Source organism: Flavobacterium urocaniciphilum (genome assembly GCF_900110615.1).
Lineage (GTDB): Bacteria > Bacteroidota > Bacteroidia > Flavobacteriales > Flavobacteriaceae > Flavobacterium > Flavobacterium urocaniciphilum.
Map to the genome: position 1 here is coordinate 57,672 of NZ_FOEI01000006.1, position 57,671 is coordinate 115,342.

The 57,671-nt window shown below is 31.5% G+C and carries 54 protein-coding genes and 2 tRNA genes (2 of these 56 cut by a window edge); 36 read left to right on the forward strand and 20 right to left on the reverse strand.

Annotated features, from left to right (window positions below; genetic code table 11):
* Together purL and BMY86_RS10605 are read right to left on the reverse strand one after the other, a co-directional pair.
* Positions 1–3,268 carry the 5' portion of a phosphoribosylformylglycinamidine synthase gene (gene purL, locus BMY86_RS10600; RefSeq protein WP_091468913.1) on the reverse strand. Its footprint begins 413 nt before the window's first position, so 3,268 of the gene's 3,681 nt are visible here — the first part of the coding sequence; its start codon is at positions 3,266–3,268; its stop codon lies off the left edge, out of view.
* 139 nt (positions 3,269–3,407) lie between these two features.
* A complete protein-coding gene (locus tag BMY86_RS10605) occupies positions 3,408–4,967 on the reverse strand; it encodes a hypothetical protein (RefSeq protein ID WP_091468916.1) in 1,560 nt (519 codons plus the stop codon).
* 248 nt (positions 4,968–5,215) lie between these two features.
* Here BMY86_RS10605 and BMY86_RS10610 point away from each other — a divergent pair, with 248 nt between their 5' ends.
* The 5 genes from BMY86_RS10610 (at position 5,216) to xerD (ending at position 8,776) form a co-directional block, all read left to right on the forward strand.
* The gene (locus BMY86_RS10610; RefSeq protein ID WP_091468918.1) at positions 5,216–5,641 is read left to right on the forward strand and encodes a PaaI family thioesterase; all 426 of its coding nucleotides are present in this window, start codon (positions 5,216–5,218) and stop codon (positions 5,639–5,641) included.
* A complete protein-coding gene (locus tag BMY86_RS10615) occupies positions 5,641–6,693 on the forward strand; it encodes a chorismate-binding protein (RefSeq protein ID WP_091468921.1) in 1,053 nt (350 codons plus the stop codon). Before BMY86_RS10610 ends, BMY86_RS10615 begins: the two co-directional genes overlap by 1 nt.
* A gap of 232 nt (positions 6,694–6,925) precedes the next feature.
* Positions 6,926–7,642, forward strand: coding sequence for a bacillithiol biosynthesis deacetylase BshB1 (gene bshB1, locus BMY86_RS10620; protein ID WP_091468925.1), 717 nt, complete (start codon positions 6,926–6,928; stop codon positions 7,640–7,642).
* A 64-nt stretch (positions 7,643–7,706) separates the two neighbouring features.
* A tRNA-His gene (locus tag BMY86_RS10625) sits at positions 7,707–7,782 on the forward strand.
* Between the two features lie 91 nt (positions 7,783–7,873).
* Positions 7,874–8,776, forward strand: a complete 903-nt coding sequence (xerD, locus tag BMY86_RS10630; protein ID WP_091469176.1) for a site-specific tyrosine recombinase XerD — start codon at positions 7,874–7,876, stop codon at positions 8,774–8,776.
* A 303-nt stretch (positions 8,777–9,079) separates the two neighbouring features.
* Here xerD and BMY86_RS10635 read toward each other — a convergent pair whose 3' ends face one another.
* A complete protein-coding gene (locus BMY86_RS10635) occupies positions 9,080–10,207 on the reverse strand; it encodes a methionine aminotransferase (protein WP_091468926.1) in 1,128 nt (375 codons plus the stop codon).
* Between the two features lie 371 nt (positions 10,208–10,578).
* On the opposite strand from BMY86_RS10635, the gene BMY86_RS10640 reads away from it, so the two are divergent.
* The 4 genes from BMY86_RS10640 to BMY86_RS10655 all read left to right on the forward strand — a co-directional run bounded on the left by BMY86_RS10640 (position 10,579) and on the right by BMY86_RS10655 (position 13,995).
* Positions 10,579–11,970, forward strand: a complete 1,392-nt coding sequence (locus BMY86_RS10640) for an RtcB family protein (protein WP_091468929.1) — start codon at positions 10,579–10,581, stop codon at positions 11,968–11,970.
* A 1-nt stretch (position 11,971) separates the two neighbouring features.
* Entirely contained in the window at positions 11,972–12,664 is a 693-nt protein-coding gene (gene prfH / locus BMY86_RS10645) for a peptide chain release factor H (RefSeq protein ID WP_091468932.1), read from the forward strand.
* A 198-nt stretch (positions 12,665–12,862) separates the two neighbouring features.
* A complete protein-coding gene (locus tag BMY86_RS10650) occupies positions 12,863–13,411 on the forward strand; it encodes a tetratricopeptide repeat protein (RefSeq protein WP_091468936.1) in 549 nt (182 codons plus the stop codon).
* A gap of 38 nt (positions 13,412–13,449) precedes the next feature.
* Positions 13,450–13,995: a 3'-5' exonuclease gene (locus tag BMY86_RS10655; RefSeq protein ID WP_091468939.1), complete on the forward strand. Its 546-nt coding sequence runs from the start codon at positions 13,450–13,452 to the stop codon at positions 13,993–13,995.
* A 44-nt stretch (positions 13,996–14,039) separates the two neighbouring features.
* Here the strand turns inward: BMY86_RS10655 and scpA are convergent, their stop codons facing one another.
* From scpA to udk, 4 genes are all read right to left on the reverse strand, one after another.
* Positions 14,040–16,163 carry a methylmalonyl-CoA mutase gene (scpA, locus tag BMY86_RS10660; RefSeq protein WP_091468942.1) on the reverse strand — a complete coding sequence of 708 codons (2,124 nt, stop codon included), beginning with the start codon at positions 16,161–16,163 and terminating at the stop codon, positions 14,040–14,042.
* Positions 16,164–16,165: 2 nt separating this feature from the next.
* Positions 16,166–17,527 carry a methylmalonyl-CoA mutase subunit beta gene (locus BMY86_RS10665; protein ID WP_091468944.1) on the reverse strand — a complete coding sequence of 454 codons (1,362 nt, stop codon included), beginning with the start codon at positions 17,525–17,527 and terminating at the stop codon, positions 16,166–16,168.
* A 157-nt stretch (positions 17,528–17,684) separates the two neighbouring features.
* Positions 17,685–18,038 carry an FtsB family cell division protein gene (locus BMY86_RS10670; RefSeq protein WP_091468948.1) on the reverse strand — a complete coding sequence of 118 codons (354 nt, stop codon included), beginning with the start codon at positions 18,036–18,038 and terminating at the stop codon, positions 17,685–17,687.
* Complete coding sequence (gene udk, locus BMY86_RS10675) at positions 18,038–18,649, reverse strand: uridine kinase (protein WP_091468952.1); 612 nt, start codon at positions 18,647–18,649, stop codon at positions 18,038–18,040. The genes BMY86_RS10670 and udk overlap by 1 nt, the downstream gene beginning before the upstream one ends.
* Positions 18,650–18,805: 156 nt before the next feature.
* Between udk and BMY86_RS10680 the strand changes: the two genes are divergently transcribed.
* The 3 genes from BMY86_RS10680 to BMY86_RS10690 all read left to right on the forward strand — a co-directional run bounded on the left by BMY86_RS10680 (position 18,806) and on the right by BMY86_RS10690 (position 19,686).
* Positions 18,806–18,880, forward strand: a tRNA-Pro gene (locus BMY86_RS10680).
* A gap of 88 nt (positions 18,881–18,968) precedes the next feature.
* Positions 18,969–19,391 carry a hypothetical protein gene (locus BMY86_RS10685; protein ID WP_245745654.1) on the forward strand — a complete coding sequence of 141 codons (423 nt, stop codon included), beginning with the start codon at positions 18,969–18,971 and terminating at the stop codon, positions 19,389–19,391.
* A gap of 1 nt (position 19,392) precedes the next feature.
* Positions 19,393–19,686, forward strand: a complete 294-nt coding sequence (locus BMY86_RS10690; protein ID WP_091469185.1) for a DciA family protein — start codon at positions 19,393–19,395, stop codon at positions 19,684–19,686.
* A gap of 131 nt (positions 19,687–19,817) precedes the next feature.
* On the opposite strand, the gene BMY86_RS10695 is transcribed toward BMY86_RS10690, so the two are convergent.
* The 4 genes from BMY86_RS10695 to BMY86_RS10710 all read right to left on the reverse strand — a co-directional run bounded on the left by BMY86_RS10695 (position 19,818) and on the right by BMY86_RS10710 (position 26,239).
* A complete protein-coding gene (locus tag BMY86_RS10695) occupies positions 19,818–20,237 on the reverse strand; it encodes a nucleoside-diphosphate kinase (protein WP_091468956.1) in 420 nt (139 codons plus the stop codon).
* 61 nt (positions 20,238–20,298) lie between these two features.
* Positions 20,299–21,123 carry a formylglycine-generating enzyme family protein gene (locus tag BMY86_RS10700; protein ID WP_091468959.1) on the reverse strand — a complete coding sequence of 275 codons (825 nt, stop codon included), beginning with the start codon at positions 21,121–21,123 and terminating at the stop codon, positions 20,299–20,301.
* A gap of 164 nt (positions 21,124–21,287) precedes the next feature.
* Entirely contained in the window at positions 21,288–22,868 is a 1,581-nt protein-coding gene (gene bshC, locus BMY86_RS10705; RefSeq protein WP_091468962.1) for a bacillithiol biosynthesis cysteine-adding enzyme BshC, read from the reverse strand.
* A gap of 50 nt (positions 22,869–22,918) precedes the next feature.
* Positions 22,919–26,239: a T9SS type B sorting domain-containing protein gene (locus BMY86_RS10710; RefSeq protein ID WP_177177168.1), complete on the reverse strand. Its 3,321-nt coding sequence runs from the start codon at positions 26,237–26,239 to the stop codon at positions 22,919–22,921.
* A gap of 76 nt (positions 26,240–26,315) precedes the next feature.
* Here BMY86_RS10710 and BMY86_RS10715 point away from each other — a divergent pair, with 76 nt between their 5' ends.
* The 5 genes from BMY86_RS10715 (at position 26,316) to BMY86_RS10735 (ending at position 34,477) form a co-directional block, all read left to right on the forward strand.
* Positions 26,316–28,493 (forward strand): B12-binding domain-containing radical SAM protein, encoded by a 2,178-nt coding sequence (locus BMY86_RS10715; protein WP_091469189.1) that lies wholly within the window; start codon positions 26,316–26,318, stop codon positions 28,491–28,493.
* 118 nt (positions 28,494–28,611) lie between these two features.
* Positions 28,612–30,714, forward strand: a complete 2,103-nt coding sequence (locus tag BMY86_RS10720; protein ID WP_177177169.1) for a response regulator — start codon at positions 28,612–28,614, stop codon at positions 30,712–30,714.
* A 68-nt stretch (positions 30,715–30,782) separates the two neighbouring features.
* Positions 30,783–31,268 carry a biotin/lipoyl-containing protein gene (locus BMY86_RS10725; RefSeq protein WP_091468974.1) on the forward strand — a complete coding sequence of 162 codons (486 nt, stop codon included), beginning with the start codon at positions 30,783–30,785 and terminating at the stop codon, positions 31,266–31,268.
* Positions 31,269–31,397: 129 nt separating this feature from the next.
* Positions 31,398–32,837 carry an acetyl-CoA carboxylase biotin carboxylase subunit gene (gene accC, locus BMY86_RS10730; protein WP_091468977.1) on the forward strand — a complete coding sequence of 480 codons (1,440 nt, stop codon included), beginning with the start codon at positions 31,398–31,400 and terminating at the stop codon, positions 32,835–32,837.
* 98 nt (positions 32,838–32,935) lie between these two features.
* Positions 32,936–34,477 carry an acyl-CoA carboxylase subunit beta gene (locus tag BMY86_RS10735; RefSeq protein WP_091468981.1) on the forward strand — a complete coding sequence of 514 codons (1,542 nt, stop codon included), beginning with the start codon at positions 32,936–32,938 and terminating at the stop codon, positions 34,475–34,477.
* A 55-nt stretch (positions 34,478–34,532) separates the two neighbouring features.
* On the opposite strand, the gene BMY86_RS10740 is transcribed toward BMY86_RS10735, so the two are convergent.
* The 6 genes from BMY86_RS10740 to BMY86_RS10765 form a co-directional block, all read right to left on the reverse strand.
* Complete coding sequence (locus tag BMY86_RS10740; protein WP_091468984.1) at positions 34,533–34,883, reverse strand: MmcQ/YjbR family DNA-binding protein; 351 nt, start codon at positions 34,881–34,883, stop codon at positions 34,533–34,535.
* Between the two features lie 11 nt (positions 34,884–34,894).
* Positions 34,895–35,392, reverse strand: coding sequence for a hypothetical protein (locus BMY86_RS10745; RefSeq protein ID WP_091468987.1), 498 nt, complete (start codon positions 35,390–35,392; stop codon positions 34,895–34,897).
* Positions 35,392–35,952: a YdeI/OmpD-associated family protein gene (locus BMY86_RS10750; protein WP_091468991.1), complete on the reverse strand. Its 561-nt coding sequence runs from the start codon at positions 35,950–35,952 to the stop codon at positions 35,392–35,394. Before BMY86_RS10750 ends, BMY86_RS10745 begins: the two co-directional genes overlap by 1 nt.
* Positions 35,953–36,082: 130 nt before the next feature.
* On the reverse strand, positions 36,083–37,141 hold the full coding sequence (locus BMY86_RS10755) for a nucleoid-associated protein (RefSeq protein ID WP_091468995.1): 1,059 nt from the start codon (positions 37,139–37,141) through the stop codon (positions 36,083–36,085).
* Between the two features lie 111 nt (positions 37,142–37,252).
* Entirely contained in the window at positions 37,253–37,804 is a 552-nt protein-coding gene (locus BMY86_RS10760; RefSeq protein WP_091468998.1) for an IS1096 element passenger TnpR family protein, read from the reverse strand.
* 101 nt (positions 37,805–37,905) lie between these two features.
* Positions 37,906–38,361 carry a YciI family protein gene (locus BMY86_RS10765; protein ID WP_091469001.1) on the reverse strand — a complete coding sequence of 152 codons (456 nt, stop codon included), beginning with the start codon at positions 38,359–38,361 and terminating at the stop codon, positions 37,906–37,908.
* A gap of 127 nt (positions 38,362–38,488) precedes the next feature.
* Here BMY86_RS10765 and BMY86_RS10770 point away from each other — a divergent pair, with 127 nt between their 5' ends.
* The 3 genes from BMY86_RS10770 to BMY86_RS10780 all read left to right on the forward strand — a co-directional run bounded on the left by BMY86_RS10770 (position 38,489) and on the right by BMY86_RS10780 (position 42,652).
* Positions 38,489–40,636: a TonB-dependent receptor gene (locus tag BMY86_RS10770; RefSeq protein ID WP_091469004.1), complete on the forward strand. Its 2,148-nt coding sequence runs from the start codon at positions 38,489–38,491 to the stop codon at positions 40,634–40,636.
* Positions 40,637–40,841: 205 nt separating this feature from the next.
* Entirely contained in the window at positions 40,842–41,789 is a 948-nt protein-coding gene (gene trxB / locus BMY86_RS10775) for a thioredoxin-disulfide reductase (RefSeq protein ID WP_091469007.1), read from the forward strand.
* A gap of 122 nt (positions 41,790–41,911) precedes the next feature.
* Complete coding sequence (locus BMY86_RS10780) at positions 41,912–42,652, forward strand: RsiV family protein (RefSeq protein ID WP_143065649.1); 741 nt, start codon at positions 41,912–41,914, stop codon at positions 42,650–42,652.
* Here BMY86_RS10780 and BMY86_RS10785 read toward each other — a convergent pair.
* A complete protein-coding gene (locus tag BMY86_RS10785; protein ID WP_091469013.1) occupies positions 42,645–43,100 on the reverse strand; it encodes a DinB family protein in 456 nt (151 codons plus the stop codon). The two genes, BMY86_RS10780 and BMY86_RS10785, sit on opposite strands and share 8 nt — an antisense overlap.
* 71 nt (positions 43,101–43,171) lie before the next feature.
* Between BMY86_RS10785 and BMY86_RS10790 the strand changes: the two genes are divergently transcribed.
* The 8 genes from BMY86_RS10790 (at position 43,172) to BMY86_RS10825 (ending at position 49,126) form a co-directional block, all read left to right on the forward strand.
* Positions 43,172–43,528, forward strand: coding sequence for an arsenate reductase family protein (locus tag BMY86_RS10790; RefSeq protein WP_091469016.1), 357 nt, complete (start codon positions 43,172–43,174; stop codon positions 43,526–43,528).
* The gene (locus BMY86_RS10795) at positions 43,521–44,444 is read left to right on the forward strand and encodes a DMT family transporter (protein WP_091469020.1); all 924 of its coding nucleotides are present in this window, start codon (positions 43,521–43,523) and stop codon (positions 44,442–44,444) included. The genes BMY86_RS10790 and BMY86_RS10795 overlap by 8 nt, the downstream gene beginning before the upstream one ends.
* Positions 44,445–44,496: 52 nt before the next feature.
* Positions 44,497–45,357: a YicC/YloC family endoribonuclease gene (locus BMY86_RS10800; protein ID WP_091469023.1), complete on the forward strand. Its 861-nt coding sequence runs from the start codon at positions 44,497–44,499 to the stop codon at positions 45,355–45,357.
* Between the two features lie 87 nt (positions 45,358–45,444).
* Entirely contained in the window at positions 45,445–46,017 is a 573-nt protein-coding gene (gmk, locus tag BMY86_RS10805; protein WP_091469026.1) for a guanylate kinase, read from the forward strand.
* Between the two features lie 105 nt (positions 46,018–46,122).
* Positions 46,123–46,704 carry a nicotinate (nicotinamide) nucleotide adenylyltransferase gene (gene nadD / locus BMY86_RS10810; protein WP_091469193.1) on the forward strand — a complete coding sequence of 194 codons (582 nt, stop codon included), beginning with the start codon at positions 46,123–46,125 and terminating at the stop codon, positions 46,702–46,704.
* 3 nt (positions 46,705–46,707) lie between these two features.
* A complete protein-coding gene (locus BMY86_RS10815; RefSeq protein WP_091469030.1) occupies positions 46,708–47,256 on the forward strand; it encodes a hypothetical protein in 549 nt (182 codons plus the stop codon).
* A gap of 1 nt (position 47,257) precedes the next feature.
* Positions 47,258–47,896, forward strand: coding sequence for a hypothetical protein (locus tag BMY86_RS10820; protein ID WP_091469034.1), 639 nt, complete (start codon positions 47,258–47,260; stop codon positions 47,894–47,896).
* 63 nt (positions 47,897–47,959) lie between these two features.
* The gene (locus tag BMY86_RS10825; protein ID WP_091469037.1) at positions 47,960–49,126 is read left to right on the forward strand and encodes an iron-containing alcohol dehydrogenase; all 1,167 of its coding nucleotides are present in this window, start codon (positions 47,960–47,962) and stop codon (positions 49,124–49,126) included.
* Positions 49,127–49,363: 237 nt separating this feature from the next.
* Here the strand turns inward: BMY86_RS10825 and BMY86_RS10830 are convergent, their stop codons facing one another.
* Positions 49,364–50,242, reverse strand: a complete 879-nt coding sequence (locus BMY86_RS10830) for a nicotinic acid mononucleotide adenyltransferase (protein WP_091469040.1) — start codon at positions 50,240–50,242, stop codon at positions 49,364–49,366.
* Between the two features lie 200 nt (positions 50,243–50,442).
* On the opposite strand from BMY86_RS10830, the gene BMY86_RS10835 reads away from it, so the two are divergent.
* The 3 genes from BMY86_RS10835 to priA all read left to right on the forward strand — a co-directional run bounded on the left by BMY86_RS10835 (position 50,443) and on the right by priA (position 54,329).
* Positions 50,443–51,438, forward strand: coding sequence for an NAD(P)H-dependent glycerol-3-phosphate dehydrogenase (locus tag BMY86_RS10835; RefSeq protein ID WP_091469044.1), 996 nt, complete (start codon positions 50,443–50,445; stop codon positions 51,436–51,438).
* Between the two features lie 104 nt (positions 51,439–51,542).
* Entirely contained in the window at positions 51,543–51,800 is a 258-nt protein-coding gene (locus BMY86_RS10840; RefSeq protein ID WP_091469046.1) for a hypothetical protein, read from the forward strand.
* A gap of 87 nt (positions 51,801–51,887) precedes the next feature.
* On the forward strand, positions 51,888–54,329 hold the full coding sequence (gene priA / locus BMY86_RS10845) for a replication restart helicase PriA (protein ID WP_091469051.1): 2,442 nt from the start codon (positions 51,888–51,890) through the stop codon (positions 54,327–54,329).
* Here the strand turns inward: priA and BMY86_RS10850 are convergent.
* Positions 54,326–55,024 (reverse strand): LytR/AlgR family response regulator transcription factor, encoded by a 699-nt coding sequence (locus tag BMY86_RS10850; protein ID WP_091469054.1) that lies wholly within the window; start codon positions 55,022–55,024, stop codon positions 54,326–54,328. The genes priA and BMY86_RS10850 overlap by 4 nt on opposite strands.
* A 144-nt stretch (positions 55,025–55,168) precedes the next feature.
* Between BMY86_RS10850 and rpsF the strand changes: the two genes are divergently transcribed.
* The 5 genes from rpsF to ligA form a co-directional block, all read left to right on the forward strand.
* A complete protein-coding gene (gene rpsF, locus BMY86_RS10855) occupies positions 55,169–55,507 on the forward strand; it encodes a 30S ribosomal protein S6 (protein ID WP_091469058.1) in 339 nt (112 codons plus the stop codon).
* 5 nt (positions 55,508–55,512) lie between these two features.
* Positions 55,513–55,797 carry a 30S ribosomal protein S18 gene (rpsR, locus tag BMY86_RS10860; protein ID WP_091469061.1) on the forward strand — a complete coding sequence of 95 codons (285 nt, stop codon included), beginning with the start codon at positions 55,513–55,515 and terminating at the stop codon, positions 55,795–55,797.
* A gap of 66 nt (positions 55,798–55,863) precedes the next feature.
* Positions 55,864–56,307 carry a 50S ribosomal protein L9 gene (gene rplI / locus BMY86_RS10865; RefSeq protein ID WP_091469065.1) on the forward strand — a complete coding sequence of 148 codons (444 nt, stop codon included), beginning with the start codon at positions 55,864–55,866 and terminating at the stop codon, positions 56,305–56,307.
* Between the two features lie 102 nt (positions 56,308–56,409).
* Positions 56,410–56,886 carry a DUF6495 family protein gene (locus BMY86_RS10870; RefSeq protein ID WP_091469069.1) on the forward strand — a complete coding sequence of 159 codons (477 nt, stop codon included), beginning with the start codon at positions 56,410–56,412 and terminating at the stop codon, positions 56,884–56,886.
* A gap of 1 nt (position 56,887) precedes the next feature.
* Positions 56,888–57,671, forward strand: the beginning of a protein-coding gene (gene ligA, locus BMY86_RS10875; RefSeq protein ID WP_091469073.1) for an NAD-dependent DNA ligase LigA. 1,208 nt of this gene lie beyond the right edge of the window; the window shows 784 of its 1,992 coding nt (coding positions 1–784); it begins with the start codon at positions 56,888–56,890; its stop codon lies off the right edge, out of view.

Sequence of the window (57,671 nt, forward strand, 5' to 3'; positions counted from 1 at the left end):
CTTCATGTTCCGGATTAATTAACTCTAATTCCATCATTAACTGACAACCATTACAAATTCCTACCGAAAGGGTATCTTCTCTTTTAAAGAAGTTTTTCAAGGCTGTATTGGCTTTTTCGTTGTATAAGAAAGCACCTGCCCAACCTTTAGCCGAACCTAATACATCCGAGTTAGAGAATCCACCAACAGCTCCAATAAACTGAATGTCTTCTAATGTTTCACGACCAGAAATTAAATCGGTCATGTGAACGTCTTTTACATCAAAACCAGCTAAATACATAGCGTTTGCCATTTCTCTTTCAGAATTACTTCCTTTTTCACGAATTATCGCTGCTTTTGGTCGGTCATTGCGAGAAGCTGGCGACGAAGCAATCTGTTCTAAATTGCCACTAAAGTTTTCTGGGAACTTAAACTGTAACGGTTGATTTGCAAAGTTTTCAAAACGCTCTTTTGCTTTTCCGTTTTTAGTTTGTTTTTGATCTAATAAATAAGACGTTTCAAACCACGTTTTTCTGTAAGCTTTAACGTCAAAAGTAAAGGTATCATTAAAGTTTGAAAGCGTTACCGTTTCAGAATGATTTACCGTTCCGATATTGAAAATTTCAATTCCGTTTGCATTAAATACCGCTTCTACTTCAGCATCTGCTTGGAATACTACAGCAATATTTTCAGAAAATAATAATTTCGTAGTATCGGCTTCGTTAATTGAAGATAAATTTAAGTTGGCTCCTAAATTAACATCTGCAAAACACATTTCTAATAAAGTAGTTACTAAACCACCACTTCCTACATCGTGTCCGGCTTTAATTTTTCTTGCTTTAATTAAATCTTGTAAGGTATTAAATGCTTTTTTGAAATAATCAGCATTTTTAATAGTTGGCGTTTCATTTCCAACTTTATTTAAGATTTGATTGAACGATGAACCACCTAATTTAAAGGCATCTTGCGATAAATTTAAATAATAAATGTTGCCACCGTTATGTTGTAAAACTGGTTCTACAACTTTAGTAATATTAGAACAATTTCCAGCTGCAGAAATGATAACCGTTCCTGGTGCAATTACTTCGTCATTTGGATATTTTTGTTTCATTGAAAGTGAATCTTTTCCTGTTGGAATGTTGATTCCTAATTCGATAGCAAAATCAGAACATCCTTTTACGGCATCATATAAACGAGCGTCTTCACCTTCGTTTTTACAAGCCCACATCCAGTTAGCAGATAAAGAAACCGATTGTAAACCATCTTTTAATGGAGCCCAAACAATGTTAGAAAGTGATTCTGCTATGGCATTTCTACTTCCAGCAACAGGATCAATTAAAGCAGAAATAGGAGCGTGCCCAATAGAAGTAGCAATTCCTTCTTTTCCTTTAAAATCTAATGCCATTACACCTACATTGTTTAATGGTAATTGTAACGGTCCTGCGCATTGTTGTTTCGCCACTCTACCACCAACACAACGGTCTACTTTATTGGTTAACCAATCTTTACAAGCAACCGCTTCTAAACGCAATACTTGTTCTAAATAGGTTGGGATGTTTGTTGCAGAATATTCGGCATTACTATAATTTCTAGCAACTGATTTGTCTGTCATGATTGTTTTTGGCGAACTTCCAAAAAAGTCTTCCAAAGCATAGTCCATTGGTTTTGCACCAGTAGTTTTCGATTCGAATGTAAATCTATGATCGTTCGTTACATCACCAACTTGATACATTGGAGAACGTTCTCTGTCTGCTATTTTTTGTAACGTATCGATGTCTTTTTCACCAATTACTAATCCCATTCTTTCTTGAGATTCGTTTCCGATGATTTCTTTTGCAGAAAGCGTTGGGTCGCCCACTGGTAATTTATCTAAATCGATTAATCCACCTGTTTCTTCTACTAATTCAGATAAACAGTTTAAGTGTCCACCTGCACCGTGATCGTGAATAGAAACAATCGGATTGTTATCGCTTTCTACTAAACCACGAATGGCATTAGCAGCACGTTTTTGCATTTCTGGATTAGAACGTTGTATAGCGTTTAATTCAATTCCTGAACCAAAAGCTCCAGTATCTGCTGAAGAAACAGCAGCACCACCCATTCCAATTCTATAGTTTTCTCCACCAAGAATAACAATTTTATCGCCTTCTTGAGGTTTCTTTTTAATGGCTTGATCTAATTTTCCATAACCAATTCCACCCGCTTGCATAATTACTTTATCGTAACCAACTTTTCTGTTAGCTTCTTCATGCTCGAATGTTAAGATAGAACCTGTAATTAGCGGTTGTCCGAATTTATTACCAAAATCTGAAGCTCCGTTTGAAGCTTTAATTAAGATGTCCATTGGTGTTTGGTACAACCATTTTCTTTCGTCCATTGCTTTTTCCCATGGACGTTCTTCATTTAAACGAGAGTAAGAAGTCATGTACACCGCTGTTCCTGCTAAAGGTAATGAACCTTGTCCACCTGCTAAACGGTCGCGGATTTCTCCACCAGAACCTGTTGCAGCTCCGTTAAAAGGCTCTACAGTAGTAGGGAAGTTGTGTGTTTCTGCTTTTAAAGATAAAACAGAATCGAATGCTGACTCTTGGTAAAAATCAGGTTTGTCTGCGCTTTTTGGTGCGAATTGCGTTACTTTCGGACCTTTAACAAACGCTACGTTATCTTTATATGCTGATACAATATCGTTAGGATGTGTTTCAGATGTTTTTTTGATTAATTTGAATAATGATGTTGGTTTTTCTTCGCCATCAACAATAAATGTTCCGTTGAAAATTTTATGGCGACAGTGTTCTGAATTGGCTTGTGAGAAAGCAAAGATTTCAGAATCGGTTAATTTTCTACCTAATTTAGTAGATAAATTATTTAAATATTCTACTTCTTCCGGACTCAACGCTAAACCTTCTTGTTGGTTGTACGCCTCGATATCTTCAATATCTAAAATAGCTTCCGGTTGAATGTTAATTGTATAAATTTCTTGATTTAATTCTGAATACTTTTGAGATAACATCGGATCGAAATCATTGAAATCGGCTGAAACTTTTTCGAATTCTTCAATTCTGATAATTCCAGAAATACCCATATTTTGAGTAATTTCAACAGCATTTGTACTCCAAGGTGTTACCATTGCGGCACGTGGACCAACAAAAAAATCCGCTAATACGGATTTATCTATTTTATGTGCGTCGCCAAAAAGCCAGTTTAATTTGTTGATGTCTTCTGATGAAATCTCGTTTTGCGTTTGTACGGCAAATACGATGTTGGATTGGTTCCCGAAGAAATGAATCATATTAATGTAGTTTTATTCCGTTGCGCGCCATACAATTTGGTTCGCCTCGGGTGTGTTGTTGTTTTTGAAAGTGCAAAGTTAAACTTTCTTCTTTAAGTAGAAAAAAAAAGAGCGGTAAAAACCGCTCAAAATTTGAAAATTATGGTAAATATTCATAGGCACCTATATCTGATGAGGTAGCTCGTGAATTTCCTAATATATCATTAAAGGTTGAAAAGGCTACATTCGCATTGTTTCTTGCAATAGAATTCTCACCAATTTTAAAGTTGTTTTTGTTGGTGTTTACAAATTCAGGCTTGTTAATCAATGAAGTAGAAGCGATAAAACAACCTGCGTATTTCGTAGTATCGTTGAAATTATACAACGGATTACTCGCAAATTGATTATTGAAATCGATGAATTTAATTAAGCAATTATCAAACTTATAATTAAATGTGTTTCCGGTTTTCTCTATCGCAATTCCTAAATTAGTAGAACCGTAAAATATACAGTTTTTAAAGTTTGCTTGTGTTAAAGCATACGCCGCCGCTCCATCATAATCGTCCATTACCAAACACGTTTGACTAGGAGCGCCCCAATAGTTAGCAAATGTACAATGTGTGAAATCGTAACTACCACCAAAAGTACAAGCGATACTTGCCTGTCCGCAGTTGTTTACTACCACATTTCTACCTACCATTTTACCTGTTCGAGCTAAAATACCCACATTCGCACAATTGTAAATTTGTACATCTTGCATGTCGATAGTTGGAGTAGGAGTACCATCGTTTCCAGATACTAACATTCCAACTGTAGCATTTTTGATGGTTAAATGATTGATAGTATTACCGTTACTTCCTGGTAAAAACCAAACGGTTCCCCATTGTCCAGCAACGTCAGCATAACCTGGTTCTAAACGATCACCTTCAAAAGTTACTTCGTTATCTATAATTACATTTCCATCGGTGTCATAAGTACTTAATGCGCCGTTTACTTCTAAACTGGCATTGTCGGCAACAATTAATCCCGAATTAGCATGAAAATGTACTTTTGTACCTGCATCTACAACCAAGGTTTCATTTTCTGGAATTTTCGCATAACCATACACTACATAAGGTTTGTTTTTGGTCCAATGCAATTCGTCGCCGTTGGTTGGGTCGGTGTGACTTAAATTGGTTCCTGTTATGTCAATCGGATTTCCATCACCATCCACACCTAAATTAATTTGTTCGTACGTATAATTATTCGGACTACCCGTTCTTTCAGGATAAATGAAAACCGCATCTTGAATTAAGGTTACTAATTCTACTTTTTGGAAATTTACTGAATTTCCAAATTCAATTCTGTCGGTATATAAAAAATCAGTTGGATTGGCATCCGCTACATCTGCAGTAACTTCAATAAAAACAAACATGCTGTCTTTAGCTAATAACTCTACGTTTTGAAATTCTTTTCCCGGAACGCCATCTACCATTAATCGGTATTTTGAGGCTTGTCCTTTTCCTAATCGAACATTAGGAATTGAAATGTTTTTGTCGCTCGTATTATATACTTTTAAGGTGTAAGTACTCGAACCAATATTTGTGAAAACCGTATCTAAATAAACCGTTTCTTTCGAAAAACGAAGTTCTCCAATGCTCGATTCAAAATCAAGCTCGTTTCTACAAGAAGTAACAAAAAGTAAGGTAAATAGACTTAAAATTAAATATAGTTGACGCATTTTTGTGATTTTTTATTTTTTTATTTCGCCACGAAATCGAAGATTCAGCAAAGTTAATTGTCGAATTTTTTTAATTTTAAAATTGTGAATTTATTTCGAATTAATTATCTACAAAGTCGATACAAATCAAATTTTGACAAATTTTTAATTCGTGAATTCGTGGCAACAAAATCTATAACGAAAAAAAGCAGCTTTTCTTATGCTTTTATTCGAAATATTAATTTGTAACTTTGTAAAAATAACGATTTATGTTTAATAAAGAAGAATTTTTAAAACTTTGTAACGAGTGGTCTAAAAACACTTTGATGCAAACGCTTGAAATTGAGTATATTGATGCAGGTGAGGATTTTTTAAAAGCTCAAATGCCTGTAAATTCTAGAGTACACCAACCAATGGGTTTATTACACGGTGGTGCTACAGTTGCATTAGCAGAAAGTGTGGGTAGTGCAGCTTCTTTAATGTTTATTAATCCAGAAAAACAAGAAGTACGTGGTATTGAAATTAGCGCCAATCATTTACGAAGTAAGCGTGAAGGTATGGTGTATTGTACGGCGAAAATTATCCATAAAGGAGCAAGTATTCATTTGTGGGAAATTAAAATTGTGGATGAAAACGACAAATTAATTTCTTTATGCAAATTGTCTAATATGGTTTTATCTAGAAGAGATCGATAATGAAATTATTAGACAAAGCCACTTCAAATTTTAATAAGCAATTGCCTTTTGTTTTGTATGCCAAACCAAATGAGCAGATATTGCATGGTTTTTTTCAAGAAAATGATGCATTACATGTTTTTGAAAATCAAAGTGGATTTGTTTTTTCGAGTTTTTACAACCAAACGAATGTTGTTTTTCCAGAATCAGAATCTGAAATTTTTCAAGAAGAAATAAATGTTGAAATTGAAGATGCTTCAGCTTTAATTGAAAATGAATTGGACGAAAATGCCCAGTATTCTTTTAAAAGTATCGTTCGAAAAGCGGTTGCAGAAATAGAAAAAGGTAGTTTTGAAAAAGTAGTGTTGTCTCGAAAAATTGAAATTTCTCAAACGGTTGATTTTATAAAATCGTATCAGAAATTGTTAATCAGCTATCCAACTGCCTTTCGTTATGTATGGTTTCATCCAAAAGTAGGAATGTGGATGGGAGCAACTCCTGAACAATTAGCTAAAATAAATAATAAGACTTTTGAAACGGTTGCATTAGCCGGAACCCAAGTGTTTTCTGAAAATATACTTTGGCAAGAAAAGGAACAAGTAGAACAGCAATTAGTTACCGATTATATTAAAAACAGAATAGGAAATTTTGTAGATAATTTAGCAGTTTCTGATACATACACACATAGAGCCGGTAATTTAGTGCATTTGAAATCGGATATTTCTGGAGAATTAAAACCTTCTTTTTCTGAAATCGAAGTTATACAAGCCATACATCCAACTTCTGCAGTGTGCGGAATGCCTTTGCAAGCAGCCAGAAATTTCATTTTAGAACATGAAAATTATAATAGAAATTATTATTCCGGATTTTTAGGCGAATTTCAAATACAAGAACAAACCAATTTATTTGTAAATTTGAGATGTTGCGAAATTTTCAATGACAATATCAAAAATCAAAATAAAGTGAATATTTATGTAGGTTGCGGAATTACAAAAGATAGTAACGCGAATAAAGAATTTATTGAAACTGAAAATAAAGCGAAAACAATTTTAAGAGTCTTAGTTTTTAAGTAACAAAGTAACAAAGAAACAAAGTAACAAAGAAGCAAAGAAGCAAAGAAACAAAGAAGCAAAGTAACAAAGAAACAAAGAAACAAAGCAACAAAGAAGCAAAGAAACAAAGAAGCAAAGAAACAAAGAAACAAAGAAGCAAAGAGATTCAAAAAGAAACACTGAAATTCTGTTTAAACGATTAATAATAACTTAGTAACTTTGAAACTATGTTGCTGAGTAACTCAAAATAACTATGAAACTAGATATATTAGCATTCGGAGCGCATCCAGACGATATTGAATTAGGTTGTGCGGGAACTATTGCCAAAGAAATTTCCTTAGGTAAAAAAGTCGGAATTGTCGATTTAACAAGAGGCGAATTAGGTACTCGTGGTACGGCACAAACTCGTGATGCTGAAGCTGCTGATGCCGCTAAAATATTAGGTGTTCATGTTCGTGAAAATCTAAATTTTAGAGATGGTTTTTTTGTAAATGATGAAGCGCATCAAATTGAAATAATAAAAATGATACGCAAATACCAACCTGAAATTGTATTGTGTAATGCTATTGCCGACCGTCATATCGATCATGGAAAAGGGAGTAAATTAGTAAGTGATGCTTGTTTTTTATCAGGTTTATCGAAAATTGAAACCGAATTAAATGGGGAAAAACAATCGCATTACCGACCAAAATTAGTGTATCATTATATACAATGGGTAACTATTGAACCCGACTTTGTTGTAGATATTTCTGGTTTTATGGATAAGAAAATGGAGGCGGTTATGGCGTATAAAACGCAATTTTATGATCCGAATTCATCAGAACCGAACACGCCAATTACCTCAAAAAACTTTTTAGACAGCATAAATTATCGTGCAATGGACCTTGGAAGGCTAGTAGGAGTCGATCATGCGGAAGGATTTACGGTTGAAAGATATTTGACTGTCAATAGTTTAAGTAATTTAATGTAAAAAAGTAAAAAAATATTTTTGCAATATGTAATAAACCACTATATTTGCACCCGTATTTATACATGGTGATTGTAGCTCAGTTGGTTAGAGCGTCGGATTGTGGTTCCGAAGGTCGCGGGTTCGAGACCCGTCTTTCACCCTAAAGCCTCACAGAAATGTGAGGCTTTTTTTATGTCTATTATTTAAAACTAACTTTTTTTCAGTTAATTTGCGTATTATCAATAAATGGAAATGCCAAACTGGAATACCTACATAAAAGAATATCAAAATTATTTGCGATTAGAACGCGGATTATCTGCGAATACGATTGAAAATTATAGTTTTGATATTGAGAAATTAGTTCATTTTCTTTCTCAAAATAATATTGATGTTTCTCCTGTTGCCATTTCGGATGAACAAGTCCAACAGTTTATTTATACGATTTCCACACAAGTTAATGCTCGAAGTCAATCGAGAATCATTTCAGGATTAAAAAGCTTTTTCAATTACTTAATTTTTGAAGATTACCGAAAAGACACTCCTTTAGAATTAATTGAAGTGCCCAAAACGGGAAGAAAATTACCCGATACACTTTCAGTAGAAGAAATTGATTTACTAATTGAAGCTATCGATTTAAGTACACCTGAAGGCGAAAGAAACCGCGCCATGCTCGAAACTTTATACAGTTGTGGTTTGCGTGTTTCAGAATTGGTTACGTTAAAAATTTCCGATTTATTTTTCGATGAAGGTTTTATCAAAATAACCGGAAAAGGAAATAAACAACGCTTTGTTCCAATTGGGAATTCTACTCAAAAGTTTATTTTAATATATAAAGAAGCCATTCGCTCGCATTTGAATATTCAAAAAGGTCATGAAGACACCTTATTTTTGAACCGTCGTGGTAAACAATTAACACGAGCAATGGTATTTACCATCATTAAAGATTTAGCAGTTAAAATTGGGTTGAAAAAGACGATTTCTCCACACACATTCCGACATTCGTTTGCGACACATTTACTAGAAAATGGTGCCGATTTACGTTCTATTCAGTTGATGTTAGGTCACGAATCAATTACCACTACAGAAATTTACATGCATTTAGACCGTAAGTTTTTAGCTGATGTTATGGAGACATTTCATCCTAGAGCGAAATAGGTTTTGAACTAAACATATAAGTCATATAAGTTTTATTTTTAAAGTTTTTCTTAAAGTAAGTTTAAGTTCACTTAAGTTTAGATTTTTGCTATGTTCATTATTTCAAGCGAAGCGTCTTACTATTTTATCCAATTTATTTTAGCCTATGTGGTAAAAAGAAAAAACTTAAATGGTTTATATGTTTGAAATTTCACACATTCAAGCTATGTTTGCTATTTTAAGCGAAGCGCATTTATCCACAATCAAAATTATTTTAGCCTATGTGGTAAAAAGAAAAAACTTATAAGACTTATATGTTTAAAGTTAAATCCTACATAGTTTTTCAGCTGCAGCAATCAATGTTTCGTCTGTTTTAGCAAAACAAAAACGTAGCATTTGTCTGTCGGTATGATCATTATAAAAAACAGAAATTGGAATAGCTGCTACTCCATGTTTTTGAATTAAAGCTGTAGCAAAATCAACATCATTTATATCAGAAATCGATTTGTAATTTACTACTTGAAAATACGTTCCATCACAAGGCAATAATTCGAAACGACTCTCTTTTAACAAGCTTTGAAACAAATCTCTTTTGCGCAAATACATTTTAGAAATTTCACTAAAATCTACAATGTTAAGATATTGAGAAATAACATGTTGTGAAAAACTATTCACACTGAAAACCAAAAACTGATGCACTTTTTTCATTTCTTGCATTAGGTTTTCTGGAGCAATTAAATAACCTACTTTCCAACCCGTAACATGTAACGATTTTCCAAAAGAAGAAGCAATTATGGTACGATGTTTTAATTTATCTCTAGTATTGAAAGAAATATGAGGCTGTGAAAAGGAAATGTATTCATACACTTCATCGCTTAAAACTAAAATATCGGGGTGTTTTTCTAAAATCGTTTCCAAGTTTTCAAAATCTAGTGCTTTCCAAACTTTTCCTGTCGGATTGTGAGGATTATTGACCACAATCATTTTAGTTTTTGGACTAATTGCCGCTTCAATTTTGTTGAAATTTGGCGTATAATCATCATTTAAAGAAACTCGAATGGGTGTGCCACTTGCCACTAAAACAGAAGGTTCGTAACTATCATAACTTGGATCTAAAATTAGCACTTCATCACCATGTGAAATAAACGTATTTATGGCTGTATAAATTCCTTGAGTAGCTCCTGCAGTAATTAAAATCTCGGTATTCGGATTGACTTTTCTAGCATATTCTTTTTCCGTTTGTCGTGCAATTTTCTCCAATAATGAAGGTAAACCCGCCATCGGAGTATATTGATGAATGTTCTCTTTTAAAATGTTTTCAGAGATTTTTATAAGTCTTTCATCTTCTGGAAAATTTGGAAATCCTTGAGATAAATTAATTGCTCCGTATTGATTGGCTAACTGCGACATCACAGAGAAAATGCTAGTTGTTATGTTGGGTAATTTTGACATGTTGTAAAGGTACTAAAATGGAAGTTTTTTAAAAAATATTAAATTTTATTTGGAAAATTAAAAAAATAAGATAAATCTTTGTGTCAGAAAATTAATAACCTTTTAAACGAAGAAAAAATGTTTGTATTTAAATCATTACCTCAAAGCTATGCATCAGTTGGAACTGATGAGGCTCTTCTTCGTGGCTATACGCAATCATAGATAAAACAAAATATATGAAAAAGCCCGAAGACAATTAGTTTCGGGCTTTTTTTTGTCAATTCTAGATCCTTCAAAAAATTTCCCGAAACGTTTCAAAGTTATGCAATGTGCTAAAACAATGCCTTTTTGGTTGGTTTAGTTCAATGTTATGAATCATTTTTAAAATAATCATGGGAAATAAACTATCTGGGAAAGACTTAATCAAATTAGGCTTCCCAAAAAATAATGCTATAAACATTGCCTTAGGGCAAATTAATAGATATCGAAAAAGAGAAAAAAAGGAAAGAATATTAAACGAAGCCAAACAAGTATTATTAAATCCGGAGCAATACAAAGGCGATGGGACTTGGGGAAAAGTGGTGGAAGGTTTAATCAATCCCGTTCAAGTGAAATTCAACGAATTGAAAACCACTCGAGCACCTTTTTCCATCTTTGGAGAAAACGAAATTGATGATCAAGCAAAGTTTCAATTGTATGATGCTCTAAAATTGCCAATTTCAGTTAAAGGGGCTTTAATGCCCGATGCACATTCTGGTTATGGATTGCCAATTGGCGGGGTTTTAGCCACAGATAATGCGGTAATTCCATATGGAGTAGGAGTAGATATCGGTTGTAGAATGAGCTTGTCGATTTTCGATTTGCCAGCGTCTTTTTTCAAAGGGAAAGACCATCAATTGCAAGCGATTTTGAAAGACAATACCAAATTCGGAATGACTGAAACGCATAAAGTAAAAGCGGATCATGAGGTTTTTTATCGAGACGAATTTAAAACGATTCCATTGGTAAAACAATTGTTAGACAAAGCATACAAGCAATTAGGTTCATCTGGAGGAGGCAATCATTTTGTAGAATTCGGAATTGTGAAATTAGACAATCCGTTGCCAGAATGGAAATTAGAAGCTAAAGAATACGTTGCGGTTTTATCACACAGCGGTTCACGTGGATTGGGTGCAAATATTGCAAAACATTACACGTATTTAGCTAGTAAACAATGTCCGTTACCGAAGAATGTTCAGCATTTAGCATGGCTCGATTTGAACACACATGACGGTCAAGAATATTGGATGGCTATGAATTTAGCTGGTGATTATGCAAAGGCTTGTCACGAAGATATTCATAGAAGAATTGCTAAAGCGTTAGGAAAACGAATTGTGGTTACGATTGAAAATCATCACAATTTTGCTTGGAAAGAACAAGTAGATGGTAAAGAATGTATTGTGCACCGAAAAGGAGCTACGCCAGCGGCAAAAGGACAATTGGGAATTATTCCAGGTTCAATGACGGCGCCAGGATTTATCGTTATGGGTAAAGGAAACGAAGACAGTTTACAATCGGCTTCTCATGGAGCTGGACGTTTGTTTTCGAGAGCGAAATGCAAAGCTACTTTTACTCAAAGTCAGATTAAAAAAGTCTTGTCAGATAACGAGGTAACGTTAATTGGAGGAAATATTGATGAAGCACCAATGGCGTATAAAAACATTCATACGGTAATGAATTTGCAAACAGAATTAGTAGACGTGTTGGGAACTTTCACGCCGAAAATTGTTAGAATGGACCGATAGTATGGAGAAGATCATTCAAATTACCTCAGGAAGAGGACCTGCAGAATGTACATGGGTTGTGGCTCAAGTATTGAAAAAAGTGTTGCAAGAAGTAGAATCTTTTGGTTTAGAAGCGACTGTCTTGCAACGCGAAGCAGGTTCGGAAAATGGAACGGTAGCATCAGCTATGGTTCAAATTAAAGGAAAAGATGCTAAAGAGTTTACGAATTCATGGGTTGGAACCATTCAATGGATTGGAAAAAGTACTTTTAGGAAATTTCACAAACGCAGTAATTGGTTTATTGGAATTTTTGAAGTAGATGCAATAAGTACTAAAGCATTTTCTGAAAAAGACATTCAATATCAAGCGATGCGAAGTTCGGGAGCTGGCGGACAACATGTTAATAAAGTGAGTTCGGCAATTCGGGCGACACATTTGCCAACGGGAATTAGTGTGGTGAGTATGGATTCGCGTTCGCAACATCAGAATAAGAAATTGGCAACTGAACGCTTGTTAGTGAAGCTAAACGAAGCGCAATTAGATCTTTTAAAGCAACAATTTCAAAGTCAGTGGATGAATCAAATGGCAGTGGAACGTGGCAATCCGATTCGAACTTTTGAAGGTTCCGATTTTAAGAAACTCAAAATAGAAAAGAAATTTAAACAGGAGCGACAGCGCCTTAAAAACGAATTAAATAAATTTAAAAACACATAGGTACTTAGGTTTAAATCATAAAACTATTTGAAAATAGGAACGCAGATTTAACTGATTTTGCTGATTTTGGTAAGTTGATATGCTTTGCATATTCTGATTTACACGGATTAAAAACTTTGCGAAACTCTGTGGAGTCACCCTGAGCTTGTCGAAGGGTATTGTGAAACTTTGTGTAATTAAATTTTAAAAAGAAATATTATGAAAAACATAGATAAATACTTGTTTCAAGCGTTGGATAACTATCCGTATTCGTTGGAAGAAACAACGGAAGCGTTAGATTATGCCTTGTCTTATGACGCGAAAAATGTCACTGCTTTGTGTTTATATGCGCGTATTGAAGCAGAGCAATTGTATAATTATGATGCTGCGAAAAATTATTTCGAAGAAGCATTAGCTATTAATATGGAAGCTGTTGCAGTGTATCCACATTATATAGATACCTTACTTTTGAATGAAGATTACGACGAAGCATCTAAATTAATCGATTTTGCATTAACGGTTAAAGGAATCAACAAAATGGCAATTTTACTAAAGAAAGTTCATTTGTTAGAACGTCAACTAAAACTTAAAGAAGCTTTAAAACTGATTAAAGAAGTAAAACTAGTTGTGTATAACAATGATACTTACGATTTAGAAGAAACACAAAAACGTTTAGAAGCCAAAAAAGAATTGTTGAAACCGAAAAAAAAATCGAAGGATAAGAAATCCGAGAAAAAAGACAAGAAGTCAAAAAAGAAAAATGATTAATAAAACTGCAGATTTATTTGTAGAAAAAAATTGATAAAATGGCAAAATTATTAGATAAAATTATTGTTGTAGATATTGAAGCAACATGTTGGGAGGGTAAATTACCTGAAGGTATGATTAGTGATATTATTGAAGTGGGTGTTTGTTTACTTGATGTTGAAACAGGAGAAATTAGTGATAATCGGGGTATTTTGATTAAACCAGAACGTTCCACTATAAGTTCGTTTTGTACAGAGTTAACAACAATAACTCCCGAATTAATTGAACAAGAAGGTGTTTCTTTTGACGATGCTTTACATATTTTGAAAAAAGATTATAAAAGTCAAAGCCGAGCATGGGCAAGTTTTGGTGCGTACGATTTGAGACAGTTTCAAAAACAATGTCTGTCGTTAAGTAAAACGTATCCTTTTGGTCCATCGCATATTAACGTGAAATCCTTATTTGCACTTAAAAATAAACTAGGACACGAATTAGGTATGGACGGCGCTTTAAAATTTCTAAATATTCCGCTAGAAGGCACGCACCACAGAGGTGTTGATGATGCTAAAAATATTGCGAAGATTTTAAGAGAGATTTTAAAATAAAAAAACCAGCTGATAAGCTGGTTTTTTGTTTATTAGTATGAATTTTAATCCTGAATCAATACCTCTAAAATACTAATTGCCGCTTCACTAATTTTAGTTCCAGGACCAAAAACAGCTACAGCACCAGCGTCGAATAAATATTGGTAATCTTGTGCTGGGATAACCCCACCCACAATAACCATAATGTCTTCACGGCCATATTTTTTAAGTTCTTCAATAACTTGTGGGACTAACGTTTTATGTCCAGCCGCTAACGAAGAAACCCCTAAAATATGTACGTCATTTTCCACGGCTTGTTTCGCTGCTTCGGCAGGTGTTTGAAATAACGGACCAATATCCACATCAAAACCTACATCGGCATAACCAGTTGCAACAACTTTCGCACCACGGTCGTGTCCGTCTTGACCCATTTTAGCAATCATAATTCTTGGTCGACGACCCTCTTTTTTAGCGAAGTCGTTGGCTAATTGTTTAGCTTTTTCAAAACTTTCGTCACTTTTTATTGCATTACTATACACGCCACTAATCGATTTAATTTGAGCTTTATGACGTCCGAAAACTACTTCTAAAGCATCACTAATTTCTCCTAAAGTTACTCTATTTCTAGCAGCTTCAACAGCTAAATCTAATAAATTTCCATTACCCGTTTTTGCACATTCAGTAAGTGCTTCAATACTTTTCTTGGCTTTATCGTTATCTCTGTTCGCTTTAATTTCAGTTAATCGTGCAACTTGTTGCTTACGAACCATATCGTTATCAACATCTAAAATGTGTAACGGATCTTCTTTTTCTAAACGGTATTTGTTTACTCCAACAATAATATCTTGTGTACTATCAATACGAGCTTGTTTACGCGCTGCCGCTTCTTCAATACGCAATTTCGGTATTCCAGCTTCAATCGCTTTGGTCATTCCACCTAAAGATTCCACTTCTTCAATTAAAGCCCATGCTTTTTCAGTGATTTCAGCCGTTAAACTTTCTACATAATAACTTCCTGCCCAAGGATCTACCGTTTTGCAAATTTTGGTTTCTTCTTGTAAAAAGATTTGAGTATTACGAGCAATACGCGCTGAAAAATCTGTTGGTAAAGCAATCGCTTCATCTAAGGCATTTGTATGTAACGATTGTGTTCCTCCAAATGCTGCAGCTGCAGCTTCAATGGCAGTACGAGCTACATTATTAAATGGATCTTGTTCCGTTAAACTCCAACCAGAAGTCTGACAATGCGTACGTAACGCTAACGATTTTTCGTCTTTCGGATTGAATTGTTTCAATAGTTTTGCCCAAAGCATACGAGCTGCACGCATTTTGGCAATTTCCATAAAATGATTCATACCAATAGCCCAGAAAAACGAAAGGCGAGGAGCAAAGGTGTCAATATCCATTCCGGCCGCTAAACCAGTTCGAATGTATTCTAAACCATCGGCTAAAGTGTACGCTAATTCAATATCGGCAGTGGCACCCGCTTCTTGCATATGGTATCCCGAAATTGATATCGAGTTGAATTTCGGCATATTATTACTCGTATATTCGAAAATATCCGCAATAATTTTCATAGAAGGCGTTGGTGGATAAATATATGTATTTCGCACCATAAATTCCTTCAGAATATCGTTTTGGATGGTTCCTGATAATTGTTTTGGAGCTACACCTTGTTCTTCTGCAGCCACAATATAAAAGGCCATAATTGGTAAAACCGCACCATTCATCGTCATCGAAACTGACATTTCATCTAAAGGAATTTGATCGAAAAGAATTTTCATATCTTCCACAGAATCAATGGCAACTCCTGCTTTTCCTACATCACCTTGCACACGATCATGATCTGAATCGTAACCACGATGTGTCGCTAAATCGAAAGCAACCGATAAACCTTTTTGTCCGGCAGCTAAATTTCTTCTGTAGAAAGCATTACTTTCCTCAGCTGTTGAAAATCCAGCGTATTGACGGATTGTCCAAGGTCGGCGAACGTACATGGTTGCGTAAGGTCCGCGTAAATTGGGTGCAAAACCAGCTCCAAAACCAAGATGTTCTACATCTGCAATATCTTCTTTGGTATAGGTTGGTTTTACCTCAATTTTTTCAGCTGTTTGAAACGTATTTTCGTTAGTCATTTCTGACTTCTGACTTCCAGTTTCTAACGTAATATGTTGTATGTTCTTTCTCATTTTTATTCTTCTTGAGATAAACGTTCTTGTTCTAATTTTTCAGATAGTCTTTTCTCGATAATTGGAGAAATTAATGTTTTTCTATCTTTTGTTTTAACAAAAGGAAACAATTCTAAATCGTGTTTCATTTTATCGTTTGGATTCGGATATTTATTGGTTCCTAATAAAATTTCTTTGCCTGAATCGAATAATTCTTGTTCTTTTTGAGCGCTTTCCGAAATTTTACGTTGAATGGTTCCTTCAATCAATTGCGTAATTAAACCACCATTTGCTTCAATGTCTTTGAATAATTCTAGGGCTTTTTCTGCTAATTGTTCTGTTAAGGTTTCAATATAATACGCTCCGTCTGCAGGATTGTTCACTTTATCAAAATAGCTTTCTTCTTTTAAAACTAACAATTGATTACGCGAAATTCTATCGCCAAATTCGTTGTCTTTATGGTAAATCGCATCGTAGGCTAAATTCGAAACCGAATTTGCACCACCTAAAATAGCCGACATGCATTCAGTTGTAGTACGTAACATGTTTACGTTATAATCGTACAACGTTTTGTTACGTTTGGTTGGAATGGCAACGATTTGACAATCGAAAGTATGATTGTATTCTTTTGCTAAAGTTGAAAATAACAAACGTAAAGCACGAAGTTTAGCAATTTCGAAGAAATAATTCGTTCCAACGGCAACTTCTATTGAAATTTGTTGATTTATAGCTGAAATTCTATTAAAATATTCATTAACATGTGCTAAAGTATAAGCTAGTTGCTGTACCATATTAGCACCTGCATTTTGATAGGTTCCAGATTGAATATTTAAAAATGCATTTGCTGAATTTTTTGCGATTTCGTTTAGTTTATCAAAATCGGCATTTAAATTTTCAAACCAATTTCCTTCTTTACATAATTGTCCGATTGGATCAATCTGAATAATGAACGAAGCATTATTTTTAGAAGCGAAATCGTTTACTGATTTTATATATTCTGTAGAAAGGAATGGTAAATTGAAATAGTATGTTACATTTTCTAATGGTAAGTTTTCCATTAGTTTTGCTAACTCAATTTTATCCGATTCAATGGTGAAACGAATACTTTCTGCACCACGATTTAAGCTGTCTTTTGCTTTTTTGTTTGACATTTGAATATCATGAACAAAAATGTTTTGCAAAATGTTAAATTCTGTGGCTTTTGTATTGGTGTTGAATGTTTTTACTTCTTCATCAGAATGATAAAAGGGTTTAACTTTTATTCCTTCTGGCGATTCCCAAACCAATGTTTCATTATAATCGGCTCCTTTTAATTCAAATTGAATTTGTTGCTTCCATTGTTTAGAAGTAACAGATTCAAAGTCTTGGAATAGGTTTGTTTTCATTGTCATGTATTTTGTTTTGAAAACTTATATTGTTTTATAGCCCTGATAGCAGCGGTATCATGTTATTGCGATGGAAATGAGAAGTTCATTATTAGAATGCTTCGTTCCTCGCAATGACATATTTAGCGAATAGCAGGAAGATAGTTGATTTGAAATATTATTTTTTTGCTTCTAATAAACTATCTTTTATTTTATCTTCTTCGAATTCAATGATGTAAATATCTTCGCTATCTTTCTTCATGAAATACTTTTCGCGTGCATATTTTTCAATCATATTATCGTTTTTTAAATGCTTGATTTTGATACTATCTTTCGTGATTTCCGATTGATAATACTTTTTGTTATCGTTTAATTCGTCAATTTGTTTGTCGAGAAAACGATGTTCGAAATACGAATAGTTGTCGAAAAAAAGCATCCAAACTATAAATGCAATTAGAATCAAATAGTACTTGTTTCCTAAAAAACTTAGAAAAGGAATTTTTTGTACTAATATTTGAAATCTTTTGAACATTATTTTTCGATACGTTGGTTAATTACGGCACGAACTACATCGATAGCAACCGTATTGTATTTGTCGTTAGGAATAATGATATCTGCGTAAGCTTTTGTAGGCTCAATAAATTGCTCGTGCATTGGTTTTAAGGTCGTTTGATAACGATTTAAAACTTCTTCCATATCTCTACCGCGCTCTGCAATATCACGTTTTAAACGACGAATTAATCTTTCATCTGAATCGGCATGAACGAATACTTTAATATCGAAAAGTTCTCTAATTTCTGGATTTGTGAAAATTAAAATACCTTCCACAATCATTACTTTTCTTGGATGCGTAACAACAGTATCGTCTGTTCTATTGTGTGTTACGAAAGAATAAACTGGTTGTTCGATAACATTTCCAGCTTTTAATTCTTTTAAATGATGCACTAATAATTCGAAATCAATTGCACGAGGATGATCGAAATTTATTTTTGTTCTTTCGTCGTAGCTTAAATTGTGTGTTTCTTTGTAATATGAATCTTGAGAAATAATTCCGACTTCAGTTTCTGGTAATTCATTCATAATTTGATGAACTACAGTGGTTTTACCACTTCCTGTACCGCCTGCAATGCCTATAATTAACATAAATTATTGTGTTGATTTATTGAGTAGCAAATATAGAAATAATATTGATTTTAATTTATAGTCACTACTTTAAAATATTAAAGAATAAACCTTAATAAAAAACTTTAAATTAGTTTTGTTTATATAAAAATAGTTATATATTTGCACTCGCTAATACGGGGTGTAGCGTAGCCCGGTTATCGCGCCTGCTTTGGGAGCAGGAGGCCGCAGGTTCGAATCCTGCCACCCCGACAAAAGAGATTTTCGAAAGAGAGTCTCTTTTTTCATTTTAATTAGTTACTGATTTTGTATCTTTGAGTTTTACAATTTAATCCTTATCATGAAAAACTTTTTTTACTGTTTATTTATCGCATCCACTTTGTTTTCTTGTACTTCTAAACCTAAAAAAGAAGATATTTCTAAGTTAAATGGATATTGGGAAATTGAAAAAGTGGAATTTCCAGATGGTAATAGTAAAGAATATAAAGTAAATGAATTTATAGATTTCATTGTTTTAAAAGACAATAAAGGAACTCGAGAGAAAGTTGCACCACAATTAGATGGAACGTACTTAAAAGGAAATTTAAAAGATAAAATTTCGGTTGTAGATAGTGCGAATTGTTATTATTTGAAAACCAAATCGGAATATACGAAATGGGAAGAAAAGTTAGTTTCAGTTTCTAAAGATGAATTCGTGTTGGAAAATGAAGCAAAAATTGTTTATCATTTTAAAAAATTTATACCATACGATAAAAGAAAATAAGATGAAGCGATTTAATGATGATTATTCTATAAGTGATGTCATGAAGGAATTTATGAAAACAAATAAACTCGAATCGGGTTTAGATATTGTTAACGTAAAGGAAACATGGAATAAAATGATGGGACCAGCCATTAAAAATTATACTTCGGCCATTGAATTAAAAAAGAATACACTTTATATTCAGTTGAGTTCTTCTGTGGTAAAACAAGAATTAGAATACGGTAAATCTAAAATCATTACCATGCTAAACGAAGAATTGGGAAAAGAATTGATAAAGGAAATTGTGTTTAGGTAAGTAGTGAGTAGTGAAAGGTGAGTGGTGAATAGTATTTAGATATCCATATTTATTAAATAAAAAAGCGTTCCGATATCGGAACGCTTTTTTTATATCTAATCACTAATCACTAGTGACTATTCACTATTTTATTAGAATTGCTCTCTTCCAGCGAAGTGGAAAGCACTTTCAATTGCAGCATTTTCATCAGAATCTGAACCGTGAACTGCATTTTCTCCAATAGAAGTAGCATATTTTTTACGGATAGTTCCTTCAGCAGCATCTGCAGGGTTTGTAGCACCAATTAAAGTTCTGAAATCTTCAACAGCGTTATCTTTTTCTAAGATAGCAGCAACGATTGGTCCACGTGTCATAAATTCTACTAATTCACCAAAGAAAGGTCTTTCAGCGTGAACAGCGTAAAATTTTTGAGCATCAGCAACTGTTAATTGCGTTAATTTCATTGATACGATTCTGAATCCACCTTCAGTAATCATGTTTAAAATACCACCGATGTGTCCGTTTTCAACACCATCAGGCTTAATCATTGTAAAAGTTCTATTACTAGCCATTTTTTTAAATTTTTTGCAAAGGTAGTATTTAATTTAATTATTCTTATATAATATGTGAAAATTATTGAGTAACTGTTCTAACTAAACGGAAACCGTAAAATTCATGTGTTTTTTCAGGAGCTGTAGAAATTCTATTTGCAGGTCTGATATAGTTTGGTTGACTATCCCAAGAACCACCTCTAACACTTTTCTTTTCCCCATTTTCTGGACCTTTTGGATTATTACTATTTTCAATTTTGTAATAATCTTTATTGTACCAATCCCAACACCATTCCCAAACATTTCCTGACATATCGTAAATACCTAATTCGTTTTGTAATTTAGTTCCAACTGCATGTGGAGTACCATTACTATTTCCTTTATGCCAAGCGATTTCATCTAAAGTATTACTTCCAGAATATTTATATCCTTTTGAAGATTTTCCTCCTTTTGCAGCAAATTCCCATTCTGCTTCAGTAGGTAAACGGTAACCATTTGCTTGGAAATTACAAGTGTAAAAAGGTCCGTTTTTACCATAAACTTGAGTTAAACCTTCTTTTTTGCTTAACCAATTACAATAAGCGATAGCTTCTTCCCAAGTAATATTGTTCATTGGATATTTATCTTTCCAACCCCATTTTGGAGCTTTAGGCATTTTTAACCCTTTTGCTTTTACGAATTGTTTCCATTCCCATACAGTAACTTCAAACTTGCTGATTTCAAAATTACTAACCGTTACTTCATGCTTTTTTTGTTCATCGATATCTGCAGAACCATCTCCGTCTTCAGAACCCATGAAAAATTTACTTCCTTCAACTTTAATCATTGGGAAAGGTAAAGTCGTAAATGATACAAGTGTAATAGAGATAAGTAGTGTTGTTGCTAGTAAAATTGTTATTTTTTTCATGTTTTATTAGTTAAATGTTAAATTTGGGTCATTTTTCCGATCACAAATATATAATTACAACAAAATAAAACAAGAAATATTAGATGAATTTTAATTAAAATCGATGAAATGCAGTTTTTGGGTCAAACTACAACGTTAAAATCATGTTAATTATTGCGAATCTTCTAAATTTCGATGATTCTAAATTCGCTTTTTAATGGATTTGACAATAAAATAGCCTTATTTATGAAGTTTTTTGAATAAAACTCGCTAAAGTTGTTTTTTCTCTCTTGTAAGCTCCCTTTTGTAAACAATTGATTTTGAATATCTGAAATTCGATTCAGTTGTTCTGCTAAAACTCTTTTTTCAGCTTTAAGCAAACGTTTTTCTAGGTTTTCTAGGCCTTTTAGTTGTTTTTTCTCTTGAGCTATTACAGCGCCTACAAATGATTTGTCTGTTTGTTCAGCAATTTTATACAATTCAGAAAATTGTTTTTGTAAAAACTCTCTTTGTTTAGTAAAATCAATAGTATGATTTGAAAGTTCTTTTGTTTTTCGATTTATCAATTCTAAATTCGATAAAAATAAATCTGACCAAGTTAAACCTAATGCATCAATCTTTTTTAATTGTTTTTCAGTAGCAACTACAAAAGAATTTCTCAAAATTAATATTGGAAAAGTAACTTTTTGGTTTTCAAAATTACTTTTCAATTCTAACCAATAGGCCATTTCACCACCACCACCTATATAGGCTAAGTTGGGCAAAATAACTTCTTGATATAAAGGTCGCAAAATTACATTTGGACTGAATTTTTCTGGTGATTTTTCAAGTACTTCTAAAATTTCAGATTTTGAAAATTGAAGTTTGGTATTGTTTACTTTATAAACATTGTCTTCAAAAATTATTCTTTCACGTAAATTGTCTTCTATATAAAATAGATTAATTTCTCTTGGATTTACTTGAACCGTATAGTCTTTGAATTGCTGAATGGTTTCAGTGACTTCTTTATATGAGTTTTGGTTGAATAATTCGTCTTTAATAAAAGGAGTAAACAAGTTTTTCAATTTACTATCGTCACCATCAATAATCACTAAACCTTCTTCAGAAAATAATTTATTAACTAAATATCGAGTTGCATCCGTTAAATTGGAATGTTCTAAATATGCTTTTTGAAAAATTTCTTTTAGATATGTAGCGTTTTCTCCAACACCAATAGTATTTGAAAAATCTTTAAATACGTCTTCTAAGCCAACTGTTGAAAGTCGACCAACCGGACCAAAGCTCTCTTTATTCCATGTAATTTTTTTTCCGTTTACATAAAAATGATTGATTTCTTCAAAATCATGATCTTCAGTTGCCATCCAATATACAGGGACAAAGTTGTAATCTGGATACTTTTCTTTTAATTGCTTACACAAATTAATAGTCGAAGCAATTTTATAAATGAAATACACCGGACCAGTAAAAATATTCAATTGATGGCCTGTGGTAATTGTAAATGTTTTATCTGATTGTAATAACTCAATATTTGTTTGAGTTTGTTCAGAAAGTACAATCTTTTGATTTTGATTCACTAAGGCATCAATTAAAGTGAATCGGTTAGTTGTGCTAAAATTTTTTGCTTTTTCACCAATTTGTAAAGCAAAATTTTCTAATGTCGGAAAACGATGATAAAATGATTGTATTTCAGGTTTTTGATCTAAATAATCAACAATTAGTTTAGAAAAATAACCCGATTTTTGATACGAAACACAATCTGTTGGCATAGTTTTTTTTGTAAAAATAAATAAAAATTCAGTTGCGGAATTATCTTTTATTATCTTTTTAACGAAAAATGCCCTTTGTATTCTTTACCATTTTCACGAATAACAACAAACCAATAATCTGATGACGGTAGATCTTTACCTAAATAAGTTCCATCCCAACCAATTGAATTGCTACCTAATTGTTTGATGAATTTACCATATCGGTCAAATATTTTTATGGTTAAATTAGGTTCGTTTTCAGAGAATTTAATTTTCCAATAATCGTTATAGCCATCACCATTTGGAGTGAAAAATTTTGGATACATCAATAAATAAATTTCTTCTGAAACCATACCACAACCATTTTTATCTCTTACATAAACAGTGTATTCACCTGGATCTAAATTGTCAAAATTGTTACTATTTTGAAAATCAATTCCGTTTAATGAATATTCATAATCACCTTGACTATTGCTATTTAATTGTACTGTAATCGTATTGTTATTATCTGTCCAATCGGCGCTAATAATTTCTTGAATTGTAGCAACATTAGAATTAACAACTGAGAAATTTTTAGTTGAAGTACAAGTGGTAGTGCCATGATTTTCTGTAACAACTACTGAATAATTTCCAGGTTGTGTAACAGTAATTTGTTGTGAAGTTTCACCTGTCGACCAAGTATATGTGTCATAATTGTTTCCTCCATTTAATGTAATGAAACTGCCTTCACAAATTGGCGCAATATCATTAATTGGAATATTTGGTTTTGAGACTAATTCAAGTGTTAGAGTTACTATTTGAAAACAAGTATTTGGAGAGTCAATACGAACATAAAATGTATTTGTTCCTATTGTTAAATTGTAATTAGAAAAATTAATTATTTGTCCAGCAGAATTCTGACTTAAAGCATTATTGTAGCTATCGTAATAACTAAATGTATTTCCGGATGATGCAATTAAATTAGTGTTATAGCTCGATAAGTTTATTATTTCTGAATTGTTGTTTAAGTTGTCACATAAAATTTCAGAATAATTTGTTGCATTTAATGTGTTTATTATACTAATTGAAACTACTAAACGATTTTGACTAACACATCCATTAATAGATTGAGTTGCATAATAAATTGAGTTGTTTGTTAGTAAAGTTGTACTAGGTAATGGAGTTGTGCCTGTTGCAGAATTATACCAAATAAGATTGATTCCGTTTGTAATAATATCAGCAACTGTTGCATTTTGAGTAATACAAAAACTTTGATTTGCATTTCCAGTAGGAACAGGAGTATTCTGAATTTGAATTAATACAGGCACTCTATTACTTTCACATCCATTAATAGTTTGAGAAGCATAATAAGTTGTACCGTTTACTAATGCTGTTGTGTTTGGTAATAAATTGCCATTTGTAGCGGCATCATACCATTTTATGTTTTGCCCAGTGATAACAATGTCATTAATAGTTGAATTATATTGTATACAGAAGGTTTGTGGTGAGATTAATGTAGGTAAAGTATTTGGAATTATTGTAATAAGTATTGGTGTTTTTGTGCTTTCACATCCATTTACTGTTTGTGAAGCATAATAAGTTGTATTGTTTTGTAAAAGTGTATTATTAGGTAAAACAGTTGTTGCTGTATTTGAAATATACCATTTAATATTTTGACCAGTAATAACTATATCATTTAAATCTGCATTTTCGTTTTCACAAAAAGTTTGATTGTTTAATATTAGAGCATTTGGACTCGGGTTTATTGTAACTATAACTGGAATTCTAGAGCTTTCTGGGCAATTTCCCTTTTGTTTGGAAACATAATATGCATGACCGTTTATTAATGGTGTTGAATTGTTTAGTTCTGTAGTGCTATTTAAATTAAGATACCAATTATAATCATTTGAATTTGGAGTTAAACTTGAAACCGTTGGATTTTCAGCAGAACAAAAAGTTTGGTTGTTAGCTGTAGAAGGTGTTGTTGAGTCACATGGACCAAGTTTTAAAGTAAATCGAGAACCAAATATACCGCTAGTAGATAATATATAAGTACCTATAGTTGGGTCAAAATCTGCAGTAGGACTAAAATTACCTACATAATATTGATTGTCATTTTTTATTTTAAAATCAGTAAAATAAAAATTTATACAATTATTGTTATGATCTCCTAGTTTAAAAGCGCTAACAAAATCTCTATTGTTGTTAAATTTGATATAAAATGCATCTCTAGTATTGGGATTGCCACAAGAATATGAAAGTGGGTAATAGTTAATTGTAGGATCTGCATCAAAAACACTATTAAATTGACCAACTAAATATGTGTTATTATTGTTGTCAAATTCAATTTTAGTAAACGCAAAATAATTAAATGGATTTACTGCTGGATATTTTTTTACATCTAAAAAGTCTCCATTATTTGTTAGCCAAAGTAAATATCGTGTTGGGTTAATAAGAAATGTGTTAGAACTAGGATCTACGTCTATGTCACTTCCGTATGGGTCTTTCCCGTTGCCAGCTATGATTATATTGTTTAGATGATCTATATTAAAAGTTGAAGGATTTTGTTTATCAAGAATTTTTTGCCATACTGTAGTTCCGTCATTTGAGTTAATCTTAAATATATTGTAACCAAAATTATTATAACTTTGATTTTCCTCATTTGAAACAATTACAATTGGGTTTTGATTATTATCAATCTTAACACTTTCATAATGTGAATTTAAAAAATACATATTAAATTTTCTACCCCAAACTATATTTCCCAGAGTATTTATTTTTAATAAAAAAGAATCTGATCCTGTATTAAAATATAATTGCGGATTTGTTGGGTCAATTTTTAAATCATCTTTAAATGAACCAGTAATAAAAATATTATTTTGATTATCTAAAGCTAATGAGGATGAAGAATAAGTGTCATATGGATTAGGATTGGCAAGATTAGTTATTTTTTTTGTCATTAATATATTTCCTAAAGGATCAATTTTAAAAATAGTAATGAATTTTTGAATAAAAGTTGTTTGTTCACGTATATCAGCTAGTAAATAGATATTACCATCTGTTCCTATTTCTATATCAATTACCTTATCACCAAAACCAAATATACTTCCAAAAGTTTTGCCCCAAATGAAATTACCATCTGTATCAAGTTTTGTTAAAAATAAACTACATTTTGGTGATGTGCTTTGAGAAGTATTATCTATTATTTGAGTTCCAGATGTCGGGTCTAAATCAAAAAGTTCTTCGAATATTATACCAAAAGTATAGTTGTTTCCACTATTATCGACTTCAATTGCACTTTCATTTTCATTGGAAAAATAACTTCCTTCAAATTGTCTTACCCATTGAAAATCTTGCCCTAAGCTAAATTGTGAAAATAAGAATGTTATAAAAAGTAAAATATTCTTTAACATGTAGTAAATTTTCGTACAAAAATAAACATTTTTCGCCATCCACAATTAATTTTTATCTTTGTCAAAACAATTTCCCTTGAAAAAAGATATTTTATTAATCACTCCGCCATTTACGCAATTAAACACTCCTTATCCGGCAACGGCATATATTAAAGGGTTTTTAAATACGAAAAACATTTCCGCTTTTCAAATGGATTTGGGTATTGAAGTGATTTTAGAATTGTTTTCAAAAACTGGTTTAGAGCAAATTTTCCAATCCATTGAATCAACAGAACTTCTTTCTGAAAATACACAACGTATTTATAGTTTAAAAGCTGATTATATCCGAACTATCGATGCTGTAATAGCTTTTCTTCAAGGTAATAATCCCACATTAGCAAGACAAATTTGTAGTGGAAATTTCTTACCAGAAGCTTCTCGTTTCAATCAATTAGATGATATGGAATGGGCTTTTGGAAATATGGGAATGCAGGATAAAGCGAAGCATTTGGCGACTTTGTATTTAGAAGATTTATCTGATTTTATCGTTGAATGTGTCGATGAAAACTTCGGATTCAGTCGCTACGCAGAACGTTTAGGAAGAAGTGCCAATTCGTTTGATGAATTATATACTGAATTACAAAACGAAACTACATTTATTGATTCAATTACACTAAAAATTTTAGACGAACGAATTAAAACTGTTCAACCTAAATTAGTGTTGATTTCTGTACCTTTTCCTGGGAATTTATATAGTGCTTTTCGTTGTGCGCAATATTTTAAAACCAATTTTCCAGAAATTAAAATTTCAATGGGTGGTGGTTTTCCAAATACCGAATTACGTAGTTTAAAAGATACTAGAGTTTTTGAGTTTTTCGATTTCATCACTTTAGATGATGGCGAATTGCCTGTGGAACTTTTAAATTCCAATATTCAAAATCCAAATTCCAATGAGTTTAAACGTACTTTCCTTTTAGAGAATAACGAAGTCGTTTATAAAAACAATACTACCAAACAAGATTATAAACAATCGGAAGTCGGAACACCTGATTATTCGGATTTATTATTAGATAAATACATTTCAGTAATTGAAATCGCCAATCCAATGCACAGTTTGTGGAGCGATGGTCGTTGGAATAAGCTAACTATGGCTCATGGTTGTTATTGGGGGAAATGTACTTTTTGTGATGTTTCTTTAGATTATATTAAAATTTACGAGCCAATTGCGGCGAAAATTTTGGTTGATCGAATGGAAGAACTAATAGCGCAAACGGGTGAAAATGGTTTTCATTTTGTTGATGAAGCAGCACCACCAGCATTAATGCGTGAAGTAGCTTTGGAGATAATACATAGGAAATTAGTAGTTACGTGGTGGACCAACATTCGATTTGAAAAGAGTTTTACACAAGATTTGTGTTTGCTTTTGAAAGCTTCTGGTTGTATAGCTGTTTCGGGCGGATTAGAAGTGGCTTCAGATCGTTTGTTAGAATTAATTAAAAAAGGAGTAACTGTTGAACAAGTTGCTAAAGTTACCCATCATTTTACCGAAGCTGGAATTATGGTTCATGCATATTTAATGTACGGATATCCAACTCAAACGATTCAGGAAACAGTAGATAGTTTGGAAATGGTGCGTCAATTGTTTCAATTAGGTGTTATTCAATCCGGATTTTGGCATCAATTTGCCATGACAGCTCATTCACCAGTTGGGTTACATCCTGAAGCATTTGGAGTCATTCCGCAACAAAATGAAATAACTTTTGCAAACAACGATATTCAATTTACCGATAAAACCGGAATCAATCATGATAAATTTAGTTTCGGATTAAAGAAGTCTTTGTTTAATTATATGCATGGCATTTGCTTCGATTATGATCTACAAGATTGGTTCGATTTTAAAATTCCAAGAACTAAAATTCAGCCCGATTTTATAGAAAATGCTATTTACGACACTTCCGATTTTTCTGTAAAACCCAATTCGAAAATACTTTGGATTGGAAATCAGCCTATCATTGAGTTTTTTACCAAATCGAAAAAAGGAAATTCATGGGAAATGGCAAAACTTTCTTTTCATACTAAATCAGATTTTGTTGAAATTTCATTAGAAAAAGATAAAGCCCAATGGTTGAATGAAATCTTATCTAAACTTTCTGATAAACCAATGTTACTAAAAGATTTAAAACTCGATTTTGAATCTCATTTTGAAGATTTTGAATTATTTTGGTTTTCAAAACAAGTTACTTCCTTACGTGAAAGTGGATTGTTAATTTTATAGTAAAAAAAGTTAATAATATTTACATTTTGCGATTTATTTGTTGTTTTATTGTAATTTTTGTGTAAAATTATAATTTCTATTGATTTTTTCCTATATTTATGCTTGTAGAGAAATGTCAATGAATTCACTTATACATAAATTTAGAAATTCAACTTACTTCAAAGTTGTATCTTTAGTTTCGCTAGTATCATTTGGATTGCTATTAATTGTAGTGTTCCTCTATTTTTACATGCGTGTTCAGGAAAAAGCAATTTTTAAAAGCAGTAGAGAATTGTATGATAATGAAATTCATTCTCTTTTAAAATTGAATTCAGAATCTTATGAAGCGGTTGTAAATGACGCTACGTATTGGGATGAATTTGTAACCTTTACAGAAACCAAAAATTTAAAATGGTTTAATACTTCCATAGCCGTTTTGATTGATACTTATAATGTAGAATATTTATCTGCATATTCAGCAAATGGCGAATTCATAACAAAAGTTTCTACCTTAAAAATTCAGACTAAAGATTTTATTCCTAAAGATGTTTTTGAAAAGCTTAGAGATAAAAAATTCGAAAAATTTTATTTAAGTATTCCAGAAGGGATTGTTGAGGTCTATGGCGCTTCAATACATCCTTCAAGTGATCCATTTAAAAATAAAACAAAAGCTTCGGGTTTCTTTATAATGGCAAGACTATTAGATAGAGAGTATTTTGCCAATATTGAAGAAATATGTAGTTCCAAGATTAAGTTTTATACAGGAAAAGAAAAGGCATTAAAAACGGTTTATACTACTATTCCTTTATTAGATATTAATGGAAGAGAAGTTTCTAAATTATATTGCAAAAGAGCTTACGATATCGATTTTTATATTACCAAAAGTATATTATGTGTAATGGCAATTGCTATTATTATTTCATGGATCATATTTATATTTTTTGCTAATAAATGGTCGCGAGTGCCTTTGAATTTGATAAAAAGAATTCTGAAAAAGAATGATACTGCAGCAATTGAAAATCTAAAAAATATAAAAGGTGAATTCCGTTATATGGGTAAGCTTTTTGAAGAGAATTTTAGACAAAAAGCAGAATTAATTCATTCCAAACAAAAAGCAGAAGAAAGCGATAAGTTGAAATCTGCCTTTTTGATGAATTTATCTCATGAAATTAGAACACCAATGAATGCTATAGTTGGGTTTTCTGATTTATTGTTGGATGAAAAAATTACACCAGAAGAAAAACAAGAATTTGTTAGAATCGTGCAATACAATAGTCGAAACCTATTAAGTATTGTTGATGATTTAATAGAAATGTCTAAAATAGATTCCGATTTAATCAAACCAAATTTTAGTAGTGTTAATTTAAATCAATTATTACAGGCAACGTTTGAATCAGCACAGTTTTCAAATAAGAATCCGAATGTAGAAGTTAAACTTCAAAAACCTTCAGTTGAATTAAGAAAAAACATCGTAACCGATGCAATTAAATTGAATCAAATTATCATCAATCTTTTAAATAATGCCTTAAAATTTACAGATGAAGGTTTTGTAATTTTAGATTGTGATGTAGATACCAATAAAAATTTAATTGTATTTCAAGTGAAAGATTCTGGAGTGGGTATTCCAGATACTTTTAAAGACAAAATTTTCAAACGATTTAATAAAATAAATTCTAAAAATATTACCGCAAATGATGGTTTAGGTTTAGGTTTGGCCATTTCAAAATCGTATGTAGAAATGTTAAGTGGTTCTATTTCAGTTGAATCTAAAGAAGGATTAGGATCTACTTTTACCATTACAATTCCATTAATTTATGCGGATGATGAAACCGGAGAATTAGTAAAAACCGAATTAATTGAAAATTACAGTTTAGGTAATGAAGAAATTGTTTTAGTTGCAGAAGATGATAATATCAATTTTAAATTGATTGAAAAGCTATTGAAGATATTCAATTTTAAAGTTATTCGCGCTAAAGACGGTTTAGAAGCTGTTGAAATTTGTAAAACGAATCATGAAATTGATTTAGTTTTTATGGACATTAAAATGCCTAATTTAGATGGTTATGGTGCTTTCGAAAAGATTAGAGAATTCAATAAAGAAATACCAATAATTGCACAAACTTCTTATTCATTTCCAGAAGAAGTTCAGAAAATTCAGAAATTAGGTTTCAACGATTTTATATCTAAACCTTTAGATAAAGAATTACTCTACGATTTAATCAAAAAATACTTTAATAAGTAAAAAACTTCCAAATTCATTTAACGAAAAGGTTTACTTTCCCTATTTTTACACTCAAATTTAAATAGACTATGAGTAAACCTTATAAAATATTTGTAAACAAGGTTAATACCTTCGATTTTACAGATAATGATTTGTCAAAATTAGATGCTGTAAGTGTAGAAAATAACCATTTTCATGTACTTAAAGAAAATGCACCTTATCAAGCTGAAATTGTTTCTTCAGATTTTAATTCAAGAAAATATTCTGTAAAAGTTAATGGAAATACTTATGATGTTTCTATTGCAAACGAATTAGATTTATTAATTGAATCGATGGGAATTTCTGTTGGTGCAGGAAAAGTAGTAAACGAAATTAAAGCACCAATGCCAGGATTAATCTTGGAAGTTTGTGTAGCTGTCGGACAAGAAGTTTCAGAAAATGATCCTTTATTAATTTTAGAAGCTATGAAAATGGAAAATACATTAGTATCTCCACGTAGCGGAAAAATTAAGTCTATTGCTGTAGAAAAAAGTAATGCTGTAGAAAAAGGACAATTGTTAATTGAGTTTGAATAGAAGCCTCCCTTAATCCCTCCAAAGGAGGGACTTTTAAAATTGGGAGTAATAACAAAAATAATATATAACCATAAAACTTTGAAGCAAAGTTTTTCAATTCCCCCACTTTGGGGGCTAGGGGGCTAACATATGAAAAAAATATTAGTTGCAAATAGAGGTGAAATTGCACTACGTGTAATGAAAACCGCAAAGAAAATGGGAATTAAAACAGTTGCTGTTTATTCAACTGTTGATAGAAATTCTCCACATGTAAAATTTGCTGATGAAGCGGTTTGTATTGGTGAAGCACCATCCAATCAATCGTATTTATTAGGAGATAAAATTATTGAAGTTTGTAAACAATTAGGGGTAGATGGAATTCATCCAGGTTACGGATTTTTAAGTGAAAACTCTGATTTCTCTGAATTAGCAGAAAAAAATAATATTACGTTTATCGGACCAAAATCGCATGCGATGAAAATCATGGGAAGTAAATTAGCCGCTAAAGATGCGGTTAAAGCTTTCAATATTCCTATGGTTCCAGGTTTAGATGAAGCGATTACTGATATCGCATTAGCTAAAAAAGTAGCTTCAGAAATTGGTTTTCCAATTTTAATTAAAGCTTCTGCTGGTGGTGGTGGAAAAGGTATGCGTATTGTAGAAAACGAAGCAGAATTTGAATCACAAATGAATAGAGCTATTTCAGAAGCAACAAATGCCTTTGGTGATGGGTCGGTTTTCATTGAAAAATATGTAGGTTCTCCACGTCATATCGAAATTCAAGTCATGGCCGATAGTCATGGAAATATTTTATACCTTTTTGAAAGAGAATGTAGTATTCAACGTCGTCATCAAAAAGTAGTTGAAGAAGCACCATCTTCAGTATTAACTCCAGAAATCCGTAAAGCAATGGGTGAAGCTGCTGTTCGTGTAGCGCAATCATGTGATTATTTAGGTGCTGGAACAGTTGAATTTTTATTAGACGAAAATAAAAACTTCTATTTCTTAGAAATGAATACGCGTTTACAAGTAGAACATCCTGTTACTGAAATGATTACAGGGATGGATTTAGTTGAAATGCAAATTCGTGTAGCAAGAGGTGAAGCGTTACCAATTAAGCAAGAAGATTTAGTTATTAATGGTCATGCTATGGAATTACGTGTTTATGCAGAAGATCCATTAAACGACTTTTTACCAAGTGTTGGACATTTAGATGTGTACCAAATTCCGGTAGGTGAAGGAATCCGTGTTGATAATGGTTTCGAACAAGGAATGGATGTGCCAATATATTACGATCCAATGTTGGCTAAATTAATTACGTACGGAAAAACGCGTGAGGAATCAATTGAATTAATGATTAAAGCCATTGAGCAATACAAAGTGGAAGGCGTAAGCACAACTTTACCTTTTGGTACTTTCGTAATGGAGCATGAAGCATTCCGTTCTGGAAATTTTGACACGAATTTCGTTAAGAAATATTACGATAGCGATAAATTAAAAGCGCAATTCGATAAAGAAGCAGAAATTGCTGCTTTAGTAGCTTTGAAAAAGTATTTAGAAGATAAAGATATAGTTAGAGTTCCGAATTAAGAAGAACCAAGTAAAAAGGTAAAAGTAAAAAGGGATAAGCAAAAGAGTCAAGTAAAAAAGCTAAAGGCTAATTGCTAATCGCTAAAAGCTAAAAAACTATGCAAGACAAAATAAAAATATTAGAAGATAAAATTGCTTTAGCCAAATTAGGCGGTGGCGAAAAAAGAATTGCTTCTCATCATGCTAAAAAGAAATTAACAGCAAGAGAACGAATTGAATATTTATTAGATGAAGGTTCTTTTGAAGAAATTGGGATGTTGGTTACACATCGTACAACTGATTTCGGAATGGAAAAAGAACAATATTACGGAGATGGTGTTGTAACCGGTTACGGAACTATAAATGGAAGAGCTGTGTACATTTTTGCACAAGATTTTACTGTTTTTGGTGGTTCGTTATCGGAAACACATGCTGAAAAAATCTGTAAAGTAATGGATATGGCCTTGAAAAATGGCGTGCCTATGATTGGTTTAAACGATTCTGGTGGAGCGCGTATTCAAGAAGGTGTACGTTCATTAGGTGGTTATGCTGATATTTTTTACAGAAACGTTCAGGCATCTGGAGTAATTCCACAAATTTCTGCGATTATGGGACCATGTGCGGGTGGTGCGGTTTATTCTCCTGCAATGACCGATTTTACGATGATGGTAGAAAATACAAGTTATATGTTTGTAACGGGACCAAACGTTGTGAAAACAGTTACGAATGAAGATGTAACTTCAGAAGAATTAGGTGGTGCCAGTACGCATTCATCTAAATCGGGAGTAGCACATATCACTTCAGAAAATGGAATTGAATGTTTAGAAGACATCAAACGTTTATTGAGTTATATTCCTCAAAATAATAGAGAAACAACGCCTAGAATTCCTTTTGAATTAAAAGATGAAATTAGAGAGCAATTGAGTACTATTGTTCCAGATTCGGCTAATAAACCGTACGATATGCACGATGTTATCAAAGGAATTATTGACGAAGATTCTTTCTTTGAAATTCATAAAAACTTTGCCGAAAATATCATCGTAGGTTTTGCTCGTTTAGGAGGTAGAAGTATTGGTGTAGTGGCGAATCAACCTATGTTTTTAGCTGGATGTTTAGATGTAAACAGTTCAATTAAAGCAGCACGTTTTGTGCGTTTTTGCGATTGTTTCAATATTCCTTTATTAGTATTAGAAGATGTACCAGGATTTTTACCAGGAACAGATCAAGAATGGAACGGAATTATCACGCATGGAGCGAAATTATTATATGCTTTTAGTGAAGCGACAGTACCTAGAATTACGGTAATTACACGTAAAGCTTATGGTGGTGCATACGATGTAATGAACTCGAAACACATTGGTGCCGATATGAATTTTGCTTGGCCAAGTGCAGAAATTGCGGTAATGGGAGCAAAAGGAGCTTCGGAAATTATCTTTAAGAAAGAAATTAGTGAAGCCGCCGATCCTGCAGCGAAATTATTAGAAAAAGAACAAGAATACGCCGATTTATTCGCGAATCCATATACAGCAGCGCAACGTGGATTTATCGATGAGGTTATTTTACCAAAAGATACGCGTAAGAAACTAATAAAAGCGTACAGCATGCTAGAAAACAAACAGGTGTTAACGCCAGCAAGAAAACACGGTAACATTCCTTTATAAAAATAAAAAACTCCCAATGTAAGTTGGGAGTTTTTTTTTATTGTATTAAAATGGTCTATTCTAAATCTAATTCTTTTTTAATTTTATTGGGAAGTTTTGCTTTTACTAATTCAAACGATTGTTGAATAAAATTCTCCCAATCGGAACGATTCATTTTGCTAATGTCTTCAATTAAAACCCATTTGTATCTCGCTACATAAGGCGCAGGTTTAAAATAGGGTAGCGCAATTAATTCTTCAAATTGTTCTTCAGTGACTTTAAAAGAAGCACTTGTAGGAACTTCATCTAACCCCACTACACAAAACATTTTATCTCCAATACAAAAACACAAATCATGTCCCCATTTTATATCTTGTGTCACTTTTGGTAAGGAAATACAAATCTGAGTTATTTCTTCAATGTTCATGGTGTTTGTATTTATGGTTCAATAAATCGCCAATTATCTAATACTAATGTAATGATAGAATGTCCCCAAGTTTCATAAGCCATTAATTTGGATCTAACTGGAATGATGCTCGTTTTAACCCAATCTTGACTTCTAGGTGTATACATGTGTGCATCATAAATTAGATCTTTTTGAAACGGATTAGTAACACTCAGCATAGTTATAATGTTTTTTCTGTCTTCCGCATTTTGAATGAAATCGATTTCAATGGTTTTAGTCGGATTTTCATTTTTCTCAACAACTTTCATGGATGAAATTGTGTCGTTACTAATTTCACATTCTATAAAAAGTTTTTCACCACAATAAATTTGCAAAATTTTCTCTTTTACAAAATAAGGAGTTTCCGGCACATCCATTTTGTATTGATGTGTTTCGTCTGCAGCAATTTCTAATGTAAATGCTTTTCTTTTTTCTTGACTAAATGAAAGTGTAAAAAAGAATACACTTAAAAGGATTAATATTTTTCTCATTATTTGTATTTATCGTTTAAACCCATGCCTTGTAAAATCATAGGTACAATCTTTTCAACACGTTTTAATTTGGTTGCTTCTTGTTTGGCTTCGTTAATGTACAAATTGTATTCTTTTTGCTTTCCTGGCGTTAGTTTATCAAAAGCATTTTTTAAATTAATATTGTTTTTAAATTCTAATTCTAAGAATTCTGAAACTGGAATGGCTGTAAACTTCTCAGGAGCAATTTTTAAGCCTTTTTTTTCGATTTCTATGGCTTCATAAATATATTCCGTAATTTTCTTTTCATCAATTTCTGAAATAGAAGTAAAGCGCCATTGACGCAACGATTTGGTTTTACCTTCTTGTGCATTTACCAATACATTATATTTGTCCGTTAAGAAAACACCGTTATAAAACCAAAGGGTAAAAAAGTTTTTAAAACCGCCATAACTCACCACATTTTTTCCATTATAAGTAAAAACTTCAGTGCCCCATTTTATTGTTTTTTCTAAAGGAAGTTTGTTAATGATAGAAGCAATAACATCTAATTCTTCCGACCATTGAGTATTGTTTTGCATAGATATTGTTTTATGGTAAATCTAAAAAAAAAATCCCCAATTATCGCTAATTGAGGAGTTTTTTAATTTTGTCTAAAGTCTAAAGTCTAAAGTCTAAAGTCTAAAGTCTAAAGTCTAAATTCTAAATTTATTACGATTTATTCTCTTTGTTGAAGTACACTAAGTAATAATACATTTGTTTTTCTTCGTCCCAACCTTTTTCAACAAATTTTTCAGCACTTTCAGGGTTAATGAAATCTAATTTAATTTGAATGTTGGTATCTAATTCAATTGTGTTTTTTAATTTCCTACGAACATCTGTTACTGCTGCATTAGCAATAGGGAAGTCGGAAACATCTTCAATGCTGTATTTTGCACCACGATCAACTTTATAATTTTTAAATTCTGGGATTAAATCCGGATTTACAATTACGTCATTTAAGAAAGCTGTTTCTTCAAAGTTATCGTTTTTAGCAAAGTGATTTACCGCACGATTCATGAATAAAACTTCTTCTTTTTTATCTTCAGCAGGTAAAACAACTTCTTTAGCAAAATCTTTACAAAATTGTAAGTATTTTTTAGTCATAAATGTTTCATCTTGAAATACATCTACACTTAAAAAATGCTCTAACCAATAACGTGCATCATAACGGTTGCTATCTACGGTTAATATTTTGTAACCTTCTTCTTTTTTGTAGTTAAAAATTAAACAACCTTTATCTAACTTGTTTAAGTTGATTCCGTCTTGTAAAATCATTTCTAAATCGCTTCCTTTTTCTTCAAATTGTAAGAAGTCGGTTTTGATTTCACTTTTGAAAACTCCAATAGCGTCAACAACATTATTATCAATAGAAATGTTCGTTAAATATGCTACATAAACTTCTCCATTTTTAATATGTGGATGATTCGATTGCTCGAATAAATGTTGCGTGATTTTTTTAGAAACATTATGAATTTCACTTGGTTTATTGAAAACTTCCGTAACCAAATTGAACATTTCATTGTATTCTAAATCTACATCGTGTGCAAACTGATAGTAGTTTTCTTCTTTTTCACGAAAAGCCTTAAAAAAGTATTCCTTTAACAAAGGCATAATCTCATCATTTAAGGTATATGGATTTTCAGATAAGAAAATAGCTTCGTTTCTACTTTTATTTCCTACTCGGTGAATAGAAAGGTTTTCGATATGTGTATTAAATAAGTTTATCATTTTTAATGTGTCAATTAGTCTATTTGACAATTAGTCAATTAACTGTGATTATTAATATTTATTTAGTATTTCAATTGGCACATCGCCGTATTCGCACATTGACTAATTGAATTAGTTCCAGTTTTCATCAAATCCCATGTCTTCGAAGCTATCGTCGCCATCAAACATATCGAAGTCTTCTTCATCATAATCGTCTTCATGTTCGCCATATAAGTCTTCCTCATTGAAATCGGCACCTCTAAATCCGCTTGTTGTAGCTTCATCTGGTAAAACACCGTGAGAAAATAATAAAGTAGGGTAATCTACATCGTCTTTTTTCTCTTCAACAGCTCCTAATTCTACAAAGAATGTCCACATTGAGAAGAAATCATATACGTAAACGATTTTAGTATTTTGCTCATGTACTAAATCTTCAATTTTATATTCGGCCATCGTTTTAATTTCACCAGGAACATCACCCGTATCAAACATCGGAATTCCGTCTTCTTCATGCCAAGCCCAATCGTCTGAACAAGTAAAAAAAGATCCTGTTTCTGTTCCGTCAAAACCGAAAGCATTAACTAAAGCATTGTGTAAATCTTCAAGTGTATTGTCACTTTCTATAGCAATATCTCTAAAAATATCGTCTTCAGCATCAAGAATTGCTCTAAACTTGTAAATCATAATTTGTAATTTTAAGGTGCAAAAGTAAGTAATATTTAAAAGGTTTTTTACTCAAAAACACGATTGTTGATAAATAGTTTTATCGTATAGGAATCAATAATTTAAATTTTAGTTTTCGCTATTTTTTCATGCATTTCCTTAATTAAACCTAAAGAAGCACTACTGTACCAAACCGTTAAATCGGCTTCAAAAATTTTAGCTTGAACTGCTGGATCAGAGTTTACTAGCTTTTCGGCTTCTTCAATGGTACTGCAATTGAAAATAAAAATTCCTCTATAGTTTTTATCGTTCTTCATAAATGGTCCCGCAACAACTAATTTATTTTCATCGGCCAATTTATTAATATTTGCCATGTGACCTTCAAAAAGTTTTTTTCTTTCTTCTGGAGTTGCCGTTGTATTTGAACCCGTTTTTAAAATGCAAAACACATAGGTTTTCATGCCGTATTCATCAGCGCCTAATTTTTTAGCTAATTCTTCATCGTAACTACTTTTTTCTTGTGAAAAACCTAAAGTACTCAGACTTATAAATAATGCAAATGCTATAATTTTCTTCATAATTTCCAATATTTAAAAGTATAAAGATACTCGATTTACAATTCAGATGCAAAAATCAACAATTGGGTAATTCCTTTTTTCTTTCCAACTACTTTCGAAGCAACTTTGTGGTATCAAATTATATAAAATGAAAAGTATCGTATTTTTTTTAATGTTTAGTGTCGGATTAATGGCACAAACTACAATTTCAGGAAAAGTGGTTGATAAATCGGATAAACCAATTGTAGGCGTTAATGTGTTTATTGAAGGAAGTTATGATGGCGCTTTAACGGATGATAAAGGTGAATTTACATTTACAACTTCAGAAAAAGGAACGCAAACGTTGAAATTTACTAAAGTAGGTTTAGATGACCGTTTAGAAATTATTGAAATTGAAAATTATAGGTATCGAATTTTTAATTTGATGAAAAATAAAAACAATATTGAAGCGGTTACCATTACTGCAGGGACTATAAAAGCGGGCGATAATAGTAAAGTTTCCACTTTAAAAGCATTGGATATTGTTACAACTGCTGGTTCTATGGGTGATATTGTTTCTGCATTGGAAACTATGCCAGGAGTACAGTCGGTTGGTGAAAGTGGCCGTTTATTTGTTCGTGGTGGAGAAGCGGGTGAAACACAAACGTATGTTGATGGCATTCGAGTAGCTCAGCCATATGGTGTGAGTCCCGCTAATGTGCCAACCAGAACCCGATTTTCTCCATTTTTATTTAAAGGAATTACTTTTTCTACTGGTGGTTATAGTGCCGAATTTGGCGATGCTTTATCGAGTGTATTATTGTTGAATACTATTGATGATCCTGCTCAAAATCAAACGGATGTTTCTATAATGACAGTCGGAGTAGGTTTAGGAAAATCGAAAAAATGGAATAAAAGTTCAGTAACCTTTAATACGAGTTATATCAATTTAAAACCATATTATTTCTTAGTACCACAAAGCTTAGATTGGAATAAAGCGCCGGAAACTTTTGGTGGTGAAATGGTATATAGAACAAAAATTAAAAATGGATTATTCAAATGGTATGCAGCTTTAGATCATTCATCAATGGATATCAATCAAAAGGATGTTAATTATGCTGAAAAAGTAAACTTTAAGCAAAACAATACCAATTTCTATAGTAATTCTTCATTTAAAGGGAAACTTACAGATAATTTACAATTACAAACGGGATTGAGTTATGGTTATTCAATTAATAAAATAGGAATTAATGCAGATAAATTAAATAATGATGAAAACGCTTTACATTACAAATTGAAATTGCGTCAATCGTTTGGAAGTGTTTTTAAATGGAATGCTGGTAGCGAATATTTTTATATGAAATTCAATGAGAAATATACTGAATTTACTCAAAATCCATTTGCTTATGGTTATGAAAACAATACAATTGCTTTCTTTTCAGAAGCTGAATTATATTTTTCAAACAAATTAGCTTTTAATATCGGTTTACGTTCTTCTAAATCAACTTTAATGGAAGATTTTACTTTGGAACCACGACTATCGATGGCTTATAAATTGTCTGAAAACTCACAAATTTCTGTCGCTTATGGAAATTTCAATCAAATGCCTAATCAAGATTATTTAAAATTTACTACGAAATTAGATTACGAAAAAACAAATCATTATATTTTTAATTATTTATACAATAAAAATGGAAAGATGTTACGTTTGGAAGGATATTTTAAAGATTATAACAACTTGATAAAATACGATACGAATTCTTCATTTTATAACTCCAATTTTACTAATAATGGATTTGGTTATGCTAAAGGAATTGATGTGTTTTGGAGAGATAATAAATCGGTTAAATATTTAGACTATTGGATTTCGTATTCATATATCGATACAGAAAGAAATTTTAAAAATTATACGAGTCAAGTTACACCAAGTTTTGTGGCTAATCATAATTTTTCAATCGTAACGAAATATTGGATTAATACATTGAAATCGCAATTAAGTACCACGTACTCTTTTAATTCTGGAAGACCGTACAATAATCCGAATCAATCCGAATTTATGAGCGAGAAAACAAAATCGTATAATAATTTCAGTTTAAGTTGGTCGTACTTACTTTCACAACAAAAAATATTATTCTTTTCAGTTTCAAATGTGTTAGGTGCTGATAATATTTTTGGATATCAATATGCAAATTCGGCGGATAGTAATGGTGTTTTTCAACGACAAGCGATAACTCAACCTGCGAGCAGATTTTTCTTTGTTGGTTTCTTTTGGACAATTTCCGACAATAAAAAAACAAATCAATTGGATAATCTTTAATTTAATGGTTTATTGTTGGAAGTTAATTGTTGACTGAAGCTGTAACGCTGAGCTTGTCGAAGTGTTAAAGCTAAAATTTAGTTTATAGTTTTGATCAATATTGCATCGAAAACATTTATGATGTAATAATTAAAAATGTAACAATTATTGCATTAAAAAGTATTTGATTTTATATTTTTGCCACACAAAATTAAAATAAACAACCATGTCAAACGAAATAGAAAGAGTAAAATGTCTTATTATAGGTTCTGGTCCTGCGGGTTATACTGCAGCAATTTATGCAGCTAGAGCCAACATGAATCCAGTTTTATACCAAGGAACACAACCAGGAGGTCAATTAACTACAACTAATGAAGTAGAAAATTTCCCTGGATATCCTGATGGTGTTACTGGACCAGAAATGATGGTACAATTACAAAGTCAAGCTCAACGCTTCGGAACTGATGTTCGTGATGGTTGGGCAACTAAAGTTGATTTTAGTGCAGAACCACATAAAGTTTGGATTAACGATACAAAAGAAATTCATGCCGATACAGTAATTATTTCTACTGGAGCTGCTGCAAAATATTTAGGTTTACCTTCAGAACAACATTATTTACAAACAGGTGGTGGAGTTTCTGCTTGTGCGGTTTGTGACGGATTTTTCTATAGAAATCAGGAAGTTGTTATTGTTGGAGCAGGAGATAGTGCTTGTGAAGAAGCACATTATTTGTCTAAATTATGTAAAAAAGTTACGATGTTAGTGCGTACAGATAAATTTAGAGCTTCTAAAATTATGGCTGAGCGTGTTCAAAAAACAGAAAACATTGAAATTTTATTAAATACTTCTACGGTTGAGGTTTTAGGTGATGGTCAGGTTGTTAATGCTGTTAGAGTGAAGAATAATGTAACAGGTGCAGAACATGATATTCCTGCAACTGGTTTCTTCGTAGCTATTGGTCATAAACCAAATACAGATATTTTTGCCGACTACTTAACTTTAGACGAAACAGGTTATATTGTTAATGAACCAGGAACTGCTAAAACTAACGTTCCAGGAGTATTTGTTGGTGGAGATGCTGCCGATCATGTATACAGACAAGCTATTACTGCTGCTGGAACAGGATGTATGGCTGCTTTAGATGCAGAAAGATATTTAGCAAGTAAACACTAAAATAAGTTTATATAAGTTGAAAAATCGGAATTTATTTTCCGATTTTTTTTGCTTATCGTCTTTAATGGCTCGATTTTTGAGGCAATATTAAAAAAAATCTAAAAAATAGATTTATAATACGAATGAAAAAACTTTTACCCATATTTCTCTTATTACTTCTTACAAGTTGTTCGCAACAACTAGTGTTTGAAAGAAAGCAATACAATTCATCCTATCAGAATAATATGGCTTCAGGATATAATTCTGCCAATATTAAAATGGAAGTTGTAGAAGCTAAAAATGACGAGAATATTAATAAAATAATTTTTGAAAATATTAAAGAACTTTCGGTTTTTATTGAAAACGAAAACTTAAATATTAAAAACTACGATCAATTAACTAAAGGCTTTGTTTCTACTTATAAAAAAGCTAAAAATGAAGTTCCGAATAGCAGTGTAAAAAGTTGGGAATTCCAATTAGAATCTAATGTTGAATACGAAACAGAAGAATTTGTAAACATTGGAATTAATTATTTTTCATCTTATGGTGATAAAGACGGATTTGGTGGAAAAAGATCATTGATATTTAATAAAATAACAGGGAATCAGTTAAAAAATAAAGATATTTTTTCAAATCTTCCAGTAGTAGAAAAAATTGTTGAGAATAAATTTAGAACCAAATACAAAGTAAAAAATAATCTGTCGTTAAACGATCAAGGGTATTGTTTTGAAAACAATAAGTTCTATCTAACTAATAATGTGTTTTTTACGATTGAAGGAATTACCTTTTTATACAACATCAATGAAATTTCATCGTACGAAAAAGGTACTTTTGAAGTACATTTCACATACGATGAATTAGATAAGTATTTGATGATTAAATAAAACGTTTGATTTTCATCATAAATCCTAAATGAATGCCTTCGTGGTAATTATTAAATTCAATTGCATCGTTTAAATTCTGCAACGAAAATCCCGTTTTGGTTTCATAAGGAGTATATTCCTTAAAAATTCCCTTTTCATAATCTGAAATGGTTTGATTCATGGTTGAAATCAATAAGTTTTTAATTTCGTCAACTTCTTCTTGAGTTGTGTTTCCTGTTGGAACAGAGCCATTTTGGTATTTAGCCGTCATTTCATCTGATACATATCTAGGTAAACCAGATAATCGGTATACTAATCCTTGTTGTGAAACGATAATATGGCCAATATTCCAAATTAAATTATTGCTCATTCCTTCCGGAATTTTATTCAATTGCTCTAAAGAATAATTTTCCAAGAATTTCAAATACGTAGCTCTACTTGTTTTCCAAATATTAAAAGTTGCGTTCATAATTGTTTATTTGTTTCCGTAAATTTATTATAAAAAAATAACTTTCATACCTTTGCGCTTTTAAATTTATTATGCGAAAAATATATTACTTAGCTTCTTGCGATACGTGTAGAAAAATAATAAAGTCGTTACCACAATCGGCAAATTTAGAATTCCACGATATTCGTCAGAATCCCATAACTATTGAAGAATTAGAATTGATGCATAAACTTGCTGGAAGTTACGAAGCTCTTTTCAGTAGAAAAGCACAATTGTATAAGGAAAAAGGATTAAAAAATCTGACTTTAACAGAAGAAGACTTTAAAAACTATATCTTAGATCATTATACCTTTTTAAGCCGACCAGTTGTGATTTTAGACAATGAAATCTTTATTGGAAATAGTCAGCCTAATATTTTAAAATTGCAAAAAGCATTGAATAATGAATAGTCGTGCTTGGGCTTTAGTTTGCGCTTGGATTGTAGCAATTATTTACGGAGTAACGTTCACTATTGCTAAAGATGTAATGCCAAAGTATATTGATGCTTTCGGATTTATTGTTTTACGTGTTGGTGGAGCTACATTGTTATTTTGGTTGTTTTCCTTTCTCGGACCGAAAGAAAAAATTGCTAAAAAAGATTTTCTTCGAATTGCTGTTTGTGCTTTTTTTGGAGTAGCTTTTAACATGCTTACTTTTTTCAAAGGATTAAGTTATACGTCGCCAATTATGGGAGCCGTTTTAATGGTAACTACGCCAATGATTGTACTAATTCTTTCTTCTATTTTGATGAAAGAAAAAATGAAGTCGAAGAAAGTATTAGGAATCCTTTTAGGGTTAGCCGGAACGGTAACCTTAATTTTATACGGGAAAGCTTTAAGTAATGCTTCTAATGCCACTTTAGGAAATTTATTGGTATTTGTAAATGCTGTTTCTTATGGTTTTTACTTAATTTTCGTAAAGAAATTAATGGATCGATACAATGCGTTTACGTTTGTGAAATACATTTATTTATTCGGTTTCTTTATGGTTTTACCTTTCGGGTTTAATGAATTGAAAGTAGTAAACTGGAACGAAATTCCGTTGGAAATTGGACTGAAAATTGGCTTTGTAGTAGTGTTTTCTACCTTTTTAACCTATTTGTTAAATTTGGTTTCGATGCGTAATTTAAAACCAACTACTGTTGCCGTTTTCATTTATTTACAACCGTTTTTCGCAACTGTATTTGCTATTTATTTGGAAAAGGATAATTTGAATATGGTTAAGATAGTTTCGGCTTTATTGATATTTGTGGGAGTTTATTTGGTAATTATGAAAGAATCAAATAAAAAAAATCAAGTAAAAAGTATCAATTCTTCTGAGAACTAACAACTAAACACTGAACACTTTTTCCTATATTTACACTCTTTTATAAAAATATATGATATTATCAATGACTGGCTTTGGTAAAGCAAGTTTGCAATTACCAACCAAAAAAATTACCGTTGAAGTAAAATCGTTGAACAGTAAGGGGCTCGACTTAAACACTCGTATGCCTTCTGTTTATAGAGAAAATGAATTAACATTAAGAAATCTTTTAGCTCAAAAGTTAGAAAGAGGTAAAGTCGATTTTTCTTTATTTGTTGAGGTAACTGGAGAAGAAACTTCTTCAAAAATTAATGCGCCAATTGTAAAAGCATATATTTCTCAAATGAAGGAAATATTACCCAATGCAGATGAAACGGAATTAATGAAAATGGCTGTTCGTATGCCAGACGCATTAAAAACGGAGCGTGAAGAAATTGATGAAAATGAATGGAAACAAATTCAAGAAGTAATTGATGAAGCTATTGAAAATATGTTGTCATTTCGTGTTTCTGAAGGAGCTTCTTTAGAAAAAGAATTTACATTACGTATTGAAAATATTAGAAATTTTATGAATCAGGCGTTGGCTTTAGATCCAGAACGAATTGCTAATATTAAAGAACGATTACAAACGGCTATAGACGAATTAAAAGTTAATGTAGATACCAATCGTTTCGAACAAGAATTGATTTATTATTTAGAGAAATTAGATATTACAGAAGAAAAAGTTCGTTTAACCAATCATTTAGATTATTTCTTGCAAACCTTACAAGGTAATGAAGCTAACGGTAGAAAATTAGGATTTATTACTCAAGAAATGGGTAGAGAAATCAATACTATGGGTTCAAAATCAAATCATGCCGAAATGCAAAAATTGGTGGTGATGATGAAAGACGAATTGGAAAAAATAAAAGAACAAGTACTTAACGTATTATAAAATTCCTGCAAGGTTTCCGAAACCTTAAAGGTATGAAATTAATTATATGAGGAAAGATTGCTTCGTTCCTCGCAATGACACAACACAATGAACAAAGGAAAATTATTAGTATTCTCAGCGCCTTCAGGTTCGGGAAAAACCACTATAGTAAGACATTTATTAAAACAAGAAGATTTAAATTTAGAATTCTCTATTTCTTGCACTACTCGTGCGCCTAGAGGTGAAGAAGTAAATGGCAAAGATTATTATTTTATTTCTTGGGACGAATTCAAACAACATATTAAAGCTGAAGATTTCGTAGAATGGGAAGAAGTGTATACAGACAATTTCTACGGAACGTTGAAAACAGAAGTAGAACGTATTTGGGCTCAAGGTAAACATGTAATTTTCGATATTGATGTAGCAGGTGGATTACGTATTAAAAGAAAATTCCCAGAAGAAACCTTAGCAGTTTTTGTAAAACCACCAAGTGTAGACGAATTAAAACGTCGTTTGAAAGAGCGTTCTACAGAAAGTGATGATAAAATCAACATGCGTATTGCTAAAGCACACGTTGAATTAGCTACCGCACCACAGTTTGATACGATTATTAAAAATTACGATTTAGATACAGCTAAAGAAGAAGCCTATCAATTGGTGAAAGAATTTATTAATAAATAGTTATTACGCAGAGATTCACAAACCTTCACAAAGAGCCACAAAATTTTTATTTTTTGCGAAACTTTGTTAAAAACTTTGCGAAACTCTGTGGAAGAAAAACAAACAATGAAAATAGGTTTATATTTCGGAACATTTAATCCCATTCATATTGGGCATTTAATTATTGCCAATCATATGGCAGAGCATTCTGATTTGGATCAAATTTGGATGGTGGTTACGCCACACAATCCGCATAAACAAAAAAACACTTTGTTAGATGATTACCATCGTTTACACATGGTACATTTGGCAACAGAAGATTTCCCGAAAATTAAACCTTCAGATGTAGAATTCAAATTACCACAACCGAATTTTACAATCAATACATTAGTGCATTTACAAGAGAAACATCCTAATTACGAATTCTCTTTAATTATGGGTGAAGACAATTTAAATTCACTTCATAAATGGAAAAACTACGAAGTGATTTTACAACATCATCATATATACGTATATCCACGTTTAAACTCAGGTGAAATGGACGAGCAATTTGTCAATCATCCCAAAATTCACAGAGTAGGCGCACCAGTAGTAGAATTATCCTCGACTTTCATTCGCGAAAGCATTAAAAACAATAAAAATGTCATCCCAATGTTGCCTCACAAAGTTTGGGAATATGTAGAGCATAATTTGTTTTATAAGAAGTAATTCATGATTAATCAAGAAATTGAAAATCTGATAGAAAGTCAGCCTAAACAAAAAAATATGTTAATCGATTTTTTATTTGATTCACCATATTTCGTTAGGTCTAAAGAATATGGTTCTTTCATTGAAAAATATAAGGAAGAAATTATATTTAATAATAAAGAATCCAACAAATTTATTTATGTAGTATTTGGTTTTATAACTTTTATTTTTGGATTACGAGCTATTGAAGATGTTTTCAGTAGATATATTGCCTTTGGTTTACTACTTTTTTTGATACTTTTTACTTGGTATAATAAAACAAGAAAATTAGAAGAAATTAAAATCTCTGAAGAAGGAATTGAAATTCATAAAACCAAATATTATTGGGATCAAATTTATGATTATGGATTTACAATAGTGCCAAGAAACAAAACATCTGATTATTATTTGGAAATTTTCACATCAAACGGAGTAAAATTGAGTTTTGGTTTATATAATTATATCAATCCCGAAAGAATTATTGAAACTATGAATTTTTTTAGGAATAGATATAATTCTAATTTAAATAATTAAAATGAAATTTAAAGCTAGGGTATTTATACCAAGAAAATTAAATTATTGGAAAAGAAATACTTTGTCTGAAAAAATATCCGATTTTAGTGGATTGTTTTTATTAATAGTTGCATTGATATATTATCTTTTTTTAAGAAATATAAATAGTGAATCGTTGATAATTAAAATTTTTGGAATTACAATTTTTTTGCCAATTTTTGGATTATTGATATCTAGTTTTATTCGTTTTAAGGAATATGAAATTGCAAAAGGTGATTTAATCAATAGTATTTCATTCGAAAATAAAGGAATTCAAATTTTAGATAAATTGTATTTATTTTCAGAAATTCAAAATTTACGAATTAGTTATGGAAATGTAGTTGGTGATTCAACAAATAACTCTAAATACGGGCCAATGTTTTCAATTGGTGTAAATAATTATGTGGAATTTACTTTTGAAAATAAAAAAATAAGAACTTATTTTCAAATTCAATCAAGATCTCAAATTGAAGCTATAAAAGAAGATTTGTATCATTATGTGATCCATGAAGTTTTTCCATTTAAAGCTAAAAACCTAAGTTTTGTGGATAGTCAGTATCATCATTATACAGATTACAAGAACTTTATCGAAAAAATGAAAAGAGAAGGGAAATTATCTTAACATTCCTTTATCATTTGTACATACAAACATTTAGTAACTTTGTGCTTCTAAATAAAATGTACTATGTTAAACTTCGAATTATACAATCCGACCAATTATGTTTTTGGTCAAAATCAAATAGAAAAATTAGCCTCTTTAGTTCCTGCCAATGCGAAAATCATGTTGGCTTATGGTGGTGGAAGTATTTTTAAAAACGGTGTTCATGCTCAAGTTACTGAAAACTTAAAAGGTTTTGAGGTGATAGAGTTTGGTGGAATAGAACCGAATCCGCGTTTTGAAACGTTAATGAAAGCTGTTGAAATTATTCGTACCGAGAAAATCAATTTTATTTTAGCCGTTGGTGGCGGTAGTGTAATTGATGGTGTGAAATTTATTTCTGGAGCAGTAAATTACGAAGGCGATGCAGTTGATATTCTTAAAAAGAGAATCCTGTTTAAAGATGTTTCGAAAGTGATTCCTTTTGGAACGGTTTTAACGTTACCAGCAACAGGTTCTGAAATGAATTCGGGTGCAGTAATTACAATTGATGCCACACATGAAAAACTAACGTTAGGTGGAAGTGCATTGTTTCCTCAATTTTCTATTTGTGATCCAACGGTAATTCAATCGTTACCAAAAAGACAAATTCAAAATGGAGTAGTAGATGCTTTCACACATGTTTTAGAACAATATTTAACGTTTCCACAAGATGCATTATTACAAGACCGTATTTCAGAAGGTATTTTACAAACCTTAGTAGAAATTGGTCCGAAAGTAGTAGAAAACCCAACCGATTACAAATTAGCATCTAACTTTATGTGGTGTGCAACTATGGCATTAAACGGATTAATCCAAAAAGGTGTAGCTTCCGATTGGGCAACTCACATGATTGGGCACGAGTTAACTGCATTATACGAAATTGATCATGCCAGAACATTGGCTATTATTGGTCCGAATTTATATCGCGTAATGTTCGAAACCAAAAAAGAAAAACTGGCTCAATTTGGAGAAAGAGTGTTTCAAGTTTCAGGAAATACAATTGAAGAAAAAGCACAAAACGCTATTTCAAAATTAGTAGCATTCTTAGAAGAAATGGGAATGGAAACTAAATTATCTCAAGCTACAACAAATTACGAAGATACCGCTAATTTTATTGTCAATCGTTTTGAAGAAAGAGGTTGGAAAGCAATGGGAGAAAAACAAAACATCACATTAGAGAAAGTGAGAGAAATTGTAGAATTGAGTTATTAGATAAGTGTTTTAAAATAGTTTTTTAAATAGATTTTCGTCAGTTCGAGTGTACCAATGTAATTGGGATGTATCGAGAATTAGAAAATTTTTTAAAACTATTCTCGATACATTCTGATTCATTCTTCATCAGAACACTCAAACTGAGGTTTTAAAAATTCATTAAAGACTCACCATAAAATAAAAAAGCGTCGGAGAAAAAATTCTACCGACGCTTTTACTAACAAACTAAACTACTAACTATTTTTTAAATTCCAAATTTGTTTTGGTTCTTGAAGCTGCATTTCTCATTATTGGAATGAAACCTCTACCAACAAATTCATATGTTGTGCCACTTGATAAGTGATATAATCTTATTCTTCCATCGTTTAATACTGTGATATTAAATCCTTCATAATCATTTGTGTTATAATATAGATTTAATTTTTTAGTATAATAATTACCAGGAACATTTTGAATGTTGTAGTTTCCTGTATAATCCCAATAAATATTATTCAAATTACTTATCATATAATCTTGAGATGAACGAAACGTGTCGTTACTTCCAATTACAAATTTTAAGTAGTTTTCCGCATCAAATACATTCGGAGTTCCAGTAGAACTTGTGTACACTTTTTCCCAAGCTACATATTCTTGTAAGAAGTAATGCATGTTATCGTAAAACACTCTATCATAATCAAAAGAACTTCTTTGGTAGCCAATCAAATAGTATGCCGTATTTTGATAATGGTCAATTAATTTGATTTCATTAGGCGCAATTTGAACTACTTCAAGCTCATAAAATCCATTTATATTATGATGAAAACGAATAGTATGATAGGTAAAATCGTAATAGCCAATATTAACACCATATCCACCGCCTGTACTACCAATCCCTACTAAATTGTTATTAGCATATAAATTTCCATTTAGAAAAGACATGGTAAAAGCTTTTGATAAAAACGGAACATCACCATTTCCAGTTGTTCTGTTGTAATCTATGTACCATAAATCGTAACCTTCTATTAATTCTGGTAAAGTAACTTCATCATGGTAATCGTTTATAAATACATCTGTTGTACAAGATGATAAGCTTAATGCTGCAATAAACGTAACGAATAGTAATTTTAAAGTTTTCATAGGCTTAATATTTTGGTTTCTTAGTTTATTTCAATAGCCGTGCCAAAAAATGGCTATTCACAAGTCGTTAACAAAAACACGATTTTTATTATGAAGTAGGAATTAATTTGTTATTTGTTTACGATTTTTGACTTGATATTGTATTACTATTTTGATATTGCCATTGAAAAGTGTATTTTTGAGGTTCATTTTTTTAGAACATGGAAAACAATAAAAAATTTGCTGTAATTGGTGGAGGAAGCTGGGCAACAGCTATCGCTAAAATGTTATGTGAAAACCAAGAGAAAATCGCTTGGTATATGAGAAGTACATATGCGTTAGAACATTTAAAACACCAAAAACACAATCCAAATTATTTAAGTTCAGTAGCTTTTGATATAAATAAATTACAACTTACTAACGATATTAATGAAGCAGTAGCATTTGCTGATGTTGTAATTTTTGCTATTCCATCTGCCTTTTTAAAAGATGAATTGGAAAAAATGACGGTTTCTTTAGAAGGAAAAATTATTTTTTCAGCAATTAAAGGTATTGTTCCAGAAACCAGTTTAATTGTTGGGGAGCATTTTCATAAAATGTATTCTATTCCATACGAAAATATCGGAGTAATTACGGGGCCTTGTCATGCAGAAGAAGTAGCGATGGAAAGACTTTCTTATCTTACTATTGCTTGTGCTGATAAAGAAAAAGCAAAATATGTAGCTAAAAATTTATCGAGCTATTATATCAAAGCAAAAACTTCCGACGATATTATTGGAACAGAATATGCAGCTGTATTGAAAAATATTTATTCTATTGCAGCTGGTATTGCACATGGATTAGGTTATGGAGATAACTTTCAAGCGGTTTTAATGAGTAATGCTATTCGTGAAATGAAACGTTTTATAAAGAAAGTTCATAGAATGAAACGTAATATTAATAATTCAGCTTATTTAGGAGATTTATTGGTTACAGGTTATTCGGTGTTTTCTAGAAATAGAATGTTTGGGAATATGATTGGAAAAGGCTACACAGTAAAATCAGCTCAAATGGAAATGAGTATGGTTGCCGAAGGGTATTATGCGAGTAAAAGTGCTTATAATTTAAATTTAGATTATAAGGCTAAAACACCAATCATTAATGCGGTTTACGAAATTTTATACGAAGGAAAAGAAGCTAAAGAAGTATTTAAAAAATTAACGGAGAAGTTAGATTAGTAAAGAGCCAAGTAAAAAGAGCCAAGTTAAAAGGGAAAAGTAAAAAGTCCAAATTGACATTTCAATTTATGTTGGAAAGTAAGATGGAAAGTTAATTTTTTTATATGAATAATAATAGAGGTGTTGTAGTAGGAATACTCTTTTCAGTTATAATTACTTTTTTAGAAGGTAATTTAGTAATTGAAAATTTTTTTGAATCAATTGGTGCAATTATAGGAGTTTTAGTTATTAATGCCTTCATTTCTATACTTATTTGTGTATTCAAGAGTTTCGATAATTTCGGAAAAATATTTGGTCAAGTTTCAATTGTTATATGTTTAATTACATTAATTTCATTTGTAATTACGGTTAGTCACAAATAACTTCAAAATTTTAAAAATTTAGTTTATCATTTACTAATTGTGAAATGATATTATTGTAAAACTTTAATTCGAAATTTTCATTTTTTAATGCATTTCATCAACGTTATTCTTCCTCTCAATCTTGATAAAACATTTACGTATTCGGTAAATGCGGAAGAATACAAGTTTTTGCAACCTGGAATGCGTGTTACAGTTCCGTTTGGAAAATCGAAAATTTTTACAGCTTTAGTAGTAGAAAAACATACCACGCCACCACAATTATACGAAGCGAAAGATATCAGTCAAATTATTGATGAAACGCCTATTGTAAATGACATTCAATTACGTCATTGGCAATGGATTGCATCGTATTATATGTGTTCGATTGGCGAAGTTTTTAAATCGGCTTTGCCTTCTGGATTGATTCTAGAAAGCGAAACGATTATTTCTTCTTCTCATTCAGAAGCAGATAAAAGCGAGGCAACCGATGAAGAATTCTTAGTGTTGGAAGCTTTAGAAAATAAATCTTCGATTACGATTTCTGAAATTTCTCAAATCTTAAATAAGAAAAATGTAATTCCAATCATTCAAAGCTTATTAGCGAAAGGTTTGCTAATCATGCAGGAAGAAGTTCAGGAAAATTACAAACCGAAATTGGTAAAATACATCAAACTACATGATGAATTTTTACAACAAGAACAATTACAAGAATTACTTGAAATCTTAGGTAAGGCGAAAAAGCAAAAAGAAATTGTTCTGCATTATTTTCAATTGCAAGCTACAGAGAAAAAACCAATTGCCTCTAAATTATTGATGGAAACTTCTGGCGTGAGTGCTGCAGTAATTAAATCGTTAGTGGAAAAAGGTATTTTTGAAGAATATTATATTAATACCGATAGAGTTTCTTTTGAAAAAGAAGAGGATTACGAAATTCATTTGAGCAATCCTCAAGCCAAAGCATTAGAAAATATTAAAGAAAACTTCCAAAATTTTGATGTGAATTTATTTCATGGTGTAACCGCTTCTGGAAAAACAGAAGTGTACATTAAACTTATTGAAGAATATTTACAACAAGATAAACAAGTTTTGTTTTTATTACCAGAAATTGCTTTAACGACACAATTAGTACAACGTTTATCGGCCTATTTTGGAAATCAAATTGCGGTTTTCCATTCGAAATATAATTCTAACGAACGCGTTGAAGTATATAATCACGTATTGCAAAATTCCGACAAAGCTAAAGTGGTTTTAGGAGTTCGAAGTGCTTTGTTTTTACCCTTTTCCAATTTAGGTTTGATTGTAGTTGATGAAGAACATGAAGCTACCTATAAACAACAAGATCCAGCACCAAGATATCATGCCAGAGACGCCGCTATTGTATTAGCCAAATTTCATGACGCCAAAGTGTTGTTAGGTAGTGCTACGCCAAGTATAGAATCTTATTATAATGCGAAATCAAATAAGTACGGATTAATTGAATTGTTTGAGCGATTCAATAATGTGGTATTGCCGGAAATTCATCTTATTGATTTAAAAGATAAATACTTCCGTAAACGAATGGATGGTCATTTTTCGGATGAATTATTAGAAAGAATGCATGAAACACTTGCGAATAACGAACAAATCATGTTGTTTCAAAATCGTAGAGGATATTCTCCATATATAGAATGCTCAACATGTGGACATGTACCTCAATGTCCGAGTTGCGATGTGAGTTTAACCTACTATAAATATAAAAGTGTACTGAAATGTCATTATTGCGGACATAGCATGGCGAAACCAACGCATTGTCATCAATGTAATTCGTTAGATATTTCGGCAAAAGGTTTTGGTACTGAGCAGGTAGAATTAGAGTTAGTCAAATTATTTCCGAATAAGAAAATTGCTCGTATGGATCAAGACACGACTCGAGGAAAATTTGCTTTCGAAAAAATGATTGATGCGTTTAAAAATCAAGAAATTGATATTTTAGTGGGAACCCAAATGCTTGCGAAAGGATTGGATTTTGAGAATGTTACGTTAGTCGGAATTTTAAATGCAGATAATTTATTGAATCAACCGTATTATCGTGCTTATGAACGCGCGTATCAAATGATGGTTCAAGTGGCTGGTCGTTCAGGAAGAAAATCTAAAAAGGGTAGTGTGGTTATACAAACCTACAACCCAATGCATAATACTATTCAGCAAGTGGTAAACAATAATTATGTTGCGATGTTTAATGAGCAATTGTACGAAAGACGTAATTTTCAATATCCACCGTATTTCAGATTGTTGCAAATTAAATTGAAACATCGTGATTTTGAAAAATTACGTGAAGGTTCAACATGGTTATATAATGTATTGAAACAAAATCTTCAAATACCTATTCTTGGTCCGGAAGAACCTGCAATTAACAGAATTAGAAATGAGTACATCAGAACCATTTTGATTAAAATTCCAAATAATGCCGACCTTATAAATACAAAAAAACTTATCAAAAAAGTATTGATAAGTTTTGAGGCTACTTCACAATATCGTTCTATAAAGACGACATTAAATGTAGATTATTAATAATTTTCAAGAATGGTAATAATTTCTTCTTTTTTGTTTCGACTTAAAGGAATTTTTTCACCATCAATTTCAACTTGTTTACTGTTAAATCGTTCTACTTTATCTAAATTGATAATATAGGATTTATGAATTCTTAAGAAATGATTATTTGGTAATTCATTTTCAAAAGCTTTCATAGTTGATAATACTAAGTGTGTATCTTCATAAGTTACTACTTTAATATAATCGCCAAATGCTTCAACCCATTTAATATGAGAAGTGTAAATTTTAATTTTCTTTAAATTACTCTTAATAATAAGATGAGGTCCGTGGTCGTCATGAATGTGTTCATGTTTCAATTGGTACATTTCCAAAGCCTTTTTAACCGAAGTTAAAAAACGTTCCTTTTTAATAGGTTTCTGAAGAAAGTCTAATGCAGAATATTCGAAAGCCTTTACCGCATAATCAGCTTTTGATGTTATAAAAACAATCTGTGGTTTTATTTTTAAACCATCAAGTAAATCAAAGCCTGTAATGTGTGGCATTTCAATATCTAAAAAAATTAAATCGACCGGATGATTGGAGATGTAATTTTTGGCTTCTAATGCATTTGAAAAATCCCCGCCTAGTTTTAAATTTGGATGTTCAGAAATCAATTTTGCTATAGTAATTCTTTGGATAGAGCTATCGTCTACAACAATTGTGTTTAACTTCATAGTTTAAGTAGTTAGTTTTTACACCATAAAAATAAGTAAAAAATTCTCACAATACTAATATTCAACTAAAAAAAATATGTTTTTTCAAATTTGGAGATTAAATAATAATGATTATCTTTGCACCCAATTTAAAAATAAACATAGATGAAAAATTATGAAACTGTTTTCATTTTGAATCCCGTTTTATCTGAAGTTCAGGTAAAGGAAACAGTAAGCAAATTCGAAGATTTTCTTACTTCTAAGGGTGCAAAAATGGTATCGAAAGAGGATTGGGGCTTAAAAAAATTAGCTTATGAAATCCAACACAAGAAAAGTGGTTTTTACCATTTATTTGAGTACCAAGCTCCAGCTGAATTAATCATTTCTTTAGAAACTGAATTCAGAAGAGACGAAAGAATTATGAGATTCTTAACTGTTGCATTAGACAAACATGCAGTAGCTTGGGCTGAAAGAAGAAGAGAAAAATTAAAAACTAAAGCTTAATCATCATGTCAATAGCTAGCGGAAAAAAAGAAGGAGATATCAGATATCTTACTCCTTTAAATATCGATACTAACAAACAAAAAAAATATTGTCGTTTCAAAAAATCTGGTATCAAGTATATCGATTATAAAGATGCTGATTTTTTATTAAAATTCGTTAACGAGCAAGGTAAAATTTTACCAAGACGTTTAACAGGTACTTCTTTAAAATACCAAAGAAAAGTTTCTGTTGCTGTAAAAAGAGCTCGTCATTTAGCTTTAATGCCTTACGTGGCGGATTTATTAAAATAATAATTTAATCTAGTTGTTGCTTCGATTAATCGGAGCTAACTTCTAAAATAAAAAAAGGACAACAACATGGAACTTATATTAAAACAAGACGTTCAAAATTTAGGATTTAAAGATGATGTAGTAACTGTAAAAAACGGTTATGGTCGTAACTATTTAATTCCTCAAGGATTTGCTATTTTAGCAACTTCTTCTGCTAAAAAAGTTTTAGCTGAAAATTTAAAACAAAAAGCTCACAAAGAAGCTAAAATTGTTGCTGATGCTAAATCTTTAGCTGAAGCATTAAAAGCTTTAGAGATCAAAATTACTGCAAAAGCAGGTGGTGAGAAATTATTCGGATCTATTTCAAATGTTGATATTGCTCAAGCTTTAGAGTCAAATGGACATTCAGTAGACAGAAAATTCATCACTTCTGGAATTGTTAAAAGAATTGGTAAATATAACGCTACTGTACGTTTACACAGAGAAGTTATCATTGAATTACCATACGAAATCGTTGCTGAAAAAGCATAATTTCGAAAAAAATATTTCATTAAAAAGCGTTGCATTTGCAACGCTTTTTTTATTTTTACTATTCCTTACATTCGGAAATTATAAAAATATAAAATCGCACCAATGAAATATACTCGTTTAACGAAAGAACAGCTTGAAGAACTTCATCCTGAGTTTGTTACCTTTTTAGCTACTCAATCCATTGATAAAAAAGAATGGGATGAAATTAAAACCAATAAACCAGAAATAGCGCTTCAAGAAATTGATGTTTTTTCTGATATGATTTGGGATAAAGCGATTACGAATGTTCGTTTTATAGATCATTTTTCTAAAAATCATATTTTCCTTTTTAAATGTCATGATACTTTTTTAGAATCTTTAATTATTCAAACTTCAGATCATTCTGTAGATTTTTTTACGGCTGAAGGTTTAGAATGGTTAGGCGATAATTTATTTGGTGATTCTATAATGCTTCAAACCGGAAAAAAAGAAGTTCCAGAAAATCGAAATGAAGAAGTTTTCAAAATTATTGAAAATGGAGGAATTATCAGTAAAGGTGAATTATACACTAAACTTATTGCATTAATCAAAGTATCTTAATATGACTGTTTTAGAAACTATTCAATCCTTAAGAACTGAATTAAATCAACACAATTATAACTATTATGTGTTAGATAAACCAACTATTTCAGATTTTGATTTTGATGCTAAACTGAAGCAATTACAAGATTTAGAAAATGCTCATCCACAATTTTTTGATGAAAATTCTCCAACACAACGTGTAGGTGGAACCATTACTAAAAATTTTAATACTGTTGAACATGAATTTAGAATGTATTCATTAGATAATTCGTATTCAAAAGAAGATTTGTTGGATTGGCAAACGCGTTGTCAGAAAATATTAGGAGATGTTTCGTTGGAGTTTACGTGTGAATTAAAATACGATGGTGCTTCAATTAGTATTTCCTATGAAAATGGAAAACTAGTACGAGCTGTAACTCGTGGAGATGGTTTTAAAGGTGATGATGTTACAAATAATATTAAAACCATTAAATCGGTTCCTTTACAATTAAATAATGGTTTTCCAGAAAAATTCGATATTCGAGGAGAAATTATTCTTCCCTTTTCTGGTTTTGAAAAAATGAATCAGGAATTAATTGAAATTGGTGAAACACCTTATTCAAACCCAAGAAATACAGCATCGGGTAGTTTAAAATTACAAGATAGTGCTGAAGTAGCTAAACGTCCGTTAGAATGTTTGCTGTATTCAATGATTGGAAATAATTTACCAATTGACTCACAATTTGAAGTTTTAGAATTATCAAGAAAGCTAGGCTTTAAAGTTCCAAATGAAAGTAAACTTGCAAAATCTATAGAAGAAGTTT

Bases quoted from the DNA above. Each gene is read 5' to 3' on its own strand.
- rpsF (WP_091469058.1), top strand. From the start codon at position 55,169: ATGAAAAATTATGAAACTGTTTTCATTTTGAATCCCGTTTTATCTGAA.
- BMY86_RS10605 (WP_091468916.1), bottom strand. From the start codon at position 4,967: ATGCGTCAACTATATTTAATTTTAAGTCTATTTACCTTACTTTTTGTT.
- BMY86_RS10665 (WP_091468944.1), bottom strand. From the start codon at position 17,527: ATGAAAACAAACCTATTCCAAGACTTTGAATCTGTTACTTCTAAACAA.
- trxB (WP_091469007.1), top strand. From the start codon at position 40,842: ATGTCAAACGAAATAGAAAGAGTAAAATGTCTTATTATAGGTTCTGGT.
- accC (WP_091468977.1), top strand. From the start codon at position 31,398: ATGAAAAAAATATTAGTTGCAAATAGAGGTGAAATTGCACTACGTGTA.
- BMY86_RS10770 (WP_091469004.1), top strand. From the start codon at position 38,489: ATGAAAAGTATCGTATTTTTTTTAATGTTTAGTGTCGGATTAATGGCA.
- BMY86_RS10655 (WP_091468939.1), top strand. From the start codon at position 13,450: ATGGCAAAATTATTAGATAAAATTATTGTTGTAGATATTGAAGCAACA.
- BMY86_RS10785 (WP_091469013.1), bottom strand. From the start codon at position 43,100: ATGAACGCAACTTTTAATATTTGGAAAACAAGTAGAGCTACGTATTTG.
- BMY86_RS10740 (WP_091468984.1), bottom strand. From the start codon at position 34,883: ATGAACATTGAAGAAATAACTCAGATTTGTATTTCCTTACCAAAAGTG.
- BMY86_RS10610 (WP_091468918.1), top strand. From the start codon at position 5,216: ATGTTTAATAAAGAAGAATTTTTAAAACTTTGTAACGAGTGGTCTAAA.
- BMY86_RS10870 (WP_091469069.1), top strand. From the start codon at position 56,410: ATGAAATATACTCGTTTAACGAAAGAACAGCTTGAAGAACTTCATCCT.
- BMY86_RS10640 (WP_091468929.1), top strand. From the start codon at position 10,579: ATGGGAAATAAACTATCTGGGAAAGACTTAATCAAATTAGGCTTCCCA.
- BMY86_RS10800 (WP_091469023.1), top strand. From the start codon at position 44,497: ATGATATTATCAATGACTGGCTTTGGTAAAGCAAGTTTGCAATTACCA.
- rpsR (WP_091469061.1), top strand. From the start codon at position 55,513: ATGTCAATAGCTAGCGGAAAAAAAGAAGGAGATATCAGATATCTTACT.
- BMY86_RS10745 (WP_091468987.1), bottom strand. From the start codon at position 35,392: ATGAGAAAAATATTAATCCTTTTAAGTGTATTCTTTTTTACACTTTCA.
- nadD (WP_091469193.1), top strand. From the start codon at position 46,123: ATGAAAATAGGTTTATATTTCGGAACATTTAATCCCATTCATATTGGG.
- prfH (WP_091468932.1), top strand. From the start codon at position 11,972: ATGGAGAAGATCATTCAAATTACCTCAGGAAGAGGACCTGCAGAATGT.
- BMY86_RS10840 (WP_091469046.1), top strand. From the start codon at position 51,543: ATGAATAATAATAGAGGTGTTGTAGTAGGAATACTCTTTTCAGTTATA.
- bshB1 (WP_091468925.1), top strand. From the start codon at position 6,926: ATGAAACTAGATATATTAGCATTCGGAGCGCATCCAGACGATATTGAA.
- BMY86_RS10685 (WP_245745654.1), top strand. From the start codon at position 18,969: ATGAAAAACTTTTTTTACTGTTTATTTATCGCATCCACTTTGTTTTCT.
- BMY86_RS10780 (WP_143065649.1), top strand. From the start codon at position 41,912: ATGAAAAAACTTTTACCCATATTTCTCTTATTACTTCTTACAAGTTGT.
- udk (WP_091468952.1), bottom strand. From the start codon at position 18,649: ATGTTAATTATAGGCATTGCAGGCGGTACAGGAAGTGGTAAAACCACT.
- BMY86_RS10615 (WP_091468921.1), top strand. From the start codon at position 5,641: ATGAAATTATTAGACAAAGCCACTTCAAATTTTAATAAGCAATTGCCT.
- BMY86_RS10710 (WP_177177168.1), bottom strand. From the start codon at position 26,239: ATGTTAAAGAATATTTTACTTTTTATAACATTCTTATTTTCACAATTT.
- BMY86_RS10825 (WP_091469037.1), top strand. From the start codon at position 47,960: ATGTTAAACTTCGAATTATACAATCCGACCAATTATGTTTTTGGTCAA.
- BMY86_RS10820 (WP_091469034.1), top strand. From the start codon at position 47,258: ATGAAATTTAAAGCTAGGGTATTTATACCAAGAAAATTAAATTATTGG.
- BMY86_RS10695 (WP_091468956.1), bottom strand. From the start codon at position 20,237: ATGGCTAGTAATAGAACTTTTACAATGATTAAGCCTGATGGTGTTGAA.
- BMY86_RS10750 (WP_091468991.1), bottom strand. From the start codon at position 35,952: ATGCAAAACAATACTCAATGGTCGGAAGAATTAGATGTTATTGCTTCT.
- BMY86_RS10700 (WP_091468959.1), bottom strand. From the start codon at position 21,123: ATGAAAAAAATAACAATTTTACTAGCAACAACACTACTTATCTCTATT.
- BMY86_RS10690 (WP_091469185.1), top strand. From the start codon at position 19,393: ATGAAGCGATTTAATGATGATTATTCTATAAGTGATGTCATGAAGGAA.
- BMY86_RS10720 (WP_177177169.1), top strand. From the start codon at position 28,612: ATGAATTCACTTATACATAAATTTAGAAATTCAACTTACTTCAAAGTT.
- BMY86_RS10635 (WP_091468926.1), bottom strand. From the start codon at position 10,207: ATGTCAAAATTACCCAACATAACAACTAGCATTTTCTCTGTGATGTCG.
- BMY86_RS10760 (WP_091468998.1), bottom strand. From the start codon at position 37,804: ATGATTTACAAGTTTAGAGCAATTCTTGATGCTGAAGACGATATTTTT.
- xerD (WP_091469176.1), top strand. From the start codon at position 7,874: ATGCCAAACTGGAATACCTACATAAAAGAATATCAAAATTATTTGCGA.
- BMY86_RS10755 (WP_091468995.1), bottom strand. From the start codon at position 37,141: ATGATAAACTTATTTAATACACATATCGAAAACCTTTCTATTCACCGA.
- gmk (WP_091469026.1), top strand. From the start codon at position 45,445: ATGAACAAAGGAAAATTATTAGTATTCTCAGCGCCTTCAGGTTCGGGA.
- scpA (WP_091468942.1), bottom strand. From the start codon at position 16,163: ATGAGAAAGAACATACAACATATTACGTTAGAAACTGGAAGTCAGAAG.
- BMY86_RS10815 (WP_091469030.1), top strand. From the start codon at position 46,708: ATGATTAATCAAGAAATTGAAAATCTGATAGAAAGTCAGCCTAAACAA.
- BMY86_RS10735 (WP_091468981.1), top strand. From the start codon at position 32,936: ATGCAAGACAAAATAAAAATATTAGAAGATAAAATTGCTTTAGCCAAA.
- BMY86_RS10830 (WP_091469040.1), bottom strand. From the start codon at position 50,242: ATGAAAACTTTAAAATTACTATTCGTTACGTTTATTGCAGCATTAAGC.
- BMY86_RS10835 (WP_091469044.1), top strand. From the start codon at position 50,443: ATGGAAAACAATAAAAAATTTGCTGTAATTGGTGGAGGAAGCTGGGCA.
- priA (WP_091469051.1), top strand. From the start codon at position 51,888: ATGCATTTCATCAACGTTATTCTTCCTCTCAATCTTGATAAAACATTT.
- BMY86_RS10650 (WP_091468936.1), top strand. From the start codon at position 12,863: ATGAAAAACATAGATAAATACTTGTTTCAAGCGTTGGATAACTATCCG.
- BMY86_RS10670 (WP_091468948.1), bottom strand. From the start codon at position 18,038: ATGTTCAAAAGATTTCAAATATTAGTACAAAAAATTCCTTTTCTAAGT.
- BMY86_RS10790 (WP_091469016.1), top strand. From the start codon at position 43,172: ATGCGAAAAATATATTACTTAGCTTCTTGCGATACGTGTAGAAAAATA.
- BMY86_RS10765 (WP_091469001.1), bottom strand. From the start codon at position 38,361: ATGAAGAAAATTATAGCATTTGCATTATTTATAAGTCTGAGTACTTTA.
- BMY86_RS10725 (WP_091468974.1), top strand. From the start codon at position 30,783: ATGAGTAAACCTTATAAAATATTTGTAAACAAGGTTAATACCTTCGAT.
- rplI (WP_091469065.1), top strand. From the start codon at position 55,864: ATGGAACTTATATTAAAACAAGACGTTCAAAATTTAGGATTTAAAGAT.
- BMY86_RS10795 (WP_091469020.1), top strand. From the start codon at position 43,521: ATGAATAGTCGTGCTTGGGCTTTAGTTTGCGCTTGGATTGTAGCAATT.
- bshC (WP_091468962.1), bottom strand. From the start codon at position 22,868: ATGCCAACAGATTGTGTTTCGTATCAAAAATCGGGTTATTTTTCTAAA.
- BMY86_RS10850 (WP_091469054.1), bottom strand. From the start codon at position 55,024: ATGAAGTTAAACACAATTGTTGTAGACGATAGCTCTATCCAAAGAATT.